Consider the following 55,437-nt stretch of genomic DNA (forward strand, 5'->3'; position numbering starts at 1 on the left):
CCTGGTCGCCAATCTGGTGCTGATCCAGCCGCTCGGCTTCACCGCCGCCTCGGTCATCATGTTCGTGCTCGTCTGTTATGGCTTCGGCAGCAAGCACACGCTGCGCGATGCGCTGACCGGCCTGATCCTGGCGCTTGCCGCCTATTTCGGCTTTGCCAGGGCGCTCGGCGTCAACATTGGCGCCGGCTTCATCGAAAACCAGCTGAACACGGTGATCGACGCGATCATCGCCACTGCGAGGGGCTGACGCCATGGAGACGCTCGGCCATCTCGCCCACGGATTTTCCGTCGCTTTCTCGCCGATGAACCTGCTGTGGTGCCTGGTCGGCACCACGCTCGGCACGGCCATCGGCGTGCTGCCCGGCCTCGGGCCGGCGCTGACCATCGCGCTGCTGCTGCCGATCACCTACCAGGTGGCGCCGGAGGCGTCCTTCATCCTGTTTGCCGGCATCTATTACGGCGCCATGTATGGCGGCTCGACGACCTCGATCCTGCTCAACACGCCGGGCGAAAGCGCCACCATCGTCACCGCGCTGGAAGGCAACAGGATGGCCCGCTCGGGTCGCGGCGGCGCGGCACTGGCGACCTCGGCGATCGGCTCCTTCGTCGCCGGCACCATCGGCACGATGGGCGTCGCCTTCCTGGCGCCGGTGGTGGTGAAGTTCGCGCTGGCCTTTGGTCCGGCCGAATATTTCTCGCTGATGGTGCTCGCCTTCATCACGGTTTCGGCGGTGCTCGGCTCGTCCTCCGTGCGCGGCCTCACCAGCCTGTTCATCGGCTTCGTCATCGGCATGATCGGCGTCGACCTGCAGACGGGACAGCCGCGCTTCACCTTCGGCATGAACGAACTGCTCGATGGCGTCGATGTCATCATTGCCGCGGTCGGCCTGTTTGCCGTCGGCGAGACGCTCTACATGGCCTCGCGCCGCTATGCCGGCAAGGACGAGATCGTGCCGCTCAAGGGCTCGCTCTACATGACAGCGGCCGAATGGGGACGATCGTGGAAGCCATGGCTGCGCGGCGCTTTTATCGGCTTCCCGATCGGCGCCATGCCTGCCGGCGGCGCCGAGATCCCGACCTTCCTGTCCTATGCCATCGAAAAGAAGCTGTCGAAGCACAAGGAGGAGTTCGGCACGGTCGGCGCCATCGAGGGCGTTGCCGGACCGGAAGCCGCCAACAATGCGTCTGCCGCCGGCGTGCTGGTGCCGATGCTCACCCTTGGCCTGCCGACCTCGGCGACCGCCGCAATCATGCTGTCGGCCTTCCAGAGCTACGGCATCAATCCGGGACCGCTGCTGTTGACGACGCAGGCCGATCTGGTCTGGGGCCTGATCGCCAGCCTGTTCATCGCCAACGTCATCCTGGTCGTCCTCAACCTGCCGCTGATCGGGCTGTGGGTACGGCTGTTGAAAATCCCGGCGCCGCAGCTCTATGCCGGCATCCTGGTGTTCGCCACCGTCGGCACCTACGGCATCTCGCAATCGCCGATCGACCTCGTCATCCTCTATCTCCTGGGGGCCGCCGGCTTCCTGATGCGGCGCTTCGATTTCCCGACAGCGCCGGTCATCATCGGCATGATCCTGGGGCCGCTCGCCGAAACGCAGTTCCGCCGGGCGATGACGATCTCGAACGGCGACTGGTCGGTGTTCTACACCCACAAGCTGTCGCTGGTGCTGCTGATCCTCGCCTTCATCGGTCTCGCCGGGCCGCATATCTGGGCCTTCATCGAGCATCGGCGCCGGCGCGGGCCGGAGCATGTGCCGGGCGATGCCTGAGCAACCTGGAGCATCATGACCGATCTGCTTGCCGGCATCCGCATCCTCGACCTGACCAATGTGCTGGCGGGCCCTTATTGTGCCTACCAGCTGGCGCTGCTCGGCGCCGATGTCATCAAGGTCGAGACGCCGCAAGGCGGCGATCTGGCGCGCCAGCTCGGCGCCTCGCCGGCGCTCAACAATGCGGGCATGGGCGCGTCGTTCCTGGCGCAGAATGCCGGCAAGCGATCGGTGGTGCTGGATCTCAAGAGCGAAGCCGACCGCGAACGCTTCCTCGATCTCGTCGCCTCGGCCGACGCGCTGGTCGAGAATTTTCGACCGGGCGTGATGGGGCGGCTGGGTCTCGGCTATGAGGTGCTGAAAGCGGTCCGCCCCGGTCTCGTCTATTGCGCCATATCCGGTTTCGGCCAGAGCGGGCCGATGCGCGACAATCCGGCCTACGACCAGATCATCCAGGGGCTGTCCGGCATCATGAGCATCACCGGCACGCCGGAGACAGCACCCTTGCGGGTCGGCTATCCCGTCGCCGACACGCTGGGCGGGCTGGTCGGGGCCTTCGCCATTGCCGCGGCGCTGGTCAAGCAGAAGACCTCGGGCGAGGGCGCGTTTCTCGATGTCTCGATGCTCGAATGCACGCTGTCGGCGCTGGGCTGGCCGGTGTCCAACTATCTGACCGCCGGCGTCGAGCCGCAGCCGATGGGCAATGAGAACATGACGGCTGCGCCCTCCGGCGCGTTTCGCACCGGCGACGGCCTGCTCAACATCGCCGCCAACAAGCAGGAGCAGTTCGTCACGCTTTGCCGGCTGATCGGCCAGCCGGAACTGGCCGACGATCCGCGCTTTGCCGAGCGCGAGACGCGCAAGCAGAACCGCGCTGTGCTGAAGGTGCTGATCGAGACGGCTTTGGCGAGCGCCTCGGCCGCAGCCTGGGAGGAAAAATTCAACCGCGCCGGCGTGCCGGCGGGCCGGGTGCTGACGATCCCCCAAGTGCTTGGCGAGCGCCAGGTCGTCGAGCGCGACATGACCACGCGTTTCCAGGGTCTGCCCGGCATGGCGCAGCCGCTGACCGTGGTGCGCGGCGGCTTCATGGTCGATGGCGCGGCACCCTTGCCGGTCCTCCCGCCACCGGTGCTGGGTGAGCATATGGACGAGGTTTTTTCCACCCTGCCGCCGCGCGCCAGGAGAAGCGCGTGAGCGAGAGAAAAACCGGCCGCGAGCGCGGCGAGGAGTGGTGGCAGACCGGCATCATCGAGATGAGCCCCGGCATCATCCGGCTGCGCGGCTATGAAATCCAGGAGCTGATCGGCCGCGTCAGCTTCCCGGCAACGATCTGGCTGATGCTGCGCGGCGAATTGCCGAGCAAGGAGCAGGCGGCGCTGCTCGGCATTGCGCTGGGGGCGGCCGTCGACCACGGGCCGCAGGCGCCGTCGATCGCCATTGCACGCATGGCCATCACCTGCGGCGTCGGCATCAACAGCGCCATGGCGTCCGCCGTCAACGTGCTGGGTGACGTGCATGGCGGCGCCGGCGAACAGGCGCTGTCCTTCTATGGCGACATTGCCGTGGCACTTGACCAGGGTGTTGCGCTGGACCAAGCCGTAGCCGCACGGCTCGACCGTTTCTTCGCCGAGGAGAAAGGCTATGTGCCGGGATTTGGCCATCGCTTCCACCCGGTCGATCCGCGCGCGCCGCGCCTGATCGCAGTGACGCGCGAGTTTGCCGCGCGCGGCGTCGTCAGCGGACGCTTTGCCGACATCGCCGAGGCCGTCGAATCAGAGGTGGCACGGCGCAAGGGGAAGAAAATACCGCTCAACATCGACGGCGCCACCGCCGTCATCTATGGCGAGCTCGGCTTTCCGCCGCCGTTGACGCGCGGCCTGTTCGTGCTCTCGCGCTCGGTCGGCATCCTGGCGCATGCATGGGAACAGTCGCAGCAAAGCGAGCGCAACAAAGGGCCGCTGCCGCGCGAATGGCTGTGGGCCTATACGGGCACGCCGCTGCGGCCATTTCCCGCTGAGGGGGATGAGGGTCCCGCTGAAGGGGACGAGGGCAAGTGAGGTTGGTCAGGCCGGGTCCGGCACTGCCGGCTGAGGCGGCGCCAGGTTGGCCATCAGCGTCGAGAGATCCGGCTCATCGATGAGCAACGCCGCGTCCTGCGGCTTGAGCCATGCCCGCTGGCGGCTCTTGGCCTCCTGCCAGTTGGCCAGTTCCTCGGACACCTCCAACAGATAGACGACGACGTCGACGCGCACAAAATTGTGCTCCAGCCGTTTCCAGTAGGAATAGCTGCCGGCAGGCGCCTTGCGGGTCTTGCCGAGCACGCCGGCTTCTTCGCGCGCCTCGATGGTGGCGGCCTTGCGCCCGCTCTTTCCTTTCATCGGCCAGCCCTTGGGCACGATAAAGCGCTTCGTCGCTCGCGACGTCACCAGCATCACTTCGAAATTGCCTGAAACGTCCAGACGAAAGGGAATGGCGGCGACCTGGCGAATGCGTTCGCCTCGCCTTGCCTTGCGTACCGCCTTTTTCTTCGTCGTCGCCATGTGCTGAAATCCGGTGGGCGGGCGCACAGCCGCACGCCGCCTGCAAACCCCTGATATGCCCGCGAGGCAATGGCATCTTTAGTAAATAAGTCGACTAAGTAAATCGCAGGCGACCGATATCAACGGCAAACACGCACAATCTGGTTGTTGACGATCTGAATCGGACAAGCTTGCCGGACGACGGGCACTTCGGGGCGCGGCTGCGGCACGATCCGACGGTCCTGCTCGCGATATTGCTGCTGCTGTTGCTGGAACTGCTGCCGCTGCAGGCTGTTGCGCAATTGCTGCAGCTGGTTCTGCTGGATCAGCCGGTTGGCGCTGGGATTGACGGACTGAGCCGCAGCAGATTGCATGATGCCGGCGAGCGTTGCCGCCGCCAGCATTGCCGACATGAGAACTGTCGATAGGCGAAGCGTCGACATCAGTTCATTCCCGTACAGATATAACCTCCTCTCTATATAGGGCGTTCGTCTCGATCTGCCATGGGCCGGTCTGCCATTGGCCGATCTGCCACGGGTTGGCGAAATCCCTGAGGATGCGGCCTGCCGCACTTGACAGAAAAGATCGATTGACCGCTCTATCGGGCGCGGATCTCGGGCTCAATCGCGGCTGACTCGAGGCACAATCGGGAGCATATCGATGAAAAGCAGGCAAGTATATTTCGCGGCGCTACTGGGCAGCATCTGTATTCTTGGCCCGGTGGCAGTCGCGGCGCAAACCAAGACCGACAAGGCGGCGCCTGCCGCCGCAGCGCCCGCCCCTGCTGCCGGCCCGACATTGCCTGGCGGCGCCTCGGCGCTGTCCGAGACACATGGCGACTGGACGGTCAATTGCCAGGTAACCGGCACGGCCAAGGTTTGCAGCCTGTCGCATCAGCAGTTCAACAAGCAGTCCAACCAGCGCCTGCTGGCGATCGAGCTGTCGAGCAAGAGCGGCGAGGATGCCGCCGGAACGCTGGCGCTGCCGTTCGGCCTGGCGCTCGCCAAAGGCGTCAGCCTGACCATCGACGACCAGAAGCTGGAAGGCAGCCTGCCGTTCAACACCTGCCAGGCCGTCGGCTGCCTGGTGCCGGTGGCGTTCGATGCCAGCGTCACGCCGCTGCTCAAGGCAGCCACCACGCTGAAGATCGACGCCTTCGCGGCCGACACCGGTCAAGCGGTGAGTTTCACCATCCCGCTCAACGGCTTCGGCGGCGCACTGGCACGGACCGCGGAACTCTCGGCGGACTGAGCAGCGAGCGCGCGGCTACTCAACCTCGCGCAGCCGGTATCCCACCCCGGTTTCGGTGGTGATGTAGCGCGGCTGGTCGGGCGACTTTTCGATCTTCTGCCGGAGCTGGCGGACATAGACCCTCAGATACTGCACGTCGGTCGAATCGCCCCACACCTGCTTCAGAATGAAATGGTGGGTCAGCACCTTGCCGGCATGCTGCACCATAATGCGCAATATGTCGTACTCCTTGGGGGAGAGCTTTATCTCCTTGCCTTCGACCTTGACGATGCGCTTGACCAGGTCGACGCTGAGATCGCCGGTGTGGAACACCGGCTTTTCGCCCTGCTGCTGGAATTTGTGGCGCAGCGCGACGCGGATGCGGGCGACCAGCTCGTTCATGCCGAACGGCTTGGTGATGTAGTCGTCAGCGCCGAGTTCGAGCGCCGCGACGATGCCGGCTTCGTCGGTGCGGCTGGACAGGATGACCACGGGCACGTCGAGGCCGTCGCCGCGCCATTTCCGCAGGAGATCGAGGCCACCCATGCCGGGCAGGCCGAGGTCGAGCAGGATCAGATCCGGCTTTTGTGCATCGACGAGTTCGATCGCGGCCCCAGCATTGGGCGCCTCGCTGACCGCATAGCCCTGGCTGCCGAGGCCGACGCGCAGCAGTTTGCGGATCGGCGGCTCGTCATCGACGACCAGTATGCTGACATTGGAATTTGTCATGCCGGATCACCAGATGCTTGCTCGTCCACACCTGATACGTCCGTATCGGACGATTGTACCAACCTCGGCATGCGGATTGTGAAGACTGCGCCCGGGCGATTGCTGCGGTTCGCCGCCATGATCGTGCCGCCCATCGCCTCGATGAAGCCCCGGCAGATCGACAGGCCGAGCCCGGTGCCGGCCTGGACCTGATCGCGCTTGCGCACCCGGTAAAAGCTGTCGAAGACGCGCTCCAGGTCGGCGCGCGGAATGCCCGGTCCCTCATCCATGATCTGCAGCGCGACGGAGCCATTGTCGGCCCAGCCCTGCAGCCGGATTGTCGATCCCTGTGGCGCGTATTTCGCGGCATTGTCGAGCAGATTGAACAGCATTTGTTCGAACAGCACGGGATCAAGCTTCAGCATCGGCAGGTCGGCCGGAATATCAACCTCGGTCTTGTGCCCGGCAGTGATCTTGCGTGCCCGCTGCAAGGCCGAGCCAACGACATCGCCGACATAGTGCAGGGCGAAATTCGGTTCCATGGCGCCCGATTCAATCTTGGTCATGTCGAGCAGATTGGCGATGAAGCGGTTCAGCCGTTCGGACTCGTCGAGCACGGTGGTCAGCAGCTCGGCCCGATCGTCCTCGGGCAGTGCCGGCGCAAATTCCCTGAGCGTGCCGGCCGCGCCCATGATTGCCGCCAGCGGCGTCTTCAGATCATGCGAGATCGACGTCAGCAGTGCCGAGCGCAAGCGGTCGGCCTCGGCCGCCAGCCTGGCGCGGTCGACATCGGCGACCAGCTGGATGCGCTCGATGGCAACCGCCGCCTGGTCGGCCAGCGCGTCGAGCAGGCGCTGTTGCTCGGGCGTCAAGAGCGGCCCCTGCTTGTCATTGTCGAGGCCGACGACGCCGATGGCGGTACGGCCGGTCCGCAAGGGCAGGTAGAGCCGTTTTGCCCCGGGCAGGGTATCGGCGCCACGGCCGGCAGCCCGGTTGTGTTCCCAAGCCCAGCGTGCAGCCGCGATGTCGGCCTCGGCCAGCGTGTCGTCGGGGGGATAACCGGCCTTGACGGTGATCGTGCCTTCTTCCGGCAAAAGCAGCACCACGCGCAGCTTCAGCATCGAGGCGATCTGGAACGCGGTGGCCCACAAAACGTCGTCGAGCGTGCCCGCGCCGGCGAGTTTCTTGGAAAAGAGGTAGATGTCCTCGGTCGCCCGGGCGCGTGAACGGGCGGCGGCTGCCTGACGCTGCACACGCGCCGTCAGATTGCTGGCGATGACGGCAACGACGAGGAAGACGGCGAAGGCAACGATGCTCTCCGGATCGCGGATCGTCATCGTGTAGCGCGGCTCGAGAAAGAAGAAGTTGAAGGCAATGGCGCTGAGGAAACAGGCGTACAGCGCCGGCCACAGGCCAAAGGTCACTGCCGATGTCAGCACCGCCAGCAGCAGCACGCTGGCAAGGTTGCGAACGTCGAGGAACTGATCGAGGACGGCGCTGACGGCAAGCGCGCCGGCGACATAGACGGTCGAGAAAAGATAAGGCCAGATTTGAAATGGCGTCTGCTCGGCCGCCGCCTTGACCCTCGACGTGGCCTCGTTGTCGCGCTCCGTTCCTGAAATGACATGGACGCTGATATCGCCGGCATTGCGGATCAGATCGTAGGTGAGCGAACCCTCGATCAGTTCGCGCCAGCGCGAGCGGGTCGGCCTGCCGACGACGATATGGGTGAAGTTGTTGGCCGTGGCGTGGCGGACGATGTCCTGGGCGACGTTCTGGCCCGGAATGGTCGTCACCTCGGCGCCGAGCTGCTCGGCCAGGCGCAAGAGCGTGGCCAGCTGGTCCTTGTCTTCCTCCGACATGGCGGCCGAACGCGGCGTGTCGACATGCAGCGCCGTCCACGGTGCGCGCAGCCGGTCGGCCAGCCGGCGCGCATAGCGGACACGAGACGCTCCGCCCGGACGCGCATCGACGCAGACGAGCACCCTTTCGCCCGCCGCCCAGGGGCCGGGAATCGCGTGCGACTGCATGTGGTTGAGCAACTGCTCGTCGACGCGCTGGGCGGTGCGGCGCAGCGCCAATTCCCGAAGCGCGGTCAGATTGCCCGGCGAGAAATAGTTTTCGACTGCGCGCTGGGCAGTGTTGGGGAAATAGACCTTTCCCTCTTTCAGCCGCTTGATCAGGTCGTCGGGCGTGAGGTCGATGATCTCGATGTCGTCGGCCTGGTCGATGATGGAGTCCGGGACCGTTTCGCGCACCCTGACGCGGGTGATCTGCGCCACGACGTCATTCAGGCTCTCGACATGCTGGATATTGAGCGTGGTGTAGACGTCGATGCCGCGCGCAAGGATTTCCTGGACGTCGAGATAGCGCTTGGGGTGGCGGCTGCCGGGTGCGTTGGTGTGGGCGAGCTCGTCGACGAGCACCAGCGCGGGGCGGCGGGCGAGAATGGCATCGATGTCCATCTCATTCAGCACGCGGTCCTTGTAGTCGACCTTCTGGCGCGGGATGACCTCGTAGCCTTCGACCAGCGCCAGGGTTTCCTTGCGGCCGTGGGTTTCGACGATGCCGATGACCACGTCGATGCCGTCGGCAAGCATGGCGCGGCCGGCCATCAGCATTTCGTAGGTCTTGCCGACACCGGGTGCAGCACCCAGAAATATCCGCAGGCGGCCGCGCTCTTCCCGTTCCGCATGCTCGAGCAGCGCGTCCGGAGAGGGTCTGGTATCGTTGCTTCTGGCGTCCGGCATCAGGCTCGATCATGAACGGCGCCGAGGATCGTGTCGATCCCCGGCCCTGGCTTCAGAGATTGTCTCTCACTGCTTGGTATCGTCCAGTGCCAGGTTGAGCGCCAGCACATTGACGACCGGCTCGCCGAGGAAGCCGAGTTCGCGGCCTTCGACATGGCTGTCGACAACCGCCTTGACCTTGGCTTCGTCGAAGCCCCTGGCCTTGGCCACCCGAGCGACCTGGAAATAGGCGGCGTCCGGGCTGATAGCGGGGTCGAGGCCGCTGCCGGACGTCGTCACCAGATCCATCGGCACCCGCTGGTTCGGGTTCTCCGCCTTCAGCTTTGCAACATCGCCCTTGATGCGGTCGATCAGCTTGGGGTTGGTTGGACCGAGATTGGAGCCGCTGGACGCTGCGGCGTTGTATCCGTCGCCGGCAGCCGAGGGGCGGCCATGGAAATACTTGTCGTCGGCAAAGCCCTGGCCGATCAGTTCGGAGCCGATGACCGTGCCGTTTTTCTCGATCAAGCTGCCATTGGCCTGGTGCGGAAACAGCGCCTGGGCGATGCCGGTCATGCCCAGGGGATAGATCAGGCCGGTCAAAACGGTGAAAAAGACGATCATGATAACAGCGGGTCTTATCTGAGTGAGCATGGACGTATTTCCTTAAGCGAGGCCGAGGCCGGTGACGATCATGTCGATCGCCTTGATGCCGGCGAACGGAACGATGATGCCGCCGAGGCCGTAGACCAGGAGGTTGCGGCTGAGCAGCGCGCCGGCGCCGATGGCGCGGTATTTGACGCCTTTCAGCGACAGCGGGATCAGAGCGATGATGATCAGCGCGTTGAAGATGATGGCCGACAGGATGGCGCTCTGCGGCGTCGCCAGATGCATGATGTTGAGCGCTTGCAGGGGGCCGATTGTATGTCCCGGCGCAACGTAGAAGACGGCAAACATGGCCGGGATGATGGCGAAGTATTTGGCGACGTCGTTGGCGATCGAGAAGGTCGTTAGCGAGCCGCGCGTCATCAGCAGCGCCTTGCCGATCTCGACGATCTCGATCAGCTTGGTCGGGTCACTATCGAGGTCGATCATGTTGCCGGCCTCGCGGGCGGCAACCGTGCCGGTGTTCATGGCGACGCCGACATCGGCCTGCGCCAAGGCCGGCGCGTCGTTGGTGCCGTCACCGCACATGGCGACCAGCTTGCCCTTGGCCTGTTCGTCGCGGATCAGCTTCAGCTTATCCTCGGGCGTGGCCTGGGCGAGGAAATCGTCGACGCCGGCTTCGGCTGCGATCGCCGCCGCAGTCATCGGATTGTCGCCGGTGATCATCACGGTGCGGATGCCCATTTTGCGCAGTTCGGCAAAGCGCTCGCGGATACCACCCTTGACGATGTCCTTGAGGTGGACGACGCCGAGCAGGCGGCCGTCACGCTCGACGGCCAGCGGCGTGCCGCCCGACTTGGCGATCTCGTCGGCGATCGCCTGGAGATCCTTGACGGTGTCGCTGCCAGGGCGCGTGCCGTGAGTGGCCGATGTCGACTGGCTGACATAGGCGAGAACCGAATCGACGGCGCCCTTGCGCACCGACGAGCCATCGATGTCGACGCCGCTCATCCGGGTCTGCGCGGTGAAGGGCACGAAGCTGGCATGCAAGGTTGCCATGTCACGGGCGCGGATGGCGTATTTCTCCTTGGCCAGCACGACGATCGAGCGTCCCTCAGGCGTCTCGTCGGCGAGCGAGGCGAGCTGCGCGGCATCGGCCAGTTCCTGTTCGGTGACGCCCTTGACCGGGCGGAATTCGGTGGCCTGGCGGTTGCCGAGCGTGATGGTGCCGGTCTTGTCGAGCAAAAGCGTATCGACGTCGCCCGCCGCTTCGACGGCACGGCCGGACATGGCCAGCACGTTGAAGCGCACCAGGCGGTCCATGCCGGCAATGCCGATGGCCGACAGCAGGGCGCCGATGGTGGTCGGGATCAAGGTGACGAACAGCGCGACCAGCACCGTCACCGGGATATAGCCGCCGGAATAGGAGGCAAAGCTCGGGATCGTGGCGGTGGCCAGCACGAAGATCAGCGTCATGCCGACGAGCAGGATGTTGAGCGCGATCTCGTTGGGCGTCTTCTGGCGCGAGGCACCCTCGACCAGCGAGATCATGCGGTCGAGGAAGGTGTGGCCGGAGGCGGCTGATATGCGCACGCGAATCCAGTCGGACAGAACCTGCGTGCCGCCGGTGACCGCGGAACGGTCGCCGCCGGATTCGCGAATGACGGGTGCGGACTCGCCGGTGATTGCCGCCTCGTTGACCGAGGCCACGCCTTCGACCACTTCACCGTCGGACGGGATAATGTCGCCGGCTTCGACCAGCACGATGTCGCCAACCTTCAGGCTGGTGCCGGGCACCAGCTTGAACCTGGAGCGGTCTTCGCCGGCAAGCAGCTTGGCCTGGGTTTCGGTGCGCGCCTTGCGCAGCGAATCGGCCTGCGCCTTGCCGCGGCCTTCGGCGACGGCCTCGGCGAAGTTGGCGAACAGCACGGTGAACCACAGCCAGATGATGATCTGCAGCGTAAAGCCGAAATCGCCGCCGCCGGTGGCGAGATCCTTGACGAACAGGACCGTGGTAAGAAGCGAGACGATGGCGACGACGAACATCACCGGGTTCCTGACCAGCGTGCGGGGGTCGAGTTTCCTGAAGGCGCCGCCGATGGCCGGCCACAGGATGCGGGCATCCATGATGCTCGCGGATTTGGACTGGCTCATTTGGTGGCTCCAGTATCTGAACTGTTGGCCGGCACCGACCGATCGGATGCCGAAAAGAGGGGCGGCGGACCATAGGCCAGCAGCCAGATCACGATCATGACTGCCGCGAGGCCGAGGAAGGTAGATACGCTGGGGAAGGGAGGGGGCGTTTCCTCCCCCTCATTGCCGGCTCGTGGGCCGGCTCGCGGCCGGGCCTTCATGCGTTTTGGGTAGAACCAGGACATGACAAGCCTCAGAATGTCTGGCCGTTGATGGCAGCCAGGTGCTCGACGATCGGTCCGATCGCCAGTGCCGGGAAGAAGGTCAGGCCGACGACGATCAGGATGACGCCGACGAGCAGGCCGACGAACAGCGGGCCGTCGGTCGGGAAGGTGCCGGCGGAAGCCGGAACCGTCTTCTTCGTCGCTAGCGAGCCGGCAATGGCAAGCGCTGGAATGATGACGAAGAAGCGACCCACCCACATGGAGATGCCGAGCGTGATGTTGTACCAGGGCGTGTTGCCGGAAAGGCCGCCAAAGGCCGAGCCGTTGTTGGCCGCCGCCGAAGTGTAGGCATAAAGAACCTCGGAGAAGCCATGCGGACCGCCATTGGCCATCGAGGCGACGGCGCTTGGCAGCACGACCGCTATTGCCGTGAAGACCAGCATGACCAACGGCAGAGCGAGGATGGCGAGCATTGCCATCTTGACCTCCTTGGCCTCGATCTTCTTGCCGAGATATTCGGGCGTGCGGCCAACCATCAGGCCGGCGACGAACACGGTGATGACGATGAACATGACGATGCCGTAGAAGCCGGCGCCGACGCCGCCGACGATGACTTCGCCGAGCTGCATGTTGAGCATCGGGACCAGGCCGCCAAGTGCTGTGAACGAGTCATGCATGGCGTTCACCGCACCGCAGCTCGCAGCCGTGGTGATGACGGCGAATAGTGCCGAAGCGGCAATGCCGAAGCGGCTCTCCTTGCCTTCCATGTTGGCGCCGTCGACGCCCAACGCATGGACCAGCGGATTGCCCGCGGCTTCCGCCCAGTAGCAGATAACGACGCCAGCGATGAACAGCACACCCATCGTGGCCAGGATCGCCCAGCCCTGGCGCTGGTTGCCGACCATGCGGCCGAAGACGTTGGTGAGTGCAGCACCCAGCGCGAAGATCGTCACCATCTGGATCATGTTGGAGATGGCGTCGGGGTTTTCGAAAGGATGCGCGGCATTGGCGTTGAAGAAGCCGCCGCCATTGGTGCCGAGCATCTTGATGGCGACCTGCGAGGCGACCGGCCCAAGGGCGAGCGTCTGCTTGGCGCCCTCCAGCGTGGTGGCGTCGACATAAGGCCCGAGCGTCTGCGGCATGCCGAGCCAGACATAGACAAGGGTGAGCACGATGCTGAGCGGCAGCAGGATGTAGAGCGTGCAGCGGGTCATATCGACCCAGAAATTGCCGATCGATTTGGCCGAGGCGCGGGCGAAGCCGCGGATCAGCGCCACCGCAATGGCAATGCCGACGGCGGCGGACATGAAGTTCTGAACAGTCAGGCCGGCCATCTGCACGAGGTAGGACAACGTGCTTTCGCCGCCGTAATTCTGCCAGTTGGTGTTGGTGACGAAGCTGACGGCAGTGTTGAAGGCGAGATTGGGTTCGACCGATGCCATCCCGGCCGGATTGTAAGGCAGGACGCCCTGCAGGCGTTGCAGAAAGTACAGCACCAGGAAGCTGGCAAGGCTGAAGAAGATGATTCCTGCCGCGTAGGTCGTCCAGTGCTGCTCCTCGCGCTCGCTGGTTCCCGAAATGCGGTAGAGGCCGCGCTCAACGGGCCCGAGTATGGGCGAGAGAAAGGTGCGATCGCCATTGAAGACGCGGTACATGTAGCCGCCGAGCGGCTTCACCAGCAAAACGACGATCCCGCAATAAACCAGGATCTGTATCCATCCGTTGAGTGTCATGGGTTTCCGTGCCTTGCTTCAGAAGCGTTCTGGGCGAACGAGGGCGTATGTCAGGTAGACGAGCAGGAACAAGGTCACGCCGCCACCGAGGATGTAATCGACAAGCATGGTGCGATCCTTCCGCTTAAAGAGCGTCGCAAGCTTTGATGTAGGCGAGGGAAAGACCGAAGAACAAAACCTCGATCCCGATGACGACGATGTCCATTTGTGTTGGTCCTTGCTTCTGCTTGTATTTGGCGCCAGCGACTGGCGAGCCAGAAATTCCATGAGAACGGCCCGCCGTAACTCTGGGGTCACGGCGTCCGCAGCGTTTTGCTCGAGATGGAATATGGACCCGATCGCCATAAAGGTTCGAGACGGGGCCGGGAGGAAAGATATAAAATTCCTATAAAGATTTCCGGGAGATGGCTCCGTTCCGGGCCGCTAGAAACCGACGCCATGATATCGCGACCCCTCTTGCGGCGGCTCCGTCTTTCGAAACAATGGGAACGCAAAACGAGGGAAAAACAGATGCTCGACATGGCACCATCGAAACAGGCGGCGACATGGCTTTGCGCGCTTGCACGGGCGCTGGAAGCTGATGACGCCGAGGCGGCCGCCAACCTGTTCGTCGAGGATTGCTACTGGCGCGATCTGCTGGCTTTCACCTGGAACATCACCACGATGGAAGGCCGCGATGAGATCCGCGACATGCTGCAAGCGACGCTGGCGGAAACGAAGCCCTCACACTGGACGCTGTCCGGCGAGGCGACCTCGGATGAGGGCACCGTCGAGGCCTGGTTCACGTTCGAAACGGCGGTCGCGCGGGGCGAAGGGATTGTGCGCCTTACGGACGGCCGCTGCCGGACCTTGTTCACGGCGGTGCGTGAGCTCAAGGGGTTCGAGGAACAAAAGGGACCGGCGCGGCCGCTTGGTATCCGTCACAAGGCCGATCCGAAGCGCGAAACCTGGGCGGAGGCGCGGGCGCGCGAGACGCGCGACCTCGGCGCCACCGAGCAGCCCTATTGCCTGGTGATCGGCGGCGGGCAGGGCGGCATCATGCTCGGCGCGCGGCTGAGGCAGCTCGGTGTGCCCACCATCATCATCGAGAAAAATGCGCGCCCCGGCGATTCCTGGCGCAACCGTTATCGCTCGCTCGTGCTCCACGATCCGGTCTGGTACGACCATCTGCCCTACATTCCGTTCCCGGAGAACTGGCCGGTGTTCACGCCCAAGGACAAGATGGGCGACTGGCTGGAGATGTACACCAGGGTGATGGAGCTCAACTACTGGGTCGCCACCAAATGCCTCAGCGCCAGCTATGACGAGGCCGAGAAGGTGTGGACTGTGGTGGTCGACCGCGTCGGCCGGCAGATCACGCTGAAGCCGAAGCACATTGTCTTTGCCACCGGCGCCTATGGCCCGCCACGCCAGATCGCGCTGCCCGGCGCCGAGACCTTCAAGGGCGAACTCCTGCATTCCAGCCAGTATGCAAGCGGCGAGAAATTCCGCGGCAGACGTGTCGCTGTCATCGGCGCGGCAAGCTCGGGGCACGATGTCAGCGTCGACCTCTGGGAGAGCGGCGCAGACGTCACCATGATCCAGCGGTCGCCGACGACAGTGGTGAAATCCGACACTCTGATGGAAGTCGGCTTCGAGATCTTCTCGGAAAAGGCTTTGGCGCGCGGCATCAGCACCGACAAGGCCGACCTGATCGTCGCGTCCACGCCGTTCGCGCTTGTACCCAAGGGCCAGCGGGATCTTTACGAGGTGATCAAGGCACGCGACGCAGACTTCTACGACCAGCTACGCGCCGCCGGCTTCGCCATCGATTTCGGCGAGGACGAGACCGGGCTGTTGATGAAGGCCTACCGCACCGGCTCCGGCTACTACATCGATGTCGGCGCCTGCGAACTGATCATCAATGGCGAGATCAAAGTGAAGAGCGGCGTCGGCATCAGTTCATTGACGCCGACCGGCATCCTGTTCGACGACCGCAGCGAGCTGGCCGTCGATGCGATCGTCGCCTGTACCGGCTACCAGTCGATGAACGAGACCGTGGCGGCCATCGTCTCGCGCGAGGTCGCCGACAAGGTAGGGCCATGCTGGGGCCTCGGCTCCGGCGTCAAGGGCGATCCCGGTCCTTGGCAAGGCGAGCTGCGCAACATGTGGAAGCCGACGGCCCAGGACGCGCTGTGGTTCCACGGCGGCAATCTGGCGCTGTCGCGGTTTTACTCGAAATATGTGGCGCTGCAGATCAAGGCGCGGATGGAAGGGATTGCGACGCCGGTGTTTGGGGCGGTGAGTAATTCGGGGTAAGGTTCGACCCCCACTCCGTCGAGCTTCGCTCGACACCTCTCCCCCGATCGACGGGGGAGAGGAATGGCGCGAAGCGATTCCAGCTGGCGCCTTTCCTCTCCCTCCGGAGGGGGGAGAGGTGGCTCGGCGAAGCCGAGACGGAGTGGGGGAAGGCGGTCCTCAAACGCGCCGCCGAAAGACAGACCATCTCCCATGAAGGGGAGACCAGCTAATCGTGCCTACGCCCGAAATGCCGTGCCGCGACCTCGACATGCGTATGGTGCGTGTGGGCCTCGAAGCGCTCGGTCTCGTTGTGGTCGGCGGCTTCGTTCGGCCACCAGACACCACCCACGACGATGCCGTCCGATGTGAGCCGCTGATCCGCGATCAGCGCCGCACCGACCGCATCGACGAAGGTAAAGCGCCCGGGGCGCAGTCTCAGCACCGCGACATCGCCGACACCGCCAACTTTCAGCGTCCCAAGCTCCGGCCTGGCGATCGCCTCGGCTGGCCTTTGCGTGGCGGCGCGCAGCACCTCGACCAGCGGCATGCCCAGCGCCATTAGCTTCGACATGCAGACCAGTATGTCGAAGGCCGGACCGTCGACGCAATAGAGATGCACGTCGCTGGAGATGACGTCGGGCGCGAGGCCCTCGGCCAGCATCGCTTTCGCCACGGCGAAGTCGAACGATCCCATGCCGTGGCCGATGTCGAAGATGACGCCGCGTTCGCGGGCCAGCCGCATGTCCGGCCGCACCGCGCCGGAGGCGAAGACCGGCGCGTTGGGGAACGGGCGAAAACAGTGCGTGAGGATGTCACCCTTGCGCAGCCGCGGCAGCACTTCGGAGCGGCCGGGCGGCGGCTCGTCTATATGCGCCATCAGCGGCAGGCCGGCCTGGTCGGCGGCTTCCAGCGCGAGATCGACCGGCGCGATGCCGCTGGCGCCGCCGGCATGCTTACCGGAGCGCACTTTTACGCCGACGACGACATCGGCGTGCTCGCGCACCGCAGCCACCGTCTCGCGTGGCTCGCAGAGCCTGAGATCGCTGCATTCGCCGACAGAGACGCTTTGCGAGAAGCCGAATATGCCGGCAAAGGAGATGTTGACATAGGCCAGGATGCGCACCTTCGAGCGCTCGATGACATGGCGGCGAAAGCCCAGAATATTGCCGGCGCCGGCGCTGCCGGCGTCGATGAAGGTGGTGGTGCCGCTCTTGGCCGCCAGCCGGTCGGCATCGACGCCAAGCGAGGTGCCGCCCCAATAGACATGGCTATGCAAATCGATGAGGCCGGGCGTGACGATGCAATCACGAGCGTCGACTATCTTGGTGGCGTGCTCGGCATCGATCGCCGCCTCGATGGCCACGATGCGTCCGCCCGCAACGGCGACATCGCGCGGCGCGTCCAGGCCCGAGGCCGGATCGATCAGGCGGCCGCCCTTGATCAGGAGATCGAACTGCATCGGCGCCTGCCTCTCTTTGTTTCGGGGCATGATCTTTGGACAAAACGGTTTCCGTTTGTCCGAGAAAACCGGTTTCCACTTTTCGGGATCATGCCCCGACTGGTCAAACCGGCCGGTAAGCGACGGCTTCGACCTCGATCTTGATGTCGATCATCAGCCGCGATTCGACCGTGGTGCGGGCCGGCGGATTTTTCGGGAAGTGCTTGGCGTAGACGGCATTGAAGGCGCCGAAGTCGCGCGCGTCCTCGAGCCAGACCGTGGTCTTGACGACATCGTCCATGGTGCAGCCGGCCAGCGCGAGTGCTGCCTTCACATTCTGCAGCACCTGCTCGGTCTGCTCGGTAATGCCGCCCTTGACCACAATGCGGTCGCCGTCGACCGGCACCTGACCTGAGATGTAGACGAAATCCCCGGCGCGCACGGCCGGCGACAGCGGCACGTGGGATGTTCCAAAACACTCTTTGGGCAAAGGAAACTCCTGTTCAGAATGGCGGGCCGCGCCCCGTTTTCGACGACCGCTCTACGCCTGTCCCGGTGATCCTCATAGGGGGCTTTTTGGAAAGCAGCATTTTTCCAAACGCGTGTTGCTTTATCGCAGGCTCGCCAGCATCTTGCGCGTCGCATTTTCCCGACAGGAGATTTCAATGACCTTCGACAAGAACCCGTTTCCAGAGGGCGATGCCGATCGCCACGCGCTCTGGGAAATGTTGGTGCGGCGCGACATCGACGCCTTTATCGGTCAGGACTGGTCGATGGTCGAGGATGATTTCCTCGCCGACAGCTTCTTCGGCATGCATGCGCATTTCCTCAGCGATGCCGACGCTTGGCGTCTGCAATTCCCGAGCCTTGCCGTCTATCGCGACGAATGGCTGCGCCAGGCCAAGGAGACGGCGACGACCAGATTCGCCGAGCCGCTGCGCGAGGCGCTGTTTCGCGTCACCAACATGCGCGACATCGATGTCGATGGCGACCGCGCCGTGCTGCACAAGAAGTTCAACGGCTCGGTGGCCAAGGCCGATGGCAGCGTCGACAAGCTGAAATGGCAGACGCTGTATTTCTGCAGGAAGGTGGCGGGCCACTGGAAGATCGGCGGCTTCGTCGGCTACATGCCGCATCCCTTGGGGAACTGAGGTTTACCCGCTGATGCTATTGCCGGCCTTCGCGCACGAGACGTCCGCTTCCGGGCTGCAGCTGTAAAAGCTCGCCAACCGAACCCACTCGAGCTCAAGCGAGTTGAACGGGACAGGTTCGTCCAACAGGGCTAGCGGGAGCGGTGGTCGAACACAACCGCCATGGTCTTACCAATTGCCGCCATGACGACGAGTTCGACGAGATCGTCGTCGCTGTCGACACAGGTTGGATCCATGCGGCGGATGGCGTCGAGCGCCGCCCTGGTCGAGACGGTATCGCCGGCGCGGAATCTGGAAAGCGCAGAGGAAACAAGGTTCTGGGTTGTCACGTCGATGACAGGTACGCTCGGCACTACGTTCATGGCTTCCTCCTGCCAAGAACCCTCTCCCGAAGGAAATAATACGCCGAACGACGGCGTGTGCCAGCGGAATCGTGGTCCGACCAGATTGCCGAGAGGGCACGTTTGCGTGTTTGATAGGATCGAGCCCACAGCGTCCAGGACACGACATGAAACTGTACTTCAGCCGCAATCCCAATCCGCGCCTTGCGGTAGCAACGGCACGTCATCTGCAGGCCAAGGTCGAGTGTGAGTTCGCGGCACCCATGGCGCCCGGACAGGCTGAGCGGTTTCGTCAGCTCAATCCCAATCTTACCCTGCCGATATTGGCATGGACGGGCGGCAGCCTGTGGGAAGCCGACGCCATAGCCTGCCTTCTGTCGCGCGAAGCGGGTTCGGATTTCTGGCGCGGCGGCGGCGACCAACCCGACATGATCCGCTGGCTGAGCTGGGGCAAGGAAAATTTCGTGCGGGCCTGCGACACCGTGCATTTCGAGCGCGGAACCAAGCAGCGCTACGGGATTGGGCCTGTCGACCAGGGCAAGGTCGAGGAGGGGCTGGCGGAGTTCCGCATCGCGGCAGCGATTCTCGAGGCGGAGCTCGCCAAGCGGCCATGGCTTGTGGGCAAGTCGCTTTCCTATGCCGATTTCCGCATGGCGACGTTTTTGCCGTTCAACGATGCAGCCGGCCTGCCGCTGGTGGACTATCCCTCTGTTCTGGGTTGGTATCGCCGGCTCGAAGCCATCGATGCCTGGCGCGATCCCTTCGACGGGCTGGAAGCGCCGCTTCTGCCGCCGGTCAACTCCGCTTGATGTGCCTTCCCTTTGGGCAGATGGGCTGATGTGTGGCGCTTTGGCAGCATAGGTGTGGAACAGCGGGCGAGTTGCCATGGCGCGCTCGACGGCTCGCGGCCGGGTTGATAAGCCCTGTCCGCAAGGAGAGTCGTGACATGACCGTAGCCATCGAGATGGGACAGACGACGGCGGGTGCGTCGGCGGCGCTCGACCTTGAGGAGCTGCTGGCCACCCGGCTTCTGGTGCAGGGCAATTCCGGCTCCGGCAAATCGCACCTTTTGCGCCGGCTCCTGGAGCAGAGCGCGCCCTGGGTGCAGCAGACCATCATCGACCCGGAAGGCGATTTCGTCTCGCTGGGCGACCATTACGGCCATCTGGTCATCGATGCCGAGGAGCATACGGAGCGTGGCCTGCAAGCAGCCGGCGAGCGGGCGCGCATCCACCGCGTCTCCACGGTGCTCAATCTCGAAGGGCTCGATGCCGAGAACCAGATGCGGCGCGCCGCTGCCTTTCTCGGCGGGTTGTTCGAGGTTGCCCGCGAGCATTGGTATCCGATGCTGGTGGTGGTCGACGAAGCGCAGCTGTTCGCGCCCGCCGTGGCCGGCGAAGTGTCCGACGAGGCGCGAAAGCTCTCGCTCGGCGCCATGACCAATTTGATGTGCCGCGGCCGCAAGCGCGGCCTTGCCGGCATCATCGCCACGCAGCGGCTGGCAAAGCTCGCCAAGAATGTCGCGGCGGAGGCGTCCAATTTCCTCATGGGCCGTACCTTCCTCGATATCGACATGGCGCGCGCCGCCGACCTTCTGGGCATGGAACGGCGTCAGGCCGAGGCGTTTCGAGACCTGGAGCGCGGGCACTTCATGGCGTTGGGCCCAGCGCTGTCGCGCCGTCCGCTGGGCGTGCGCATCGGCCAGACCGAGACCAGCCCGCGCAACGGTACGCCGCGGCTGATGGCAATGCCGGAAACAGCGCTTGAAGACGCGCGCGCCATCATCCTGGCGGCGCCGCCGCCCGAGACGATGCGCGCGCCGCGCCGGATGGCGTCGCCGGAGCTGCTCGACCAGCTGATGGCGGCCAAATCAGCGGCGATGGAGATCCGCCCGGAACCTGCGGAACCGGCGGTAAGCGCCGAGGATATGGCCGAGCGGCGAGAGCGGGTGGACCGTGTCCTGCGCGCCATCCTGGCGCAGCCCGATGCGGGTTTCCGCGTCATCGGCGTGCTTTATCAGGAGTTCGTCGTCCGCTGCCGCATCGAAGGCCTCGCTTCGGTGGTGCCGGACCTCTCAGAATTCCGTCGCATGCTGACGCGTGCCCGCGCCGGGCTCGGCGCCGACATGGCAGGAGATGACGCCTGGCAGGACGTTTCCGTGCGCGCCTCGCTGCTGCCCGAGGACATGCAGGGCGTGTTCATGATGATCGCCCGCGCCGCCAAGGAGGGCTGGCCGTGCCCGAGCGACGCGGCGATCGCGCGCGCCTACGGCTCGCATTCGCTGCGGCGCGCCCGGCGGCTGCTCACCTATATCGAGGAGCAGGGCCTCATCGTCTGCCAGCTCGACGGCACCGGCCGCCGCACGGTGACGCTGGTCGAGCTCGCCTGGGCGACGGCGCCGGGCGACCCCAATGCCGCGGAGGCGGAACAGGGCAGCCTGGCGCTGTGAAAGGCGAACAGGCAGCTACCTGACTTGCTTGCGCGGTTCTGAACAAGATGTGTTTCGCCGATCGGCGCGCGACGATTTATGATGGGTTTCCGAGAATCGCAGAACGGTTCGGGCGGGAGGGTTGTCCGGTGCGGTTGAAATCTCTGGCTGTCTTTGTCTTTGGCCTCCTCGCCATCGCCGGCATCGCCTTGACGATGTCTGCCCGGTCTTTTGCCGCGTCCTCCGATATACCGGCCTGGCTGCAGGCCCATGTCGGCAATGACGACGGCGAGATTTCGCAAGTGGTGCTGGAGCGGGCGCGCGCGCTTTACCTGAAAAAGGTCGCGCAAGGCGCGGTCCACAATGGCTGCTATTTCGCCATGGATGCGACGCGCCCCGGCGATCTCGGCAATGGCGTGCTAGGGCGGCGCTACTACGTCATTTGCGAGGCCAAGCAGTCGTTCAGGGCGATCTCGTCGGGCCATGGCGGCGGCCGCAATTTGAAAGGCGTGGTCGATTTCTCCAACGGGAAGCGCTGCGCGAGAAACTTCGGCAATGCCCTGGACTCGTCCTTGACGACCGGTGGCGCCTATATGACCGGCGAGGCAAAGACCTCATTCAAGGGTTTTTACCGCATCGGCGCAAAAAAAGACCAGGCGCTGCTGCGCACCTTCATCCAGTTCGACGGTGAGGGGGAGACGGCGAATGCCAGGCAGCGGGTGATCGGTGGCCACGCGGCGCGGCTGTTGCGCGGCATGTGCCTGCGCAAGAACCCGAACAGCTCCTATGCCGACCATGACGGCTTCGTGCCATACGGCAAGCTGGTGGATTATGCCGGCGGCCGCAGCAATGGCTGCACCAGCTGGTCGCCGTCCGACGCCGACCAGATCATTTTGATGATGAAGGGCAATCCGACGACGCTCTATATCTACCCGGAATCGCGCGACATCACCGCCGTTGGTAAATCGGGCGCCTATTGGAATGCGTCCTGCCTGAAGGAGATCGGGAAGCCGAAATTCTGGCCGCGAAAGAGCCTTGAGCCGATCATCGCGCAATACGCCAAGGACAACCCGCCACCGCCGCCACAACCGTTGCCGATCTGCACCGGGCCGTGAGGGATGCGTCCTCGGCTCGGCATTGTCGGCGGCGCGGACTGGCTGGGCGGCGCCGCCGATCCGATGGGCTCTACTGATTGATCTCGGGTTCGACGAGCTTTGCCAGATTGCGCAGCGACTCCTGCCAGCCGAGGTAGCAGGCTTCGGCCGGAATAACGTCCGGAATGCCGGCCTGCGTGATGTCGAGTTCCGTGCCGACCGACACTTTCTTCAGGAGCACGGTCACTTCGATCTGGCCGGGCAAATTGGGGTCGTCGAACCTGTCGGTGTAGCGCAGGCGCTCGCCGGGAACGAGTTCGAGATATTCGCCGCCGAAGGAATGGCTGCCGCCCGTCGTGAAGTTTCGGAACGACATCTTGAAGGCGCCACCGACTTTCGCGTCGAAGCTGTGCACGGTGCAAGTGAAGCCGTTCGGCGGAAGCCATTTCGCCAGCGCGTCGGCTTCTGTGAATGCGCGGTAGACCTTCTCCGGGCTGGTCGTCAGAACGCGGTGCAAACGTACGGTGCTTGGCATCTCTTCGGTATCCTTTGTGGTTTCGTTGTTCTATGCCCCAAGGACGGGTGAACCTCACCCGGTCCGACATAGCCTGTCAAATTTTCTTGAGCCCTTTGCCGGCAGCCATCCGCCCGCGACTTCGAGTCGCCGCCTCAGGCAGGCGGTCGTGTCGCGTCAAATTGCATGAATCATTGACAGGTTGCCTAACCTTTCGGCGCGGATCTCACAATTTATTAAAATTGTAAGTCTCTCCTATAAAGTTGTATTAGGATCAGCTTAACGCCTTCGGCATTATCTATTAAATGATGGGCGACGATCTCCTTGGTGTACTATAGAATGATTCCCTGGAACGACGGATCAATTTAAGAGTTGATCCGAAATGGTCGCTCGAAGGTTGTCGAACGACCAAGGCAGCACGCGCAAGGAGTGTCGGAATGACCACAGTCCTCAACGCCAAAGGCATTCCACTTCCCTATACCGGCGCTTCCACCCATTGGTTCTCGGCGACTGGAGGCGCGCCTTACCGCTACGGCACCTCGGGCAACGATTCCTTCTGGGGCGACACCAACGTCAAGGTCACCATGTATGGCGGCGCGGGCGACGACTATTACCATCTCTATTCGACGATCAACAAAGCGGTCGAGAACTACGGCGCGGGCGTCGACACGATCGATACCTGGATGAGCTACAAGCTGCCCGCGAATTTCGAGAACCTCGTTGTCACCGGAGACGGCCACTATGCCTTCGGCAATGGTCAGGACAACATCATAACGGGCGGCGCCGGCAGCCAGACGCTGGACGGCGGCAAGGGCAATGACGTCCTGATCGGCGGCGCCGGCGCCGACACCTTCATCATCAACAAGGGCAATGGCAGCGACCTGATCTCCGATTTCGGCGCGACCGACACGGTGCGCCTCAACGGCTATGCCTTCACCTCGTTCGAGGCCGTCCACGCCAATATGGTCCAGGTGGGATCGAACGTGCAGCTGAACCTCGGCTCGAGCGAGGTGCTGGTGTTCCACAACACCACGATCGACAAGTTTCAGCCCGGCCAGTTCGAGCTGCCGATCGACAAGACCGGCATGACGCTGTCGTTCAACGACGATTTCAACACGCTGAGCCTGTGGAACGGCCAGAGCGGCATCTGGGATTCCAATTTCTGGTGGGGGGCGCAGAACGGCAGCTCGCAGCCCCAGAACGGCGAGCTGCAATGGTATATCGACGCCAATTATGCGCCGACCAGCTCGGTCCATCCGTTCAGCGTCGCAAGCGGCGTGCTCACCATAACCGCGGCGCATGCGCCCGACGACATCAAGCCGCTGATCAACAATTACGAATACACTTCCGGCATACTGACGACGCACGACACCTTCTCGCAGACCTATGGCTATTTCGAAATGCGGGCCGATCTCCCGGAAAATGCCGGCGCGTGGCCGGCCTTCTGGCTTCTGCCCGAAGACGGTTCATGGCCCCCGGAACTCGACGTGATCGAAATGTATGGGCAGAACCCGAATGCGCTTCTCATGACCGCGCACACAAATGAGACGGGAACCCACACCACGGTCGGGTCGACGGTGAATGTCTCCAACACCGACGGCTATCACACCTATGGCCTGTTGTGGACGCCGGACAAGCTGGTCTGGACCTATGATGGCGTCCAGGTCGCGGAAGCGGCGACGCCGTCCGATATGAACAAGCCCATGTATATGCTGGTCGACCTTGCGGTCGGCGGTCAAGCCGGCGCGCCGCCCGACCATCTGGCGACGCCCGCGCAAATGAAGATCGACTATATCCACGCCTATACGCTGAACGATTTGCAGCAGAGCCATCTGAGCACGACAGCCGAGCACGCGGTTTAGATGTCACGGGACCGCGCGCCACTCAGGGATGCGGCCATCGGCCTGCGCCCGGTTTTCCTGCGCGGCATCGCCGATATCGGCATCTTTTCGTTGCTGATCAACATCCTGCTCCTGGTGATCCCGCTCTATCTGCTGCAGGTCTATGACCGGGTGTTGCCGTCCTCCAGCGTCGAGACGCTGCTTTATCTCTCGGCCATGGCGGTCCTCGCGCTCGCCTTCCTCGGCCTGCTGGACGCGGTCCGCGCCATCTACGCGCAACGTGTTGCGGCCACCGTCGACCAGAAACTGGGCGCGCGGACATTCGCCGCCTCGCTTGGCGCCAGACATGCCGGCAGCGGGCTGTCGCCGCTGAACGACCTTGCCACGACTTGCGCCTTCATCAGGTCGCGCGGCGTGGCGGTGTTGTTCGACCTGCCGTTTGCGCCCGTCTTCCTGGCCTTGCTCTATTTCATCCATCCCGTCCTGTTCTGGCTGACGCTCGCCGGCGCCGTGCTGCTGTTTCTCTTGGTCGTGGCCAACCAGCTTGCCATCGGCAGGAACGATGCCATGTCGGCGGAACGCTCGGCGGTGGCCAGCCAGGCGGAGCAGGCCTTCGCCCGCAACACCGACACGCTGCGCGCCATGGGCATGGTGCAAAATGCCGCCGCGGTCTGGGGACAACACGTTGCTGAGGCGCTGACCCTGCATGACCGTTCCGGAAGCGCCAATGCGATCTTCAGCGCGACGTCGCGGGCGCTGCGCATGATGCTGCAACTGGCGATCCTCGGCGCCGGCGCGTGGCTGGTGCTACAAGGGCAGATGACCGCCGGCATGATCTTCGCTTCGTCGCTGGTGTCGTCGCGCGCGCTGCAGCCGCTCGACCAGCTGATCGGATCCTGGCGGCAGATCGTCGACGCCAAGCGATGCTGGAAACGGCTGGACACCGCCCTTGCGGCGCAACCAGCGCAGGGGCGCAAGCTCGCACTGCCCGATCCATTGGGCGCGATTTCGGTGCAGGATCTGTTCTTCATCGCGCCGACTGCGGCTTTCGGCACGGAGCCCATCCTCAAGCGGTTGAATTTTGCCATCGGCGCCGGCGAAGCGGTGGCGATCGTCGGCCCGAGCGGGGCCGGCAAATCGACGCTGGCGAAATTGCTTGTGGGCGCGCTGCAGCCGACCGGCGGCGCGGTCAGGGTCGACGGCGCCGACCTGAGGAGCTGGGACGAAACCCAGCTTGGCAGGCATATCGGCTATCTCGCGCAGGAGGTGGAGCTTTTCCCGGGATCGATCGCGCAAAATGTCGCCCGCTTCGAACCCGACGCCGATGACGCCGCGATCGTCGAAGCGGCCAGGCGCGCCGAGGCGCATGAGCTGATTCTCACGCTGCGCGACGGCTATCAGACCATGATAGGCCCGTCGCATACCGTGCTGTCGGGCGGCGAGCGCCAGCGGATAGGGCTGGCGCGCGCCTTCTACGGCAAGCCACGCATGCTGGTGCTGGACGAGCCCAACGCCCATCTCGACGGCAGTGGGGAGGCGGCGCTCGAAGGGATGCTTTCGGCCGCGCGAAGTGTAAGCGTCACGACAGTCGTCATCACGCATCGCCCTTCGATCGCCGCGGCCTGCGACCGCGTCATGGTCCTGCGCAACGGCATGGTCGAAGCTTTCGGCCCTGCGAGCGAGGTGCTGAGGCAACCGGCGGCCGGCAAGGCCGGGAGCGCGGTGGTGACAGGCTCGTTCGTGCCGACCGTGCGCCCGCACAGCGTCCGCTTCGGGTCATAGACGATGATGCAGCAGAGCCTCGCCTTCGAAGGTCGACCGCGCACCGACTTCCGCCGCCTGGCCGTCGTCGGCTACGTGGCCATAGCGCTCTTCGTCGGCTGCTTCGGCTATTGGGCGGCGAACGCGCCGCTCTCCGGCGCGGTGATCACCTCCGGCACGATCTCGGCGACGGGCGGCAACATCCTCATCCAGCACCCCGAGGGCGGCATCATCGAGCAGTTGCTGGTGCATGAAGGCGACCGCGTGCAACAAGGCGAACCGCTGGTCCTGCTCGACCGCAGGGCGGCCGAGACCGACCTCAACCGGCTGACCAGACAGACGATCGCGCTCAGGGCAAGTGCCGCGCGACTTGAGGCCGAGCGCGACGGATCGGACAGGCTGGCGCCGATCGCCGAAGCAGCACCCGCGCCGTTCCAGCGCGATTTCGACAATCTGGTGCACGAACAGCAGAAGGAGTTCGAGGCCAGGCTCGCCCGGTTCCGCTCCGAGCAGTCGATCCTGGCGCAGCGCGTCGCCATGCATCGTGAGTCGGCGCTGGGACTGGAGGCGCAGAAACTCGCCATCCAGCAACAGGCCGAGATCGTGAAGAAGGAACTCGGCATCAAGACCGGCCTGCTCGACAAGGGTCTCACCAACCGCAGCGAATATTCGCAGCTTCTGCGCAGCGAGGCCGATCTGGTCGGCCAGGCCGGCGCGCTGGAGGCGGATATCGCAGCGACCAAGACGCAGATCGTCGAAGCCCAGGCGCAGGTCGAGCGCGCGACCACGCAGCGCGTCGAGGACGCGCTGACCAAGCTCGACGAGGTTCGCACCAGCCTGGCCGACATCGGCGAACAGATCACCGCAGCCGAGGCGGTGCTGGGGCGCACGACGATCAAGGCGCCGGCAGCCGGCATCGTGGTATCCTCGATCTACAACTCCAAAGGCAGCGTGATTGCGCCGGGGCAGAAGATCATGGAGATCCTGCCGACCGCGTCGGGCCTCATCGTCGACGCGAAGCTGCGGCCGAAAGACGTGGACCTGGTTCGCGTCGGCCAGCCGGCGAAGCTCAGGCTGTCCGCCCTGAACGCGCGCCTCACCCCTGAGGTCCCGGCTACGGTGACGCAAATTTCCGCCGACCGGCTGATCGATGAAACCACGCATGAGGCGTATTTCCGCGCCAGGCTGAAGATCACCGACACGCTGCCGCAGGGCGTGAAAGCCGAGCAGCTTTACCCGGGAACGCCGGTCGAGGCGTTTATCAGCACCGGCGACCGAACCTTCCTCGAATATCTGGCGCGGCCGATGCTGGACTCGTTCGCGCGGGCGTTCACGGAGCGATAGGCGCCAACTCGTCCTCCCAGTTGACGCCGCCGTAGAACACCCTGAGAATCACCACCTGGTCGCCTTCTACGGTGAAGGCCACAGTCAGGCGGCGCTCGAAGCCACGATGCGAAGCCCCGGCCGCACATCATCCCTTAGGGTTCCGCGTTCCGAGGCATGGTCGAGACCCAGGCAAAATCGCTCGATCCGCTCGATGTAGCGAAGGGCGGTGAGGTTGCCGGATGCGTGAGCGACCGTATCGTATATCCATAACAGGTCCGTCTGGGCTTCCGGCAAAAGGACAACATGCCGGCGCTTCACACGTTCCCCTTGAGGCGAGCTGCGTGATGTGCGCGAATGCTGTCAAAAGACTTGTCGGCCGGGATGGCCTGGGAGGGGTCTGCCTTCCACCTATCATAGGTCGGCGCGACCTCCTCACGCAGCCAGCGCTCCACGGCGGCGTCGCGTTCCTGCAATGCGCGAAGACCGGCGCGGATCACTTCACTGCTGGTCGCGTATGTGCCGGACCGAACGAGCTGGTCGATGAAAGCAGCCTGCTCGGCCGGCAGGCTGAAGGTGCGTTTTTCGGTGGCGGACATGGATCCCTCCTATCAGGTTGGTATGATATTATCATACCAACGGCGAGATCGCACGCCCCAATATAGGCTTAGGGACCGCTCCCCTTGCCGTCGGCAAAGACACCGGACATTCGGTTCGGATGCCTGAGATGGGTCGGCGTGATACCGGTCTGATGGCGGAAGACACGGCTGAAATGGCCGGCATTGGGAAAACCGCAGCGGTAGGCGATGTCGCCGATTGCCAAGTCGCTCCCCTCCAGCAGCGACTTGGCCTGATGTACGCGCAGCGCAAGATAGGCGGCCATCGGGCCGATGCCGAGCTCGGCGCCGAACAGCCGCTCAAGCTGGCGCCGGGATAAATGCAACCGGCCCGCGATCTCGGCGACCGACAGCGTCTCCTGGAGATTGCTTTCCATCAGAAGCAGCGCCCGTTTCACCGCTCGGCTCGACGCGGCCGGAAAGAGATCGCCGACGGGCTGCACATCCAGGCTTGAGCGGATGCGGTCGAGCACGAGGATCTTGGCGGCTTTTTCCGCAGCCTTGCGGCCGATGAACTGCGACACGAAATGGCCGGCAAGGTCGGCCGCACCCGTGCCTCCGGCGCAGGTCGAGCGGCCCCTATCGACGGAAAACAGGCTGTCGGCATGGGCGTTCACATCAGGGAATTGGCTGCGGAAATCCTTGATGTGAAACCAGCTGACGGCAGCACTGTAGCCATCGAGCAGACCGTAGCGCGCGAGCACGAAGCTGCCGGTGCAGAGTGCCGTCAGCGGCACGCCCCTTTCGGCCGCCCGCAACAGGAAGGCCTCCTTTTCGGAGCTGAGGCTGCGGTTGGTGTCGAGCAGGCCACCGACCACGACGACATTGTCGAACTCCTGCGGATTGCCGATCGCCTTGGTCGGCAGCAACTCGACACCGCAACTCGCCCGGATCGGCAGGCCACGCTCGCCGACGATCTCCCAGTCGAACTCGATCCGGCGGCTGCGGTCGCCTTCATCGCCGGCGAGCCGCAGCGTGTCGATGAACAGCGACAGCGGCGACAGCGTGAAGTCGCGAACCAAGAGAAACGCAAACCGCCTGGCCATTGTTGCTCCGAAACCGTTCCTTCGGGTGGATGGAGCCTAGTTGCTGAAGATTGGCACGGACTCGAGCACCATGCCCCTCAGGATTGGCCGCCAGATGTCGGAGATGAGATTGACGACCTTAGTGTGCAACCGGTCGGCCATCTCTTCTCCAATGTTTCGAGAATAGGTCCAAAAGAGCTTTGACCGATTGTTGGAGCCGAATGTAAGGATGATCTTCGGTTAGGCGGGAGGGAGCATGGGTCTCGACTTGGCGGTTTTTAAAAGCGTTTCGACCATGGAGCGGGAATTCCCCGGCTATCGCTTTCAGCGGGATCCGGAAAACGGCGAATGCGAGGTGATCCATCCCGAAGACGTGACTCTCACCTGGGACGATGTCACAACGCGTGACTGGCGTGTCGGAAACATAGCCCACATTGCGGCGCTCGGGGAGCTGATTGCCGGTCTTCTCGGCGAAGGGTCAGCGCTGGAACGGATGGTCCTCCTTTCAGCCAGCGGTGTTGGAGACGTCATCGAGGAGCCGAGCTTCGGCGAGCTTGAGCGCGAATTGCGACTGATCGAATCCAGCACCGACCCATGGGTTCGGGAATTTGCCGATGGACTAGTGGAATTGATCAGTATGGCACGGCGTGAGAAAAACCCTATCGTGTTTGTGTAACCTGCAGCACCAAAGCGGAGCCCAAGCCATGACCCTGACCAATCGCGATATCATCGAGCTGACGGCATGGCGCCGCAAGCTGCACCAGCAGCCGGAAATCTCCAACGAAGAGGAAAAGACCGCCAAGGAGGTTGTCGACTTTCTCGCCGATACCGGGCCGGACAAGGTGCTGACCGGGCTTGGCGGCCATGGTGTGGCAGCGGTGTATGACAGCGGCAAGGCAGGGCCTACGGTGCTGTTCCGCTCGGAAATCGATGCGCTGCCGATCGAGGAGCTTTCGGGCGTCGACCATGCCTCGCAGGTGCCGGGCAAATCGCATATGTGCGGCCATGACGGCCATACCGCGATCCTGGCCGCACTCGGCCGTCAGCTCGGGCGTGAACGGCCGGCGCGCGGCCGCGTCGTCTTGATGTTCCAGCCGGCGGAAGAGACCGGCAATGGCGCGGCCGGCGTCGTCGCCGATGCGCGCTTTGACGAGATCGCGCCGGATTTTGCTTTCTCCCTGCACAATCTGCCGGGCGTGCCGTTCGGCGAGGTTCGCCTCAAGCCCGGCGTGGTCAACTGCGCCTCGCGCGGCATCCGCATCGTGCTGGACGGCAAGACCGCGCATTCGTCCATGCCCGAAACCGGCGTATCGCCGATGCTGGCGGTGAGCGAGCTCATGCCGCTGCTGCCGGCGCTCGGACGCGGCACCTTTGCCGACGATGATTTCAGCATGGTCACCGTCACCCATGCGACGATGGGCGAGGCCGTGTTCGGCATCGCGCCCGGCTACGCCGAGGTGTGGGCGACGCTGCGTACAAGGCGCGACGAGCGCATGGCGGAACTGGTCGCGGCGGCGGAAGCGTTGGCCACCAGGATCGCGGCCGAGCACCGTCTTTCCGTGCACTGCGATTATCATGAGATTTTCGTCGCCAGCGTCAACGCGCCCGATGCGGTGGAGCATCTCAACCGCGCGTTGGACGAAGAGGGTGTGCCGCGCAGCGAGGAAGCCCTGCCGATGCGCGCCTCGGAGGATTTCGGCATTTTCGGCCACAAGGCGAAGTCGGCGATGTTCTTCCTCGGCGCGGGCGAGCGCACCCCGTCATTGCACAATCCCGACTATGATTTTCCCGACGATCTGATCCCGATCGGCTCGAAGATCTTCATGCGCACGGCGCGCAACCTGCTGGGGTGAGCGGCCCTGCAAAATCCGCATCCTGAAGCTGCCTTTTTCCCGCTGGAATCGTCTTGTAGTCGCCTCCTACATTAGGAGGGGCTTGCGGATGAGAATTGCAATGGTCGTCGCGTTGACTGCGACAGTGGCAGGGTGCGTATCGTCTCCGGTCCAGTATGGAGCCTCGCTCTCGCCGCAGGACCCGAAATGGGCGACGCCGGAATGCCAGCAGGCCCGCACGGATGCCTTGAACTACGACCGGCGCGAGAAGGAGCATCCGGGATGGGCCGCCGGCGTCGTGCTGGGGCCTTACAGCATGGGGCTCGTTGCGGCCATCAAGGAGAATGAGCAGAAGCGGCGCCGGCTGCTCGCACGCGAGGTGCATTTGCAGTGCTCAAGCCTGCCCTTGCCGAGGGATCTGGACTTCGATCCAAAGATCTACGCGCCAAAGCCGACGCATTATCCCTGAGGGTGGCTTGCCGGCGGCGATCATGATGCGCCCTTGGCGTCAGAGGCCAGTCGACCGGCCCGCGCAGCTCGGGTAACAATGACCGTCTTTGGCGAAAGGGGTCCAATGCGGCAAGTGCCCATCGTGATGCAGCCGTTTGGCGGCATGGCGAACAAGATGTTCCAGTACATGTTTTGCCATGTGCTGGCGAAGCGTATCCCCGGTGGCTATGTCTGCGACGCCGACCTGCCGGAATGGTCCATTGCCAAGGTGCGGCCGCCTTTGTTGTGGAAATACCGGCTGCTTCGGGTCGACGGCTATCACCGCTACGACCTCGACGGGATCATAGCCGCGCTCCGCGACAGGCGGGCGCGGAGCATCCGCTTCAAGGGCTTCGCGCAGCGGCTGGGTTATTATGACCGGGACGAGGTCTCCGGGCTGTTCGACGGGCGTGCCGTCGCCGCGCCGACCCATGGCGACGATTTTCTCGTCATCCATGTGCGGGCCGGCGACATCCTCGACGGCTTCCACCGCAACTATTGCCCGATGCCATTCGGCTTCTTCGAGACGCTCATCAAGGATAGCGGCCGCAAGCCGGTCTTCGTCGGCCAGACCCATGACGACAACGATTATTGCCGGCGCCTGCGTCAGCGTTTTCCCGATGCTGTCTTCGCGCCGAAGGCGTCGCCATTGACGGATTTCGAGACGCTGCGCCGGGCGAGCCATCTCGTCACGGGGGTGAGCAGCTTCTCCTGGCTGGCCGGTTGGTTGTCTTCGGCGCGGACGATCCATCTGCCGGTGGCCGGCATATTCGACCCGCGCATCAGGCCGGATATCGACTTGCTGCCGCTTGACGACCCCCGCTATCGGTTCCACCAGTTCGACATGGGCGACTGGACGGGCTCTTCGGAGCAGCTTGCAGCATTTTATGGCGACGCGATCCCGTTCCGGCAGGTCGAGCCTCAAGCAGCAGCCGGTGGCGCGGGGAAAGCGTTGCGATGAGAATTCCGTTTTCCGTCAACAGGCCGGTGATCTGCGCGATCATGAAGCTGGAGCAGCCCTATGTGATCGAGTGGGTCGCCTGGCACAAGCTGCATGGCTTCGACCTGATGATCGCTGACAACTGCAGCGCCGGACCGCAGACGGCGGTGCTCCAGGCGTTGCGCGATGCCGGCTGGATCCGGCTGGTCGACTGGCGACACGACACGGTGCTGCCGCAGCGGCGGGCCTTTTCCTATCTTTACTGGCAGGCATTGCTCCACGGCTATCGCTATCTGGGCTTCATGGACGCCGACGAGTTCCTCGAGCCGCTCGACGCGCCGCCCTGGAGCGGAGCCGAACTGGTCCGCTCGCTTTTGAGCCGCCCGGGCGTGCGCAGCGTCGCCTTTCGCTGGGTGAATTTCGGCAGCGACGGCAAAGAGGCCTATGACGACGAACTGGTGACGGTGCGGTTTCAAAGGCGCGGCACGCATGACGCCCCGACCGCGCGCTGGAAGAAGTCGTTTGCCCGCGTGTCCTCGGTGCTGCGCAAGGCGCTGCGGGATCCCGGGCAGTTCATGCCGCACCCGCACGGTTTCCGCATCTCGCTGCGCAGGACGCTGGTCGACGGCATGACGCTCGACAAGCACCCGGCGGCCATGCCGATGGAATGGAAGATCGGCTGGATCCGCCACTATGCCGTGAAATCGAGGCAGGAACTGGCCGACAAGCATGCCCGCGGCGGCGGCTTCACGCCGTCGAGCGAGGCGCCGTCGCTGGACGAGTACCGGGTATCGAGAGATCAGAACGATATTCTCGATCCGCTCGACGATGCGACGGTGGGCGCCTTGCGGGCAAAGGTTTCGGAAATCGTCAGGTCGCTCGACCCGGCGGTCATGCCCCAGACGCGGCCGCTTTTCACGCAGCGGGGTTGAGGATCAGCGGCGCGGTAGCCATGCCGTGAAACGACATCGAGGCGCGGCGCTCGGCATTTGCGGCATCGAGCCGCCATCCGGGCGCACGGGTGAACAGGGCTTCTATCATCGCCGCGATCTCGATACGGGCGACATGCTGCCCGAGGCAGACATGCAGGCCGGTGCCGAAGGTCATCGACATGGTTGGCGGGCGCGTGAGGTCCAGCCGGTCGCCATCGGCGAAGACGGCATCGTCGCGATTGCCGCTGCCGAGCACCGGCACGACCGCTTCGCCAGCCGCAATCCTGACGTCGCCGAGGTCGATGTCCTGCGCCGCGATGCGGGCGACGGCGTATTGCACCGAGGCGCCATAGCGCAGCAGTTCGGCCGCCGCGCTGCTCCAGTCGACAGCGCCGCGCTCGAGCAGCGCGCGCTGTTCGGGAAAGCGATCCAGCGCAACAATTGCGTTGCCGAGAGCGTCGACGACAGTCTCCTGTCCGGCAAACAGCATGAAGACGATGTTGGCCACCATGTCCTCACGCGACCAGCGGCCTTGCGCAACCTCCCGCACCATGCCGGCAACCATTCCGTCCGGCCGGTAGGCCTGTCGAGCCAGCCGCTCCTCGACAAAAGCCTGGCATTCGCGATAGGCCTCGGCGCTTGCTGCCGGCGGCTGCGCTCTTCGCAGGTCGAATGCGCTGGCCATGCGGCGGGTCACCGATTTCAACGCCCAAGGGTCCTCGATCTCGATGCCGAGGATTTCCTGCAGCAGCCAGAAGGACACCGGCACGGCGAGCCCGGCGACGGCGTCGACGCGGCCATCCGCCAGCGCACGCTCGACCAGCTCGTGGCTCAGCGCGCGAAGACCTTGCGTCAGCGCTTCGATGGCCGGCCGTGAGAAAAAGCCAGCGACCGGCCGGCGCAAGGCGCCATGCTGAGGCGGATCGGCAAGCAGCACCGAGCGGCTGAGCAGAGCCATGGGCGCATGGTCGACGAGCTTGCGGCGGACCTCTTCATATGTACCCGGCGGCGCCTGAACAAGAGCGGGATGCTTCAGCGCGCCCGACACCAGCTCATGGCTGAACACATAATGCGCGTCGGCCAGCTCGGGATAGGGCGCGACGCCGCGCGCAATGCCGCCGGCGGCGCGCATGCGGGCGAAATGCGGAAACGGGTCGTCGCCGAGCGCGAACGGATCGAAATGCGGAGCTGTCATGACGGCTCGAATCTCATGCCTTGAGATTCTTGGCTGAAATGACCCTGAAGCCGCCTGACGTGGCGTCCTGCGGGAAGAAGTCCGGCATGACGTAGAGGAACTCGCATCCGTAGACGCGGTAGTGCATGCGCAGCAGCGGATCGCGGATGATCTCTTCCAGCGGCGGTCTTGTGCCGGTCTGGTTCCAGCGGTCGATGGTGGCGCGGAACCGCGCATCGGCCTTGACATGATCATACTCGTCGCCCGAGGAGCCGGCATAGGACGAGCAGCGGCCATCGCCGATCAGCCAGCTGGCGCCCAGGCGGCGGCCGTGGCTCTCCATCTCCTTCAAGAGCCGCACCGCCGTGTTGGTGCCGCGATGGCTCGGCCGGACGCAGAGATTGTAGGCGTAAAGCGCGTAAACCGGCTCGCTGCGCGGCAGCGATGCATAGGCATCGAAATTCCTGGGGAAATCGGCGCGCACCAGCGGATCCTGGCTGGTCTCGGCAAAGCAGATGGTGCCGGCAAGCAGATCGCCATCGATCGCGCCGAACATGGTGTGTCCGAGTGCCAGCCGGTGGCGGATGGTCGTTTCGCTCGCCTGCAGCGGGGCTGCCCAGGCGGCAGCCTCAAGCTCCATCAGCAACGGCATGTCTTCCAGCTCTAACCGGCGGATGGGTATCGCAACATCGTCTAAATTCATGTGTCGGCTGCCTCGACTTCTAACGCGTTGATGGCGCATGGCAGTTTCTTGCCAATGCGGTTTGCAGCTTCACGGAAACGTCAACCTGTTCTATCTCCTGTTTGACGCATGCCGGATCGAGAACCATTTCACGGCTTTCACAAGCCTGTCTAATCATCATGGTTCCCCTTTGCAATTACATACGGACAACGGAAACGCATGATATTTTACGTCGCGCATCGGGAGCACGCCTACACGCAGGCGGTGGTGCTTCTGTATCACCGGACTGACCTGGAGGCGTGGTTCCGGCTGGTGCGCTACGAGGATGCCGGGCTGCTGCGCGGCGTTCGCGCCGGGGTGGTCATCTGGTCCGACATGGACCGGCTGACATCGGACGAATTGAGCCGCGCGGCCGGCATCAGCGCCGAACTGGCTGACAACACCGGCCTGACGCAGCTCAATCACCCGACCGCCAGCCTGCAGCGCTTCGACCTGCTGCGCCTGCTTCATGCCGACGGCAGCAACGCTTTTCGTGTGTTCAGGCCGGACGAGCTGGAAGAGGCGATACGCTATCCCGTTTTCATCCGCGACGAGACGGGCGCACTCTACAGGGAGCCGCCGCTGCTGCACGACCGGCCGGCGCTGGACGCCGCGATCGCCCGGCTGGACGGTAGCGATCTGGTGCGGCCGATGGTGGTGGAGATGATCGGCACCCCCGGAATGGACGGTTATTTCAGGAAGTACGCGGCGTTTCGGGTCGGCGATACGATCTACGGCCAGCATTGCGCCATGTCGAAATCGTGGTTCGTCAAGAATTCGCCCGAGCAATTGCTGCCGGCGCATATCGAAGAAATCAGGACCTATGTCGATACGAATCCTGACGCCAATGCGGTCATGCAGGTCTTCGAAAAAGCCCGCATGCAGTATGGCCGCATCGACTACACTTTCGTGGACGGCAGGCTTGTAGTGTTCGAGATCAACAGCAACCCCACCGTGCTCAGCGACCCGCCGACGCCGTTCGCCATCTATGACCCCAAGCCCTTTGCCGATCTTCAGGCCGACGCGCTGCTCGCGCTGCCGCAGGCTACCGAGGCGGACTCGCTGGCTGCAATCGACACCGCCCACCAGTCGGCGCTGGCCAAGTTGCGGCGCCATTACCAGATGAGGCGGTTGAAGTTAACGCTGCGAAAAGTGCTCAGGAAGAGGAAATAGCCGCCGCCTCCTCCGCAACCCGAAAGTACACCACGTCACGTTTCGTCGGATCTTGTCACAGCCTGCCTGGAACCAAATCACGGGCTAGATTGTTCAAGTTGGTTCCGACGAGCCCTGCCGGTTGGGTGAGCGGCGCACTTGAGGAGCTCCCACCATGACCATCTCGTCCAGCTTTCGTTCGCTCGCGGTTGCGGCCATCACAACTGTGTCCGTCAGCGCTGCCAGCGCCGCGCATGCCGATAGCGGCACGATCCGCTTTGCCGTCTACAAGGCGGCCTTCTTCGTCGGCGGTTCCGGCGGCGAGGGGACGCTGACCCTCCACGGCCGCTCCTATCCCATCACGATCGGCGGCGTTTCGGGCGGCTTCGCCTTCGGGGTTTCCAAGACCTATTTCCGGGGCACCGTGCGCCATATCCGCAGGGTGCGGGATGCGACCGGGGTTTATGGCGCGGCCGGCGGTGGCGGCGCGCTCGGCAAGGGGGCGCAGGTGATCGTCATGACCAACGACAAGGGCGCCCAGCTCGAGCTTACGGGCCGGCAGGTGGGCCTGCAGGTGAATGCGGATTTGAGCGGGATGGCGATTTCGTTGAAGTAGGGGGGCGGGCGAGCTCTGGGTGGGCACAGGCGCCCAGGGTGATGGCAATCGCTTAGGGTGCCCCCCACTCCGTCTCGGCTTCGCCGAGCCACCTCTACCCCCACGTCCGTGGGGGAGAGGAAACGCTAATTTTCGAGGTTGCGGCCTCGACAGTGTTGAGTTTTTTCTTCGCTCGAAAAGCTTGGCATTTCCTCTCCCCACGGACGTGGGGGTAGAGGGGGCTCGGCGAAGCCGAGAGGGAGTGAGGGCTGGCGCTGGCCTCGGCCCCTACCGCTCCTCCACAATCCGCAAATATGCCGCCGTCACGAACAGCACGATCAGCCCGAACAAGATCCGCCGTGCCCCCTCCGGCATCTGCAGGATGGTCAGCAGCGTCGTCAGCACGGTCAGGATCAGGGCGCCGATGATGGTGCCGGTGTAGCCGCCGCGGCCGCCGAAGATGGAGGTGCCGCCGATGACGGCGGCGGCGACCGAGGGCAGCACCAGCGGTTCGGCGAGCGACAGCGACGGCGCCTTGATCAGGCCGATATAGAGCAGGCCGGTGATGCCGGCGAGCACGCTGGAGGTGACGTAGAGCGCGGTGATGACCTGCCAGTATTGCACGCCCGACAGGCGGGTCGCGCGCTCATTGTCGCCGACGGCGTAGAGCAGGCGGCCGAAGCCGGTGCGGGCGAGCGTGAAGACGATGAGGGCGGCGAGCGGCACGAACAAAAGCAGCGCGTTGGGGAAGCCCCATGTCACGCCGGTGCCGAGCCAAGCCAGGAAGTCGGGGATTTTTGCGCCCGACGCGATCACCGTGCGCTGGTAGACCTGCAGGCAGCCGGTGCCGATCAGGCTGGTGCCCAGCGTCATGATCAGCGGGTGGACGCGGAAGACACCGACGCCGATGCCGTTGACGAGGCCGATCAGCACCGCCGGCATCATCGCCAGCAGGAACGCCACCGCCGGGTCCTGGTTGACCACTTGCGTCGCCATGATGAAGGCGCTCATCGTTGCCACCGTGCCGACCGACAGGTCGATGCCGCCGGTCAGCATGGTCATGGTCTGGCATCCCGCCAGGATCGCCAGCGGGATGGCGAATTTAATAGTGTTGGCGATCCAGCGCTCGTTGACGATGCCGGGGCGCAGGATCTGCAGGATTATAACCAGGATGGCGAGCAGGACGATCAGCGGGATGAGCGGGCGATCGGCCATGAAGCGCTTTATGCGGCGGCCGAAGGGGACCGGGGTGATGGCGGTGGTGCTCATGGGGCGGCTCTTGCTCGCGATGAGGTTTGCAAGGTGCGGCAAGTTGGCGAGGACAGTGCTCTACGGCGCCCCCCTCTGGCCTGCCGGCCATCTCCCCCACTTGTGGGGAGATTGGCAGCTTCAGCGCCTCGCTCATTCTTGCAAGGTTGGAGATTGGCGAAGGTCGTCGCGACATCCAATCTCCCCCCTTGTGGGGGAGATGTCCGGCAGGACAGAGGGGGGCGCGAAGGAACGCCGACGTCTCTCTGCGACAGCCCTCCCATCATTGCCGCCCCCGCATCGTGATAAACGCGCCGAACATCACCACCGCCACCATGATCAGCCCCTCGATGATGGCGGTGACATTCGGGTCGATGGCAAGCAGCGTCAAATCCGTGCGCACCAGGCGCAACACGAAGACGGCGACGATCGGGCCGAGCAGGCCGCCCTTGCCGCCGCCGAGCGCGACGCCGCCCAGCACCACGGCGGCGACGCTGGCGAGCAGATAGGGGCCGGGGATGGGGGCGCCGATGCCGGTGCTCATGGTCAGCGCCAGGCCGCCAAAGGCGGCGAACAGGCCGGACAGCGCATAGGCGATGATGCGAGTGCGCTTGACCGGCACGCCGGAGCGGAACGCCGCCAGTTCGCTAGAGCCGATGGCGTAGATAGAGAGGCCGAGGCGCGAGCGCCTCAGTGGTATCCAGATGACGCAGAGGCACACGATCAGCACCAGCAGCGCCTTGGGCAGCCAGGCGTCTATGGCGTCGGGCAGGCCGGGGATCGGTACGGTGCCAGAGATCAGCGCCTTCAGCCATTCGGCGATGCCGCCGCCTGGCGCTTCGAGTACCAGCAGGGCTGCACCCTGCAGCACGAACAGCATGGCCAGCGTCACGACAATGTCGGGCACGCGGGTGACGACGATGAGCAGGCCGTTGAGTGCGCCGAGCACGAAACCCATGGCCAGCACGAAGGGCACCACGAACAGCGCGTATTCCTCGCTCGCGCCATTCATCATCGCCGCCGCGGTGACGCTGGTCAGCGCCATCATGGCGGCGACCGACAGATCGATGCCGCCGGCGATGACGACCACCGTCTGCGCGGCGACTGCGAAGGCATAGGGCAGAACGGCGCGGGCGAGCGAGCCGAAATCATTGCTGCCATAGGCCGGCTGGATGATCCTGGTGGCGATGAACAGGATCATGAGCAGGGCGAAGAGGCCGACAACCCAACCCTGGCGGCGCAGGAAATGGCTCATGGCGTTGGCTCCGTCGAAGCCGAAGCGTCGGCCGTGGGATCGGCCAATATGCCGATGTCGGCCTTGGCGCCGCGCGGCAGGCCGTAGGCGGCGCGCATCAGCGCCGGCTCGTCGGCCTCCTCGACCGGAAAAATGTCGACCAGGCGGCCGCCGAAGATGACAATGACGCGGTCGCAGACGCGCTGCACCTCTTCCAGTTCCGAGGTGTAGAACAGCACCGACTTGCCGTTGTCGGCGAGCTCGCGCAGCAGCTTGTAGATCTCCTGCTTGGTGCCGACATCGATGCCGCGCGTCGGGTCGAAGCACAGGATGGTGCGGGCATCCGCCGCGATCCAGCGGGCGATGGTCACCTTCTGCTGGTTGCCGCCGGACAGGCGCTGCACCTCGCCTTGCGCGCGGGTGTCGATCTGCAGCCGCTCGATCGCGCTGAGCACGGTCGCGCGTTCGCGGCGCATGTTGATCGGACCCCAGTTGCGCAAGGCAGCGCTGAAAGGCAGGGCGATGTTTTCGCGCACCGAGCGCTGCATGGCGAGCGCTTCCGAGCGGTCGCCCGGCACATAGGCAATGCCGGCGCGGATGGCGTCGATCGGATGCGAGAATTTCACCGGCTGGCCATCGACTTCGATGGTGCCGCCGGAGGGCCGGATCGAGCCGGCAAGGGCGGCGAACAACTCGTCCTGACCCTGGCCTTCGAGCGCGACGACGCCGGCGACTTCGCCGTCGGCGAGATCGAAGGAGACATCGCTGAGCTTGGCGCCGACGCGGAGATTGCGCACGGAGATGCGCGGCCGGGCAGCTGCGGGCGCGGCCTTCTCGGCGGCGCTGCGGGCGGCGACATGAGTTTTCACGATGCGGGTGCCGAGCATCAGCTCGACGATCTTTTCCTCGACGCCGGGTACGATGTCGACGACACCGACGGTCTCGCCGTCGCGCAGCACGGTGGCGCGGTCGCACAGTGCGGAGATTTCGACGAAGCGGTGCGAGATGAAGATCACCGCGCGACCGGCATCGCCCTGGCGGCGCACCACTTCCAGCACTTTTTCGGCGAGGTTGGCGGGCAGGGCCGCCGTCATCTCGTCGAGCAGCAGCACGTCCGGCTCGACGGCGAGCGCCCGCGCCAGGTCGAGCACGCGCAGCACGGCGAGCGGGATGTCGCGCGCGGTGTCGCGCAGATCGAGGTCGGCAATGCCGAGCTCGCGCACCCAGGCGCGGAACGGCTCGACCGGCGTGCCGGTGAGCCTGAGATTGGACAGCACGTCGAGATCGGGGATCAGCGACGGCTCCTGGTAGACGGGCAGCAGCCCGGCGCGGCGCGCGGCGGCCGGCGAGCGAATGTCGCGCGCTTCGCCGCGGATCAGGATGCGGCCGGCGTTCGCCGGAATGGCGCCGGTGAGGATCTTCACCAGCGTCGACTTGCCGGCGCCGTTGGCGCCCATCAGCGCGTGGACCTCGCCCGGCAGCACGGAGAGCGACGCGTTGCGAAGTGCTGCAACCGCGCCGTAGTTCTTGGCGACGCCGGTGGCGTCGAGGAGGGGGCTGGTGGTCAAATCGATGTCCGCTCAGAAATTCTCTTGCTGGCACTCTACGGCGCCCCCCTCTGTCCTGCCGGACATCTCCCCCACAAGGGGGGAGATTGGCAGTTTCGGCGCCGCCCCTCGTCTTGCGACGTAGAAAATTAGCGAAAGCCGAGATGACAGCCAATCTCCCCACCTGTGGGGGAGATGTCCGGCAGGACAGAGGGGGGCGCCGTAGAGCGCTAGTCTGTATAGCGAGGACGGAGTTCGCCGTCCTCGCTAATTCATTCAAGCCCAGCCTTACTCCCCCGGCCCCTTGCACGCGATGATCTGCTCCTTGGTGTACGTCGTCCACTCAGGGATCGAGATCGAGACCGGCCATTCCGGGCTCAGCGACGGGTCGGCGGCTGCCTTCAGCTTGGCCTTGCCTTCGTCGGTGGCGTTGTCCCACAGCTGCGGGTCGACCAGCACGGTCTGCTGCGCCGGCTTCTTGCCGTCGAGGATCTGCAGCGCCAGCGTCACGCCCGCGCCGCCGATCGAGCCGGGGTTGGTGACGGCTGCACCGACGAGACCTTTCACCGAGCTCAGCTGGCCGACGAAGCCGGCATTGTCAGCGCCGACCACCGGTACCAGCGGCGCCTGCAATTCGACCAGCGCGTCGACGATGACGTTGTCGATGCCCGACGTCCACACGCCGTTGAACGGCGTGCCGGTGGCCAGGAACGACAGCATCTGCTGCTTGGCCTGATCCTGCTGCCAGCCGGTGAAGACTTCCTGCGCCACCTTCACGCCGGGGTTTTCGGCCAGCGCCTTCTTGAAGCCTTTGTCGCGATCGCTATCGGCCGAGGCGCCGGCGGCGCCGCGCATGTAGAACACTTCGCCCTTGCCGCCCATCTGCTGGAACAGCCATTTGGCGCCGAGATAGGCATACTGTTCCTGGTTGTTGGAGATGATGTAGGCCGACGGTTCGGTCACCGCCTGGTCGACGGCAACGACGACGATGCCGGCCTTGGTGGCTTCTTCCAGGCCCGCCTTGATGCCGGCGGGATCAGCGGGGTTGACGACGATGGCGTCGACCTTGGCGCTGATCAGATTGCGGATGTCTTCGAGCTGGCCGGCGGCATCGGTGTTGCGGTGGGCGATGTTGAGCTTCGTCACTTCGCCCGAAGCCAGCGCCTGCGCCTTCATGGCGCAGACCATTTCCTCGCGCCAGCCATTGCCCTGCACGGTGTTGGAAATGCCGATCGTATATTTGGCTTCGGCCGACGACACGCCCATCGATGCCAGCAAGGCAGCGCCCGCAAGCAACGGGACCATGGTCAGTATTTTCTTCATGTCAGTACTCCTCCACATTGTTGTTTTTCGTCTCAGGGCCAGACCCTTCGGCAGGATCGGACCAAGTCATTCACATCGTCATTTGACGAAGGGGCGCAGCACGTCGCGGGCGAGCAGGAAGCCCCGCTTCACCGCATCGTCGCTGCCTTCAAACCGCCTGTCCTCATGTTCGATGATGACCGAGCCGTCATAGCCGGCGCGGTAGAGGCCGGAGAAGAAGCCGCTCCAGTCGACATCGCCCAATCCCGGCATGCGCGGCACCTGCCAGCCAATCCCGGCGGAAAGAATCCCGCGCTCATACAAACCATCATGATCGATCATCAAATCCTTGGCGTGGACATGCAGCATGTAGGGGCCGAACTCCTTGATGAAGCGGCCCTGGTCGATCATCTGCCAGACCAGATGCGAGGGGTCGAAATTCATGCCGACCTCGCCGCCCCAGGCCTCGAGGATGCGCCGCCAGATGTAGGGCGAATAGGCGATGTTGTGCCCGCCCGGCCACTCGTCATAACTGAAGATCATCGGGCAGTTCTCGAAGGCGAGTTTTACCCCGTGGCCGCGCGCATAGGCGACGGTCTCGGGCCAGACTTTCAGCGCGTCCTGCCAGTTGACGTCGACGGTCTTCGAGGCATCGCCACCGCAGAAGGTGTTGACCACCGGCACGCCCATATTGGCGGCCAGCACGATGACCTTCTTCAGATGGCCGATGACGGCCTCGCGATGGGCAGGGTCCGGATGCAGTGGGTTGGGATAGTAGCCGAGGCCGGAGACCGTCAGCTTCTTCTCCGTCAGCGAAGCGACGATCTCCTTGGCCTGCGCGGGCGAGGTGGAAGCGGCATCGATATGGCTGGTGCCGGCATAGCGTCGCGTCGCGCCGGAGGTCTTCGGCCAGCAGGCGATTTCCAGCGCCTCGAAGCCGGCCGAGTGCGCCCAGTCGGCGACCTCGCCAAGCGGCGTCTCCGCAAACGGTGCTGTAAGAACTCCAAGTTTCATTCTGCCTCCCTAGACCGACGACTATAATGCCGATTGTTTGGATCGCTTCAACCTCGCGACCTCATCTTGTTCAAGACTGTGCCGGACAGCCGCCATCGGATCGTCCGACAGCAGGTCGCCCAGCGCCGATGTGACGGCCGCGCGGAACGTATCGTCGGCGGCAAGGCCGGGGTCGAATATCCCGTCGATGGCAAGGATGGCGGACACCAGCGCCTGTGCATCATGGCCGGTGGCGTCGGCGATCGCGGCGACCTTGCCGGCATAGGGGTCCGACACCGGCCAGCGTCTTTCAAAGCGATCCGAGGCCCGGATCAGATAGGCCATCCAGCCGGCGACCGGCACCGACAGCAGGCCGATGCTCTGGCCCATCGCGAGCCGGTCGCGGATCGGGTTGAGCAGGCGCTGGACGATCTTCTGCGAACCGTCGGTGGCGACCTGGTGGTTGCGGTGGCGGATCGCGGTGTTCTTCAGCCGGGCAAGGCTCTGCTCGACATAGGCAAGGGGCAGGACGCCCGGCACCGGCATCAGCGTCGGCAGCGTCTCCTCGACCAGCATGCGCCGGATGAAGTCCGACAGCAGCGGGTTGGCTATGGCGTCCGATGTGTGCTCGAGCCCGGCCAGCACGCCGAGCGTCGCCAGTGTCGTCTGGGCGCCGTTCAGCACCCGCATCTTGAGATGCTCGAACGGCGTGACGTCGTCGACGAAGGTGGCGCCGACCAGATCCCAGCGCGGCATGCGGCCGGCGAATTTTTCCTCGATCACCCACTGCCGGAACGGCTCACCGACAGCGGCGGCGGCATCGTGGTAGCCGAACCATTGTTCGACACTATCGAGGTCATCCTGCGTCACCGCCGGCGCGATGCGGTCGACCATTGACGAAGGGAAGGCGGCATTGGCTGCGATCCACGCGGCCAAGCCATTGCCGCGCTGCCAGGCGAAGGTCTGCACGACATTGGCCAGGATAACGCCATTGGCCGGAATGTTGTCGCAGGACAGCAGTGTCAGCGGCCGCCCATGTGTGGCCCTGCGCTGCTCCAGCGCCCGCACCAGCAGGCCGGGCACGCTGCGTGGCGTCTCGGGGTTGGCGAGGTCGTGTGCGATGTCGGGATGGCCGAGGTCGAGTTCGCCGCTGGACGGGATGTGGCAATAGCCTTTTTCGGTCACCGTCATCGTCACCAGCTCGATATCGGGTGAGATCAGCACGCCGAGCGCCGGTGCCGCACTCTCCTGGCTGTCGACCACCCGGACGATGCTGCCGATGACGCGCGCCTCGATGTGGCTGTTCTCGCGGATCAGCCTTGTGTAGAGCCCGCCCTGCCGTCCCAGCGTGTCGGCAAGGCTGGGCGGACGGATGTTGATGCCGACGATGCCCCAGCGGTCGAAGCGCAGCGAGATGAGATCGTCGGTGTATTCGGCCTGATGGCTGCGGTGGAAGGCGCCGACGCCGAGATGCGCCATGCCGGGCGCCAGGAGCGTACGGTCATAGGACGGTGTCTGCACCGATGCCGGCAAGCGATCGAGCAGCGCCGGCCCAAGCGTTTCGATGGAAGCGCTCACCGGTTCGCTCCGATCACCGCCTGCTCCTGGTCGACAACCGCGCCGGTCATCGGGCCGGCGGCGTCGGACAGCAGGAAGACGGCGAGGCTGGCGATGTCGTCCGGCGTCAGCAACCGGCCGAAAGGCTGCGCGGCGTTGGCCTTCTCGAGCCAGCCAGGGCCGTTGCCCAAAGTCTCCGCCTGCATGATGCGTTCGGCCGGCGTGTCCGTCCAACCGACATTGATGCCGTTGACGCGGATGCGGTCGAAACGGTGGGCGTTGGCGGCGTTCTTGGTCAGCGTCGCCAGCGCGCCCTTGGTGGCGGAATAGACGGCAAGCTCCGGCGAGCCGCAATGGGCGTTGATCGACAGAATGTTGAGAATGGCGCCACCTTGGCCGCGCTGCTTCATGTCGGCAATCGCCGCCTGCATCAGGAAGAACGGCGCGCGCGCATTGACGGCAAACAGTGACGCCCAGTCGTCGAGGCTGGCGTCGAGGAAAGAGGCGCGATCGGTCAGGCCGGCGGCGTTGACCAGCGCATCGATGCGGCCGAAGCGCTCGATGCAGGCCTGCGCCAGAAGGGTGGGGGCGTCAGGATCGGCAAGGTCGGCGGCGACGAAGATGGTCGGCGTGCCCAATTGCGAAAGCTCGGCCGCCACGGCCTCGCCACGCGCCCTCTCGCGCCCGGTGACCAACAGCCCGGCGGCACCGGAACGCGCCAGCGTCTCGGCAATGGCGCGGCCAATGCCTTGCGTCGACCCGGTGACCAGAGCCACCTTGCCGCCAAGCCGGATCTCCATTCCTCCTCCCGGGAATAAAGTTTCTATTTTGAGAAATATGGAACGGCAATTCCCGATAGTCAATTGGACCAGTGACGCCTCATTCGTCGCGCCGCGCCGCCACGCCATGGACCAGCGCCATCCCAACGGCGAGCGAGGCCGCCAGTGAGCGGAAGCCGGCAAAGTCAGATTCCACCACTTCCAGCCAGCTGTCCGAGAGCGGGATCAGCGGGCTGAAGGTGCTGTCGGTGACGGTGACGATACGCGCCTTGCGCTCATGCGCCACCGCGACGAGATCGGGCGTGATCGAATTGTAGGGGCTAAACGAGACAGCGAGCACGGCATCCCGGCCGCTGATGCAGCCGATCTGGTCAAGTGCGGAGGAGCCGACATTGTCGACCAGCACATTGCGCACGCCCTGCTGCGACAGTGTCAGGGAGAGATAGGCGGTGACGGGAAAGGCGCGCTTGGAGCCGATGACATAGATCAGCTCGGCGGCCGCCAGCAGCGCCACCATCTTGTCGAAACTCGCGACATCGAAGCCCGCCTCGATGCGGCCAAGCGAGGCCTGCGACGCGCCGACCATGCCGTGCAGGAAATGCAGATTGGGCTCGGTCTCGGTGCGCGGTTCGCCGCGCCCTTCCGGCCATGAGCCCTTGATGTGCTCCTTGAACAGGCCCTGGAAATCGGAAAAGCCGGAATAGCCGAAGATCTGGGCAAAGCGCACCAGCGTCGAGGGCTGCACGCCGGCCTGTGCCGCAACCTGCGCGATGGTGCCGAGCGCGACGTCGCTCGGATGCTGCCACAGGAAGATTGCCACCTGGCGCAGCCGCTTGGGGAAATGCACCGTGCCCGACGACAGCACCGCGCGCAGCTCCTCATAGGTCTGCGGCTGGATATAGCCGAGTGCTGCCAGGGAGCGCCCGCGCTTGCGCGTCGCCGCCTCGTCGGTGCTGGACCGTCCGGATGCCTTGCTTGCCCCACTCATGATTTCAGGCTAGCGCGATACGATCGTTTTACAATATGGAAATTGGAAATCGTGTTCGAAAGCGGTCTGCCGGGAGGAGCTTGAAAATGGTCTACGCAACATCGGACGGATCAGCCGGCAAGCGCCTGCGGGTCGGCATGGTCGGCGGCGGCCGCAACGCTTTCATCGGCGCGGTGCATCGGCTCGCCATGCGCCTCGACGACCAGATCGTGCTGGTCGCCGGCGCGCTGTCGTCGGACCCGGAAAACGCCGCCGCATCGGCCGCCGAGATCGGCATCGCGCCGGATCGCAGCTATGCCGACTATCGCGAGATGGCGCGAACCGAAGCAGCGCGGCCGGACGGCATCGAGGCGGTGGTCATCGTCACGCCCAACCATCTGCACGCGCCGATCGCCACGGCCTTTCTCGAGGCCGGCATCGACGTCATCTGCGACAAGCCGCTGTCGACGACGCTGGATGAGGCCGAGGCGCTGGTGGCGCTGGCGCGGGAGAAAAAGCGTCGCTTCGTCGTCACGCTCAACAACACCGGCTACGCCATGGTCCGCCAGGCGCGCGAGATGGTGGCGGCGGGCGCGCTTGGCCGCATCGTGTCCGTGCATGGCGCCTACATCCAGGACTGGCTGACCAAGCCGATCGACGCCGAGGGCCAGAAGCAGGCGGAGTGGCGCACCGATCCGGCGCGCGCCGGGCAGTCGGCGGTGCTGGCCGATATCGGCGTGCATGCCTTCAACCTGGCAAGCTATATCTCCGGCTGTGAGGCCGAGGCGGTGTCGGCCGATCTGTTCACTGCCGTGCCGGGACGCCGGCTCGACGACAATGCGCATGTGCTGGTGCGCTGGACCGGCGGGGCGCGCGGCACGATCCTCGCCAGCCAGACCTCGCCCGGCCACTACAATGATCTCTCGGTGCGCATCTATGGCGACAAAGCCGGGCTCGAATGGTCGGGTGGCCGGCCGGAGGAATTGCGCTTCTCACCATATGGCGAGGAAACCCGCACGCTGGTGCGTGGCGGTCACGGCTCGACCGCTGAAAGCCAGCGCGTGTCGCGCATGCCAGCGGCGCATCCGGAGGGATATATCGAGGCCTTCGCCAATTTCTACCGCGACGCCGCCGATATCATTCGCGCCCATCGCTCTGGTGGGGTGGTCGATCCGGCGCGTGCGGCGCAGGTGCCCGATGTTGTGGATGGCGCGCGTGGGGTGAAGTTTGTTGCTGCGGCGGTGGAGTCGAATGCGGCGGGTGGGACATGGACTTCGGCGCGGTTTGGGTGAGGGGCTGATGCGGATGTAGAGGCCAGCGGCCTAGGGCGGTCCCCCACTCCGTCTCGGCTTCGCCGATCCACCTCTCCCCGATGAGGAAATCCCAAGCTTTTTGATGGGAAATGAAACCCAAGTCTTTCGATGCAGTGACTCCGGCGGTTGGCGTTTCCTCTCCCCCATGAACATGGGGGTAGAGGTGGCTCGGCGAAGCCGAGACGGAGTGGGGGACTGGCGCTGCCCTAAGGGATTGACCCGCCGAAGGCGCTACCGCCGCCGCAGCAGACCTGGCAGCGGCGGGGCGCCAAGTACTCTTCGGTCGCTTTACTGGGCAAAACGCTGCTATGCATGTGTTAATCATGATAGGGGTTGTTCATTGTCAGAGCATCGGCCCAGCCGTATTCGGTAACAATGCGCAACTTGTCTCTCTTCCTTGCTGCCAGCCTCGGCTGCCTCGTTCTCTCGGCGGTTTCCTTCGGCGCTCCGCAAGGCCTGCTCGTCACCCTGTTCCCGAACAGCAATGCAGCGAAGGTGGCGCAGTGCAGAAGCCTTCTCAAAATCCGTTTCGACACGGGCGAATGGCCGGACAAGGGCGCGGCTGACCATATGCGCTATGACGAGTGCTACTATCTGATCTGTGGCGGAACCAGGCCGAGCGCTTGAAGGCTTGGTGCAGCTATCCCTTGATCGCCGAGCCGACGATGGAATCGACGAAGAAGCGCTGCAGGAAGACGAACAGGATAAGCGGCGGCAGCACGGCCAGCGTCGCGCCGGCCATCACCAGGCCGGTGTTGACCGCACCTCTGTTGTAGCTGAGCAGGCGGCTCAGGCTGATGACGATCGGATAGGCGTCGGCATTGCCCTGCAGCACGGTCAGCGGCCAGAGATAGCTGTTCCAGTGGTAGACGAAGGCGAAGAGGGCCAGAGCCGCGATTGCGGGAGCGACGCTCGGCGCCACGATCTTGTAGAGGATCAAGAACTCCGAGGCGCCGTCCATGCGCGCGGCGTCGATCAGGTCGTCGGGCACGCCGGAGATGAACTGGCGCATCAGGAAGATGCCGAAGGCGTTGGCGAGATTGGGCACGATGATGCCGGCGAGGCTGGCGTTGAGGCCGATCGAGCCGACCAGGCGATAGAGCGGGATCAACGTCACGATCGGCGGCAGGAACATGGTGGCGATCAGCACAGAAAACAGCAGCGACTTGGCGGGGAAGTGGTATTTGGCGAATGCGTAGCCGGCCATCATGCTGGTCAGCAGGATGCCGGCGGTGGTGATCGAGGCGATGACCAGAGAATTCCACATCGAGCGGCCGACATTGACCACGCCCGACACCTTCTCATAGGCGTCGAGGCTCGGCGTAAGGGGGATCCATACCGGCGGCACCTGCATGCTCTCGGCCGGCGTCTTGAGGCTCGACAGCACCATCCACACCAGCGGGAAGGCCGAGGCAACGGCGACCAGCAGCATCAGCGTCGCCAGCAGCGCCTTGTGGCCGGACGGGCGCCGGCGCGACAGCCGGCTCGACGATCCCGCGCTCATTCGTCGTTCTTCCGGTTGGCGAAGGCAAACAGCGCGCAGACGACGACAATCAGCGACAGCATCAGCATGACCGCCATGGCCGAACCCAGTCCACCCTGCGCACGCTCGATGCCGACGCGGCGGATGTGGTAGGTGAGCACATTGGTCGAGCCGACCGGCCCGCCCTGCGTGATCAGGGCAACCGGCTCGAACACCTGCACAGCGTTGATGATGGCGATGACGGCGCTGAACAGCAGCGTGCGCCGTATCAGCGGCAGGGTGATGAAGCGGAACTGCTCGAAACGGTTGGCGCCGTCGAGCTTTGCTGCTTCATACAGGCTGCCGGGGATTTGCGTCAGTCCGGCGATCGCCAGCACGGTGAAATAGCCGACCTGCTGCCAGACATTGAGGAAGACGATCGAGATCAGCGCCGTGCGCGGCGACGACAGGAAAGGCTGCGGGCCGATGCCGATAAGGCCGAGCATCTGGTTGAGAGGGCCTTCGCTCGGCGAATAGAGTTTCGACCACACCAGCGCGACAGCGATCATCGGCACCATGTAGGTGGCAAACAGCACCGTGCGCAGCGCCGTGTCGCCGGCGACGTCGCGCTGGTAAACCATCAGGCCGAAGGCCACCGACAGAGGCAGGATGAGGACGACGGAGAGCGCGGTGTAGACGGCTGTGTTGACGAGCGCGGCCTTGAAATCGCGGCCGACCGAGGAGACCCCAAAAATCTCGCGGAAATTGTCGAGGCCGACGAAGCCGGCGCTGGAAAACGGTGTCTGCGTCGACCAGTCCTGGAACGACAGCCAGACGGTGAGCAGCATCGGCAACAGGACGAAGATGCCGATCAGCGTCACGGCGGGCGCCAGCATGATGCCCGCCGAGGCACGGTACCTCTGAATCATTATTTGGCGGCGCGCTCCAGGATCGAAATGGCGTCGGCCTGCGCCGTCGCCTGCGCATCCTTGGCCGAGACCTGGCCATACTGCAACGCCTCGAGCGTCTGCTGCAGCGATTCCGAGAATTCCTGGCCGCCGGGCACGACAGGGAACGGCTTGGCGTCGGTGAGCACGCTGACATAGCCGGAGAGGAATTCCGAGCCGAGCTTGTCCTTGTGCGCCTCGATGTCGGAGAGGCGTGAGGGCAGGATGCCCATCGACATCAGGATATCCGACATCGCGGAAGCGCCGTTCTTGCCGGACTTTGGATTGTTCAGCCAGGCGAGGAAGTCCCATGCCGCCTTCTGCTCGGCCGCACCTGCATTGGCGTTGACCACGGTCATCCAGGAGTAGGAGATCGAATGCGGCTTGTCGCCGCTCGGGCCGACGGGAAGCGGCGCCGTTGCAATGTCGGCGAACTTGTCGCCCATGCCGGCCTTCAGTGCGCTTTCCCACCAATTGGCCATGATTATCATGCCGGTCTTGCCGGAGACGAAATTGTCGAGGAAGGGGCCGGTGGTGTTGGCGTCGGCTGTCGCCATCGAAGGCACGCTGGCGCCGGACTTGATCAGGTCTTCATAGAGCTGGAAAGTCTCCGCGGCCTGCGGGCTGTCGAGCACCGGCTTGCCGTCCTTGACCAGGTCGCCGCCATTGGAGACCAGCAGCGAGGCGAAGGGGTGGACGACACCGGCGGCCCATGAATTGATCATGCCGAAGCCTTGCTGTCCCGCATCCTTGTTGGTCAGCTTCTTGGCCGCATCCTTGAACTCGTCCCAGGTCTTGGGTGGCGCCGCGATGCCGGCCTGCTTGAGCAGCGCCTTGTTGTAGTTCAGCGCATAGACGTCGATTTCGTTGGGGATGCCGTAGAGCGTGCCGCCGACCGAGGCGGCGCTGGTGATGCCCGCCGGCCATGCGGCCTTGACCTCGCTGGCCACCGCATCGGGGGCGGGCGCGACCAGCTTGTCGCGCGCCAGTTCCGGCAACCAGAGATCGTAGATGCCGCCGATCGTCGGGCCGTCCGCGCCGCCGCCTTGCGAGCGCAGCGTGGTCAGGAGGTCGCCGAAGGGGACGGCGCGCACGGTGACGCTGACATCCGGATTGGTCTTGGCATAATCCTTGGCCGCCGCTTCCAGCAGCGCGACCGTCTCCGGCGACCAGTGGGTGAGATAGGAGATGTTGACCGATTGCGCCCAGCCGGTGGTGGGCAGGATGGCGAGGCCTGCGGCCAGTGCCAGTTTCGACGTCCAGGCAAACGACATTCCTCATCCTCCTATCGGTTCACAATGACGTTATGACAAGTTAGCGCGGCGACGCAAGGGCTTGCTGGCGAAAAAGTCTCACATGGCACGGTCACAGATTTCTTTGCAGCGCTGGAATGTGGATATTTATCGTTAGATAACAAACGGATGCGGGTACTGCAATGTCGTGAGGGGGCCAACGCCGCCATTCCTGAGGCGCAGCAGACCTCTTGCGAATGCCGCTATGTCATTATAATGACTTTTCCCGAGCCAATGACTCTCTCACGGCAGGAAATGCCGCGGGACGCCAAGGACAGAGAACAATGGGAGACTGGCAATGAGCATGCTTTCACTTGACCGGCGCGCAGCACTTGGCCTGATCGGCGGCCTTGCCGCCGCCTGCGCCGGCGTCTTCGCCTCATTGCCGGCGCGAGCCGCCGACAGCACGGTGACGCTGTGGAGCTGGCGCACCGAGGACGAGGCAGCGATGCGCCGCATCTTCGATGCCTTCGAGGCGAAGAACCCCGGCATCAAGGTCGCCATCCAGTTCACGCCCGATGCCGACTACCAGAACCGGCTGAGCACGGCGCTGCGCGGCGGGCGCGGGCCCGACATCGCCCAGCTCAAGGCCTATGGCGAATTGCAGCCCTTCGTCGAGGCCGGCTATCTCGACGCGCTGGACGACAGCGTGCCGGAGCTGAAGAACATGGAGGACGCGGCGCTTGGCGGCGCGCGCGGCCGCAGCGACGGCAAGCTCTATGGCGTGCCCTATTCGGTGCCGATGATGGGCGTCTTCTACAACCAGGATATCTTCGCCGCCCAGGGCATCGAGATACCGAAGACCTACAAGGATTTCACCGCTGTCTGCGAGAAGCTGAAGGCGGCCGGCATCACGCCGATCGCCACCGGCGGCGCCAACGGCTCGGCCTGGGAACTGGAGATCGCCGTCGGCGTCGTCGGCCCGACCGTCTATGGTCCTGAATTCTACGACGAGATGATGAGCGGCAAGGCGACCTTCGAGGATCCGCGCTATGTCGCGGCGCTGAAGCGCTTCGCCGAGCTGAAGCCGTATTTCCCCGACGGCTTCGCCGGCATCGACTACACCACCGCCACGCAGCAGTTCATCGGCGGCAAGGCGGCGATGTTCCTCGGCGGTTCGTTCGAGAACGGCAGCTTCAAGGCGCAGAACCCGAAGCTGAAATTCTCGATCTTCCCGTTCCCCGCCGACGATGCCGGGGCAAAACTCTACACCTCGGCCTTCTCCGACGGCTCCTATGGCCTGGTCTCCGAGAGCCAGAACAAGGAAGCCGCGACCAAGGTGCTGGGCTTCATGGCTTCGGCAGAGTTCGCGCAGATGTTCGCCGACGAGCTCGGCTGGCCGCCGGCCCGCACGGATGTGACGGTGAAGGATCCAGTGCTGGCCTCGATGATGGAGATGGCGAAGAATTCGACGCCCTATCTGACGCTGGTCGGCTTCCGCTGGCAGTCGCCGACGGCGTCTTCGGTGCTGCAGTCGGAGATCATCGACATGGTCGAAGGCAACATCGCGCCGGAGAAGCTGGCGGCCGACATGCAGGCCGCAGTCGCCACCTGGTTCAAGCCGAAGCAGTAGGCGCGGCCGGTCGCAAAGCGGCCGGCCTCTCACGGACCAGAAAAGCGCATGAGCACCCTTCGCCGCACCAGCAGCCTTCGCCGCACGCAGCAGCGCATGGCCGTGCTGTTCATCCTGCCGGCGCTGGCGGTCTATGCGCTGTTCGTCCTCTATCCCCTGGGGATGTCGCTCTGGGGCAGCTTCTTCGTCTGGAAGGGGCTGCGCATGGTCGAGTTCGCCGGCCTGTCGAATTTCTCAAGGCTGTTCGTTTTCCCCAGCGGCGCGCGGATCTACGGCGCGCTGTGGCACAACACCGCCTGGTTCTTCGGCATCATGGTCTTCCAAAATGGCCTCGGCCTGTTGTTCGCCTGGCTGCTGTTCCTGCGCGACAAGGGTGCGGCCTTCTTCCAGTCGGTGTTCTTCTTTCCGGCGGTGCTGAGCCCGGTCATCATTGGCGCGCTGTGGCGGTTGCTTTTGGCACCGGGTGGCGTCGTCGAATGGGCGCTGAACGGGCTCGGCCTGCACCAGGGCAGCCTGACTGTGCTCGGCAACAGCCACACCGCGCTCGCCATGCTGATCGCCGTCGATGCCTGGAACTGGATGGGCCTGCCGGTGCTGATCTACACGGCAGGTCTGCGGCAGATTTCCGGCCAGATTTTCGAGGCGGCAAAACTTGACGGCGCCGGCAATGCGCGCATGCTGTTCTCGATCGCGCTGCCGCTGCTGATGCCGGCGCTGGGCACGCTGACGACTTTGTCGTTCATCAACACCTTCAACCAGTTCGACCTCGTCTATGTCATGCAGGGCGTGCAGGGCAATCCGAGCTATTCGACCGACACGCTGGTGACGTACTTCTACCGGCTGGCCTTCGGCGCGGAAGGTGCTGTCGGCATCACCGATATCGGTCTGGCTTTGGCGCTCGGCACCGTGCTGTTTTTGATCCTCAGCATCGGCACGCTCATGATGCTGCGCTTCTTCGACCGGCGCACGGTGCAGCTATGAGCGCGCTGGCGATTTCACAAAGACCGGCCATCTCTCGGCAGCTGGCGCGGCTGCCCGGCTGGACGGTGCTGGTCGTTTGGACGGCGGCCGTGCTGTTGCCGCTCTACATCCTCATCGTCTCCTGTTTCAAGACCACGGCCGAGATCTACGACAACAGGCTCGGCCTGCCGCAAAGCTTTGCCTTCGACAATTTCATCAACGCCTGGACGCGCGCCGATCTCGGCCAGAATTTCATCAACAGCCTGATCGTCACGGGCGGCGCCGTCATCCTCACCATCGTCGTCTCGGCGATGGCCGCCTATCCGCTCAGCCGCTACAAGCTTGGCTGGAATGCCATCATGCTCGGCCTGTTCCTGTCCGGCATCATGCTGCCCATCCGGTTGGCCTCGGTCGAACTGTTCACGCTGATGCGCAATCTCGGCCTGCTGGATTCGCTGACCGGGCTGATCCTGGTCTATTCGGCGATCCGCATTCCCTTCGCCGTCTTCATCTTCGCCAATTTCATGCGCGTCTTGCCCTCCGAGTTGGACGAGGCGGCGCGCATGGACGGCGCCGGCGAGGTCCGCATCCTGTTCCAGATCATCCTGCCGATGGTCAAGCCGGCGGTGTCGATCGTGGCAATCTTCACCGCGATCGCGGTGTGGAACGATTTCTTCTTCCCGCTGATCTTCATCTTCGACGACCGCTACAAGACGGTGCCGCTGGCGATCAGCGTCTTCGTCGGCCAGTTCCGCACCGACTGGGGCCTGGTGTTCGCCTCGCTGGCGATATCCATGGCGCCCATCCTGATCATGTATTGTCTGCTGGCGCGGCAGATTCGCGAAGGCGTCGGCACCGGAGGGGGCATGAAATGATCGAAGACAGGATTTATGCGGCGAAATCCATCCTGGTGGTCGGCGCACACGCCTTCGATGCCGAGGTGATGGCCGGGCCGCTG

General features: G+C 64.4%; 54 protein-coding genes (2 of these 54 running past the window's edge). 26 read left to right on the forward strand and 28 right to left on the reverse strand.

The annotated features are described in order from the left end of the window. The 4 genes in view from ACYG9R_RS15945 to ACYG9R_RS15960 are tightly spaced (at most 15 nt apart) and all read left to right on the forward strand, a layout consistent with a single transcriptional unit that may run on beyond the window. A protein-coding gene (locus tag ACYG9R_RS15945) for a tripartite tricarboxylate transporter TctB family protein (RefSeq protein WP_023683087.1) crosses the window boundary here: on the forward strand, window positions 1–247 show its end. 290 nt of this gene lie to the left of the window's left edge; the window shows 247 of its 537 coding nt (coding positions 291–537); its start codon lies beyond the left edge, outside the window; the stop codon is at window positions 245–247. 4 nt (window positions 248–251) lie between these two features. Beyond that, complete coding sequence (locus ACYG9R_RS15950; protein WP_023686551.1) at window positions 252–1,775, forward strand: tripartite tricarboxylate transporter permease; 1,524 nt, start codon at window positions 252–254, stop codon at window positions 1,773–1,775. A gap of 15 nt (window positions 1,776–1,790) precedes the next feature. After that, on the forward strand, window positions 1,791–2,969 hold the full coding sequence (locus ACYG9R_RS15955; protein ID WP_031199647.1) for a CaiB/BaiF CoA transferase family protein: 1,179 nt from the start codon (window positions 1,791–1,793) through the stop codon (window positions 2,967–2,969). Next, entirely contained in the window at window positions 2,966–3,832 is an 867-nt protein-coding gene (locus ACYG9R_RS15960; RefSeq protein ID WP_031199646.1) for a citryl-CoA lyase, read from the forward strand. Before ACYG9R_RS15955 ends, ACYG9R_RS15960 begins: the two co-directional genes overlap by 4 nt. Window positions 3,833–3,838: 6 nt before the next feature. Here ACYG9R_RS15960 and ACYG9R_RS15965 read toward each other — a convergent pair whose 3' ends face one another. Both ACYG9R_RS15965 and ACYG9R_RS15970 read right to left on the reverse strand, forming a co-directional pair. After that, window positions 3,839–4,315 (reverse strand): NUDIX hydrolase, encoded by a 477-nt coding sequence (locus tag ACYG9R_RS15965; RefSeq protein WP_023669717.1) that lies wholly within the window; start codon window positions 4,313–4,315, stop codon window positions 3,839–3,841. Window positions 4,316–4,434: 119 nt separating this feature from the next. Next, window positions 4,435–4,737: a hypothetical protein gene (locus tag ACYG9R_RS15970; protein ID WP_023683090.1), complete on the reverse strand. Its 303-nt coding sequence runs from the start codon at window positions 4,735–4,737 to the stop codon at window positions 4,435–4,437. Between the two features lie 217 nt (window positions 4,738–4,954). Here ACYG9R_RS15970 and ACYG9R_RS15975 point away from each other — a divergent pair, with 217 nt between their 5' ends. After that, window positions 4,955–5,545 (forward strand): invasion associated locus B family protein, encoded by a 591-nt coding sequence (locus tag ACYG9R_RS15975; protein WP_023669715.1) that lies wholly within the window; start codon window positions 4,955–4,957, stop codon window positions 5,543–5,545. Window positions 5,546–5,560: 15 nt separating this feature from the next. Here the strand turns inward: ACYG9R_RS15975 and ACYG9R_RS15980 are convergent, their stop codons facing one another. The 6 genes from ACYG9R_RS15980 to ACYG9R_RS16005 all read right to left on the reverse strand — a co-directional run bounded on the left by ACYG9R_RS15980 (window position 5,561) and on the right by ACYG9R_RS16005 (window position 13,765). After that, window positions 5,561–6,253: a response regulator transcription factor gene (locus ACYG9R_RS15980; RefSeq protein WP_023824615.1), complete on the reverse strand. Its 693-nt coding sequence runs from the start codon at window positions 6,251–6,253 to the stop codon at window positions 5,561–5,563. Further along, the gene (locus tag ACYG9R_RS15985; protein ID WP_460221837.1) at window positions 6,250–8,982 is read right to left on the reverse strand and encodes a DUF4118 domain-containing protein; all 2,733 of its coding nucleotides are present in this window, start codon (window positions 8,980–8,982) and stop codon (window positions 6,250–6,252) included. The genes ACYG9R_RS15980 and ACYG9R_RS15985 overlap by 4 nt, the downstream gene beginning before the upstream one ends. Window positions 8,983–9,048: 66 nt before the next feature. Further along, the gene (kdpC, locus tag ACYG9R_RS15990) at window positions 9,049–9,615 is read right to left on the reverse strand and encodes a potassium-transporting ATPase subunit KdpC (RefSeq protein ID WP_023824614.1); all 567 of its coding nucleotides are present in this window, start codon (window positions 9,613–9,615) and stop codon (window positions 9,049–9,051) included. 12 nt (window positions 9,616–9,627) lie between these two features. Beyond that, entirely contained in the window at window positions 9,628–11,721 is a 2,094-nt protein-coding gene (gene kdpB, locus ACYG9R_RS15995; protein WP_023824613.1) for a potassium-transporting ATPase subunit KdpB, read from the reverse strand. 232 nt (window positions 11,722–11,953) lie between these two features. Continuing rightward, window positions 11,954–13,657, reverse strand: a complete 1,704-nt coding sequence (gene kdpA / locus ACYG9R_RS16000; protein ID WP_023699137.1) for a potassium-transporting ATPase subunit KdpA — start codon at window positions 13,655–13,657, stop codon at window positions 11,954–11,956. Between the two features lie 18 nt (window positions 13,658–13,675). Further along, window positions 13,676–13,765: a K(+)-transporting ATPase subunit F gene (locus ACYG9R_RS16005; protein WP_023669708.1), complete on the reverse strand. Its 90-nt coding sequence runs from the start codon at window positions 13,763–13,765 to the stop codon at window positions 13,676–13,678. 402 nt (window positions 13,766–14,167) lie between these two features. Between ACYG9R_RS16005 and ACYG9R_RS16010 the strand changes: the two genes are divergently transcribed. After that, the gene (locus tag ACYG9R_RS16010; protein ID WP_023714112.1) at window positions 14,168–15,955 is read left to right on the forward strand and encodes a flavin-containing monooxygenase; all 1,788 of its coding nucleotides are present in this window, start codon (window positions 14,168–14,170) and stop codon (window positions 15,953–15,955) included. A gap of 208 nt (window positions 15,956–16,163) precedes the next feature. On the opposite strand, the gene ACYG9R_RS16015 is transcribed toward ACYG9R_RS16010, so the two are convergent. Next, window positions 16,164–17,396 carry an amidohydrolase/deacetylase family metallohydrolase gene (locus ACYG9R_RS16015; protein WP_023710832.1) on the reverse strand — a complete coding sequence of 411 codons (1,233 nt, stop codon included), beginning with the start codon at window positions 17,394–17,396 and terminating at the stop codon, window positions 16,164–16,166. Window positions 17,397–17,499: 103 nt separating this feature from the next. Beyond that, a complete protein-coding gene (locus tag ACYG9R_RS16020; RefSeq protein ID WP_023683098.1) occupies window positions 17,500–17,865 on the reverse strand; it encodes a RidA family protein in 366 nt (121 codons plus the stop codon). Window positions 17,866–18,040: 175 nt separating this feature from the next. On the opposite strand from ACYG9R_RS16020, the gene ACYG9R_RS16025 reads away from it, so the two are divergent. After that, window positions 18,041–18,526 carry a hypothetical protein gene (locus ACYG9R_RS16025; RefSeq protein ID WP_023710833.1) on the forward strand — a complete coding sequence of 162 codons (486 nt, stop codon included), beginning with the start codon at window positions 18,041–18,043 and terminating at the stop codon, window positions 18,524–18,526. A 131-nt stretch (window positions 18,527–18,657) separates the two neighbouring features. Here the strand turns inward: ACYG9R_RS16025 and ACYG9R_RS16030 are convergent, their stop codons facing one another. Then, a complete protein-coding gene (locus ACYG9R_RS16030) occupies window positions 18,658–18,888 on the reverse strand; it encodes a hypothetical protein (protein WP_023669703.1) in 231 nt (76 codons plus the stop codon). Between the two features lie 146 nt (window positions 18,889–19,034). On the opposite strand from ACYG9R_RS16030, the gene ACYG9R_RS16035 reads away from it, so the two are divergent. The 3 genes from ACYG9R_RS16035 (at window position 19,035) to ACYG9R_RS16045 (ending at window position 22,410) form a co-directional block, all read left to right on the forward strand. Then, the gene (locus tag ACYG9R_RS16035) at window positions 19,035–19,676 is read left to right on the forward strand and encodes a glutathione S-transferase family protein (RefSeq protein ID WP_023714111.1); all 642 of its coding nucleotides are present in this window, start codon (window positions 19,035–19,037) and stop codon (window positions 19,674–19,676) included. 137 nt (window positions 19,677–19,813) lie between these two features. Beyond that, window positions 19,814–21,316, forward strand: a complete 1,503-nt coding sequence (locus ACYG9R_RS16040; RefSeq protein WP_023737555.1) for a helicase HerA domain-containing protein — start codon at window positions 19,814–19,816, stop codon at window positions 21,314–21,316. A 128-nt stretch (window positions 21,317–21,444) separates the two neighbouring features. Continuing rightward, window positions 21,445–22,410, forward strand: a complete 966-nt coding sequence (locus ACYG9R_RS16045) for a hypothetical protein (protein ID WP_023824612.1) — start codon at window positions 21,445–21,447, stop codon at window positions 22,408–22,410. A 70-nt stretch (window positions 22,411–22,480) separates the two neighbouring features. Here the strand turns inward: ACYG9R_RS16045 and ACYG9R_RS16050 are convergent, their stop codons facing one another. Next, window positions 22,481–22,924, reverse strand: a complete 444-nt coding sequence (locus ACYG9R_RS16050; RefSeq protein ID WP_023683102.1) for an SRPBCC family protein — start codon at window positions 22,922–22,924, stop codon at window positions 22,481–22,483. A gap of 416 nt (window positions 22,925–23,340) precedes the next feature. Here ACYG9R_RS16050 and eglC point away from each other — a divergent pair, with 416 nt between their 5' ends. From eglC to ACYG9R_RS16065, 3 genes are read left to right on the forward strand one after another with little or no spacing between them, the layout of a single operon-like run. Beyond that, window positions 23,341–24,765: an endo-1,3-1,4-beta-glycanase EglC gene (eglC, locus tag ACYG9R_RS16055; protein WP_023747055.1), complete on the forward strand. Its 1,425-nt coding sequence runs from the start codon at window positions 23,341–23,343 to the stop codon at window positions 24,763–24,765. Next, window positions 24,766–26,526, forward strand: coding sequence for a type I secretion system permease/ATPase (locus ACYG9R_RS16060; RefSeq protein WP_023707581.1), 1,761 nt, complete (start codon window positions 24,766–24,768; stop codon window positions 26,524–26,526). 3 nt (window positions 26,527–26,529) lie between these two features. Beyond that, window positions 26,530–27,849 (forward strand): HlyD family type I secretion periplasmic adaptor subunit, encoded by a 1,320-nt coding sequence (locus tag ACYG9R_RS16065; protein WP_023683105.1) that lies wholly within the window; start codon window positions 26,530–26,532, stop codon window positions 27,847–27,849. 84 nt (window positions 27,850–27,933) lie between these two features. On the opposite strand, the gene ACYG9R_RS16070 is transcribed toward ACYG9R_RS16065, so the two are convergent. The 3 genes from ACYG9R_RS16070 to ACYG9R_RS16080 form a co-directional block, all read right to left on the reverse strand. Further along, the gene (locus ACYG9R_RS16070) at window positions 27,934–28,149 is read right to left on the reverse strand and encodes a type II toxin-antitoxin system RelE/ParE family toxin (protein ID WP_348528155.1); all 216 of its coding nucleotides are present in this window, start codon (window positions 28,147–28,149) and stop codon (window positions 27,934–27,936) included. Then, window positions 28,146–28,427: a type II toxin-antitoxin system ParD family antitoxin gene (locus ACYG9R_RS16075; RefSeq protein ID WP_023669694.1), complete on the reverse strand. Its 282-nt coding sequence runs from the start codon at window positions 28,425–28,427 to the stop codon at window positions 28,146–28,148. Before ACYG9R_RS16075 ends, ACYG9R_RS16070 begins: the two co-directional genes overlap by 4 nt. 68 nt (window positions 28,428–28,495) lie before the next feature. After that, window positions 28,496–29,491 carry a GlxA family transcriptional regulator gene (locus tag ACYG9R_RS16080; protein WP_023824611.1) on the reverse strand — a complete coding sequence of 332 codons (996 nt, stop codon included), beginning with the start codon at window positions 29,489–29,491 and terminating at the stop codon, window positions 28,496–28,498. Window positions 29,492–29,726: 235 nt separating this feature from the next. On the opposite strand from ACYG9R_RS16080, the gene ACYG9R_RS16085 reads away from it, so the two are divergent. The 5 genes from ACYG9R_RS16085 (at window position 29,727) to ACYG9R_RS16105 (ending at window position 33,663) form a co-directional block, all read left to right on the forward strand. Continuing rightward, on the forward strand, window positions 29,727–30,146 hold the full coding sequence (locus ACYG9R_RS16085; RefSeq protein ID WP_023683109.1) for a hypothetical protein: 420 nt from the start codon (window positions 29,727–29,729) through the stop codon (window positions 30,144–30,146). 28 nt (window positions 30,147–30,174) lie between these two features. Then, window positions 30,175–31,323: an amidohydrolase gene (locus ACYG9R_RS16090; protein ID WP_023747058.1), complete on the forward strand. Its 1,149-nt coding sequence runs from the start codon at window positions 30,175–30,177 to the stop codon at window positions 31,321–31,323. Window positions 31,324–31,411: 88 nt separating this feature from the next. Next, a complete protein-coding gene (locus ACYG9R_RS16095; protein WP_023710844.1) occupies window positions 31,412–31,771 on the forward strand; it encodes a hypothetical protein in 360 nt (119 codons plus the stop codon). 105 nt (window positions 31,772–31,876) lie between these two features. Then, window positions 31,877–32,752 carry an alpha-1,2-fucosyltransferase gene (locus tag ACYG9R_RS16100; protein WP_023710845.1) on the forward strand — a complete coding sequence of 292 codons (876 nt, stop codon included), beginning with the start codon at window positions 31,877–31,879 and terminating at the stop codon, window positions 32,750–32,752. Next, window positions 32,749–33,663, forward strand: coding sequence for a glycosyltransferase family protein (locus tag ACYG9R_RS16105; protein WP_023824610.1), 915 nt, complete (start codon window positions 32,749–32,751; stop codon window positions 33,661–33,663). Before ACYG9R_RS16100 ends, ACYG9R_RS16105 begins: the two co-directional genes overlap by 4 nt. Here the strand turns inward: ACYG9R_RS16105 and ACYG9R_RS16110 are convergent. Beyond that, window positions 33,647–34,858, reverse strand: a complete 1,212-nt coding sequence (locus ACYG9R_RS16110; protein WP_023710847.1) for a cytochrome P450 — start codon at window positions 34,856–34,858, stop codon at window positions 33,647–33,649. The genes ACYG9R_RS16105 and ACYG9R_RS16110 overlap by 17 nt on opposite strands. A gap of 13 nt (window positions 34,859–34,871) precedes the next feature. Continuing rightward, window positions 34,872–35,540, reverse strand: a complete 669-nt coding sequence (locus ACYG9R_RS16115) for a hypothetical protein (protein WP_031199642.1) — start codon at window positions 35,538–35,540, stop codon at window positions 34,872–34,874. A 198-nt stretch (window positions 35,541–35,738) separates the two neighbouring features. Between ACYG9R_RS16115 and ACYG9R_RS16120 the strand changes: the two genes are divergently transcribed. Continuing rightward, window positions 35,739–36,731, forward strand: a complete 993-nt coding sequence (locus ACYG9R_RS16120; RefSeq protein ID WP_023686527.1) for a hypothetical protein — start codon at window positions 35,739–35,741, stop codon at window positions 36,729–36,731. A 154-nt stretch (window positions 36,732–36,885) separates the two neighbouring features. Then, window positions 36,886–37,326 (forward strand): lipid-binding SYLF domain-containing protein, encoded by a 441-nt coding sequence (locus ACYG9R_RS16125; RefSeq protein WP_023824609.1) that lies wholly within the window; start codon window positions 36,886–36,888, stop codon window positions 37,324–37,326. A 267-nt stretch (window positions 37,327–37,593) separates the two neighbouring features. On the opposite strand, the gene ACYG9R_RS16130 is transcribed toward ACYG9R_RS16125, so the two are convergent. The 8 genes from ACYG9R_RS16130 to ACYG9R_RS16165 all read right to left on the reverse strand — a co-directional run bounded on the left by ACYG9R_RS16130 (window position 37,594) and on the right by ACYG9R_RS16165 (window position 46,953). Then, complete coding sequence (locus ACYG9R_RS16130; RefSeq protein WP_023728503.1) at window positions 37,594–38,574, reverse strand: ABC transporter permease; 981 nt, start codon at window positions 38,572–38,574, stop codon at window positions 37,594–37,596. Window positions 38,575–38,836: 262 nt separating this feature from the next. Further along, window positions 38,837–39,808, reverse strand: a complete 972-nt coding sequence (locus ACYG9R_RS16135) for an ABC transporter permease (protein WP_023824608.1) — start codon at window positions 39,806–39,808, stop codon at window positions 38,837–38,839. Then, window positions 39,805–41,355 (reverse strand): sugar ABC transporter ATP-binding protein, encoded by a 1,551-nt coding sequence (locus ACYG9R_RS16140; RefSeq protein ID WP_023824607.1) that lies wholly within the window; start codon window positions 41,353–41,355, stop codon window positions 39,805–39,807. Before ACYG9R_RS16140 ends, ACYG9R_RS16135 begins: the two co-directional genes overlap by 4 nt. A 267-nt stretch (window positions 41,356–41,622) precedes the next feature. Then, entirely contained in the window at window positions 41,623–42,657 is a 1,035-nt protein-coding gene (locus tag ACYG9R_RS16145) for an ABC transporter substrate-binding protein (protein ID WP_460221838.1), read from the reverse strand. 78 nt (window positions 42,658–42,735) lie between these two features. Next, window positions 42,736–43,650 (reverse strand): sugar phosphate isomerase/epimerase family protein, encoded by a 915-nt coding sequence (locus ACYG9R_RS16150; protein ID WP_023824605.1) that lies wholly within the window; start codon window positions 43,648–43,650, stop codon window positions 42,736–42,738. 21 nt (window positions 43,651–43,671) lie between these two features. Next, window positions 43,672–45,207, reverse strand: a complete 1,536-nt coding sequence (locus ACYG9R_RS16155) for a mannitol dehydrogenase family protein (protein ID WP_023824604.1) — start codon at window positions 45,205–45,207, stop codon at window positions 43,672–43,674. Further along, window positions 45,204–45,986 carry an SDR family oxidoreductase gene (locus ACYG9R_RS16160; RefSeq protein WP_023726487.1) on the reverse strand — a complete coding sequence of 261 codons (783 nt, stop codon included), beginning with the start codon at window positions 45,984–45,986 and terminating at the stop codon, window positions 45,204–45,206. The genes ACYG9R_RS16155 and ACYG9R_RS16160 overlap by 4 nt, the downstream gene beginning before the upstream one ends. Before the next feature lie 79 nt (window positions 45,987–46,065). After that, window positions 46,066–46,953 (reverse strand): MurR/RpiR family transcriptional regulator, encoded by an 888-nt coding sequence (locus tag ACYG9R_RS16165; RefSeq protein ID WP_023714096.1) that lies wholly within the window; start codon window positions 46,951–46,953, stop codon window positions 46,066–46,068. A gap of 86 nt (window positions 46,954–47,039) precedes the next feature. On the opposite strand from ACYG9R_RS16165, the gene ACYG9R_RS16170 reads away from it, so the two are divergent. Both ACYG9R_RS16170 and ACYG9R_RS16175 read left to right on the forward strand, forming a co-directional pair. Beyond that, complete coding sequence (locus tag ACYG9R_RS16170; protein ID WP_023824603.1) at window positions 47,040–48,224, forward strand: Gfo/Idh/MocA family protein; 1,185 nt, start codon at window positions 47,040–47,042, stop codon at window positions 48,222–48,224. Between the two features lie 396 nt (window positions 48,225–48,620). Further along, complete coding sequence (locus ACYG9R_RS16175) at window positions 48,621–48,872, forward strand: hypothetical protein (RefSeq protein ID WP_023824602.1); 252 nt, start codon at window positions 48,621–48,623, stop codon at window positions 48,870–48,872. 13 nt (window positions 48,873–48,885) lie between these two features. Here ACYG9R_RS16175 and ACYG9R_RS16180 read toward each other — a convergent pair whose 3' ends face one another. The 3 genes from ACYG9R_RS16180 to ACYG9R_RS16190 are packed head-to-tail and all read right to left on the reverse strand — an operon-like array spanning window position 48,886 to window position 51,928. Next, window positions 48,886–49,749, reverse strand: coding sequence for a carbohydrate ABC transporter permease (locus tag ACYG9R_RS16180; RefSeq protein WP_031199640.1), 864 nt, complete (start codon window positions 49,747–49,749; stop codon window positions 48,886–48,888). Then, a complete protein-coding gene (locus tag ACYG9R_RS16185) occupies window positions 49,746–50,636 on the reverse strand; it encodes a carbohydrate ABC transporter permease (RefSeq protein ID WP_023824600.1) in 891 nt (296 codons plus the stop codon). The genes ACYG9R_RS16180 and ACYG9R_RS16185 overlap by 4 nt, the downstream gene beginning before the upstream one ends. Next, window positions 50,636–51,928 carry an ABC transporter substrate-binding protein gene (locus ACYG9R_RS16190; RefSeq protein ID WP_023824599.1) on the reverse strand — a complete coding sequence of 431 codons (1,293 nt, stop codon included), beginning with the start codon at window positions 51,926–51,928 and terminating at the stop codon, window positions 50,636–50,638. The genes ACYG9R_RS16185 and ACYG9R_RS16190 overlap by 1 nt, the downstream gene beginning before the upstream one ends. 316 nt (window positions 51,929–52,244) lie before the next feature. On the opposite strand from ACYG9R_RS16190, the gene ACYG9R_RS16195 reads away from it, so the two are divergent. The 4 genes in view from ACYG9R_RS16195 to ACYG9R_RS16210 are tightly spaced (at most 48 nt apart) and all read left to right on the forward strand, a layout consistent with a single transcriptional unit that may run on beyond the window. After that, a complete protein-coding gene (locus ACYG9R_RS16195) occupies window positions 52,245–53,519 on the forward strand; it encodes an extracellular solute-binding protein (RefSeq protein ID WP_023733561.1) in 1,275 nt (424 codons plus the stop codon). 48 nt (window positions 53,520–53,567) lie between these two features. Then, on the forward strand, window positions 53,568–54,500 hold the full coding sequence (locus tag ACYG9R_RS16200) for a carbohydrate ABC transporter permease (protein WP_031196540.1): 933 nt from the start codon (window positions 53,568–53,570) through the stop codon (window positions 54,498–54,500). After that, window positions 54,497–55,354, forward strand: coding sequence for a carbohydrate ABC transporter permease (locus ACYG9R_RS16205; protein ID WP_023698619.1), 858 nt, complete (start codon window positions 54,497–54,499; stop codon window positions 55,352–55,354). The genes ACYG9R_RS16200 and ACYG9R_RS16205 overlap by 4 nt, the downstream gene beginning before the upstream one ends. Continuing rightward, window positions 55,351–55,437: the 5' end (the start) of a PIG-L deacetylase family protein gene (locus ACYG9R_RS16210; RefSeq protein ID WP_023698618.1), read on the forward strand. It continues 654 nt past the right edge of the window; the window shows 87 of its 741 coding nt (coding positions 1–87); its start codon is at window positions 55,351–55,353; its stop codon lies beyond the right edge, outside the window. The genes ACYG9R_RS16205 and ACYG9R_RS16210 overlap by 4 nt, the downstream gene beginning before the upstream one ends.

Source organism: Mesorhizobium sp. RSR565B (assembly GCF_054719465.1).

Bases quoted from the DNA above. Each gene is read 5' to 3' on its own strand.
- ACYG9R_RS15950 (WP_023686551.1), top strand. From the start codon at position 252: ATGGAGACGCTCGGCCATCTCGCCCACGGATTTTCCGTCGCTTTCTCG.
- ACYG9R_RS15955 (WP_031199647.1), top strand. From the start codon at position 1,791: ATGACCGATCTGCTTGCCGGCATCCGCATCCTCGACCTGACCAATGTG.
- ACYG9R_RS15965 (WP_023669717.1), bottom strand. From the start codon at position 4,315: ATGGCGACGACGAAGAAAAAGGCGGTACGCAAGGCAAGGCGAGGCGAA.
- ACYG9R_RS15970 (WP_023683090.1), bottom strand. From the start codon at position 4,737: ATGTCGACGCTTCGCCTATCGACAGTTCTCATGTCGGCAATGCTGGCG.
- ACYG9R_RS15975 (WP_023669715.1), top strand. From the start codon at position 4,955: ATGAAAAGCAGGCAAGTATATTTCGCGGCGCTACTGGGCAGCATCTGT.
- ACYG9R_RS15980 (WP_023824615.1), bottom strand. From the start codon at position 6,253: ATGACAAATTCCAATGTCAGCATACTGGTCGTCGATGACGAGCCGCCG.
- ACYG9R_RS15985 (WP_460221837.1), bottom strand. From the start codon at position 8,982: ATGCCGGACGCCAGAAGCAACGATACCAGACCCTCTCCGGACGCGCTG.
- kdpC (WP_023824614.1), bottom strand. From the start codon at position 9,615: ATGCTCACTCAGATAAGACCCGCTGTTATCATGATCGTCTTTTTCACC.
- kdpB (WP_023824613.1), bottom strand. From the start codon at position 11,721: ATGAGCCAGTCCAAATCCGCGAGCATCATGGATGCCCGCATCCTGTGG.
- kdpA (WP_023699137.1), bottom strand. From the start codon at position 13,657: ATGACACTCAACGGATGGATACAGATCCTGGTTTATTGCGGGATCGTC.
- ACYG9R_RS16005 (WP_023669708.1), bottom strand. From the start codon at position 13,765: ATGCTTGTCGATTACATCCTCGGTGGCGGCGTGACCTTGTTCCTGCTC.
- ACYG9R_RS16010 (WP_023714112.1), top strand. From the start codon at position 14,168: ATGCTCGACATGGCACCATCGAAACAGGCGGCGACATGGCTTTGCGCG.
- ACYG9R_RS16015 (WP_023710832.1), bottom strand. From the start codon at position 17,396: ATGCAGTTCGATCTCCTGATCAAGGGCGGCCGCCTGATCGATCCGGCC.
- ACYG9R_RS16025 (WP_023710833.1), top strand. From the start codon at position 18,041: ATGACCTTCGACAAGAACCCGTTTCCAGAGGGCGATGCCGATCGCCAC.
- ACYG9R_RS16030 (WP_023669703.1), bottom strand. From the start codon at position 18,888: ATGAACGTAGTGCCGAGCGTACCTGTCATCGACGTGACAACCCAGAAC.
- ACYG9R_RS16035 (WP_023714111.1), top strand. From the start codon at position 19,035: ATGAAACTGTACTTCAGCCGCAATCCCAATCCGCGCCTTGCGGTAGCA.
- ACYG9R_RS16040 (WP_023737555.1), top strand. From the start codon at position 19,814: ATGACCGTAGCCATCGAGATGGGACAGACGACGGCGGGTGCGTCGGCG.
- ACYG9R_RS16050 (WP_023683102.1), bottom strand. From the start codon at position 22,924: ATGCCAAGCACCGTACGTTTGCACCGCGTTCTGACGACCAGCCCGGAG.
- eglC (WP_023747055.1), top strand. From the start codon at position 23,341: ATGACCACAGTCCTCAACGCCAAAGGCATTCCACTTCCCTATACCGGC.
- ACYG9R_RS16060 (WP_023707581.1), top strand. From the start codon at position 24,766: ATGTCACGGGACCGCGCGCCACTCAGGGATGCGGCCATCGGCCTGCGC.
- ACYG9R_RS16065 (WP_023683105.1), top strand. From the start codon at position 26,530: ATGATGCAGCAGAGCCTCGCCTTCGAAGGTCGACCGCGCACCGACTTC.
- ACYG9R_RS16075 (WP_023669694.1), bottom strand. From the start codon at position 28,427: ATGTCCGCCACCGAAAAACGCACCTTCAGCCTGCCGGCCGAGCAGGCT.
- ACYG9R_RS16080 (WP_023824611.1), bottom strand. From the start codon at position 29,491: ATGGCCAGGCGGTTTGCGTTTCTCTTGGTTCGCGACTTCACGCTGTCG.
- ACYG9R_RS16085 (WP_023683109.1), top strand. From the start codon at position 29,727: ATGGGTCTCGACTTGGCGGTTTTTAAAAGCGTTTCGACCATGGAGCGG.
- ACYG9R_RS16090 (WP_023747058.1), top strand. From the start codon at position 30,175: ATGACCCTGACCAATCGCGATATCATCGAGCTGACGGCATGGCGCCGC.
- ACYG9R_RS16095 (WP_023710844.1), top strand. From the start codon at position 31,412: ATGAGAATTGCAATGGTCGTCGCGTTGACTGCGACAGTGGCAGGGTGC.
- ACYG9R_RS16100 (WP_023710845.1), top strand. From the start codon at position 31,877: ATGCGGCAAGTGCCCATCGTGATGCAGCCGTTTGGCGGCATGGCGAAC.
- ACYG9R_RS16105 (WP_023824610.1), top strand. From the start codon at position 32,749: ATGAGAATTCCGTTTTCCGTCAACAGGCCGGTGATCTGCGCGATCATG.
- ACYG9R_RS16110 (WP_023710847.1), bottom strand. From the start codon at position 34,858: ATGACAGCTCCGCATTTCGATCCGTTCGCGCTCGGCGACGACCCGTTT.
- ACYG9R_RS16115 (WP_031199642.1), bottom strand. From the start codon at position 35,540: ATGAATTTAGACGATGTTGCGATACCCATCCGCCGGTTAGAGCTGGAA.
- ACYG9R_RS16120 (WP_023686527.1), top strand. From the start codon at position 35,739: ATGATATTTTACGTCGCGCATCGGGAGCACGCCTACACGCAGGCGGTG.
- ACYG9R_RS16125 (WP_023824609.1), top strand. From the start codon at position 36,886: ATGACCATCTCGTCCAGCTTTCGTTCGCTCGCGGTTGCGGCCATCACA.
- ACYG9R_RS16130 (WP_023728503.1), bottom strand. From the start codon at position 38,574: ATGAGCACCACCGCCATCACCCCGGTCCCCTTCGGCCGCCGCATAAAG.
- ACYG9R_RS16135 (WP_023824608.1), bottom strand. From the start codon at position 39,808: ATGAGCCATTTCCTGCGCCGCCAGGGTTGGGTTGTCGGCCTCTTCGCC.
- ACYG9R_RS16145 (WP_460221838.1), bottom strand. From the start codon at position 42,657: ATGAAGAAAATACTGACCATGGTCCCGTTGCTTGCGGGCGCTGCCTTG.
- ACYG9R_RS16150 (WP_023824605.1), bottom strand. From the start codon at position 43,650: ATGAAACTTGGAGTTCTTACAGCACCGTTTGCGGAGACGCCGCTTGGC.
- ACYG9R_RS16160 (WP_023726487.1), bottom strand. From the start codon at position 45,986: ATGGAGATCCGGCTTGGCGGCAAGGTGGCTCTGGTCACCGGGTCGACG.
- ACYG9R_RS16165 (WP_023714096.1), bottom strand. From the start codon at position 46,953: ATGAGTGGGGCAAGCAAGGCATCCGGACGGTCCAGCACCGACGAGGCG.
- ACYG9R_RS16170 (WP_023824603.1), top strand. From the start codon at position 47,040: ATGGTCTACGCAACATCGGACGGATCAGCCGGCAAGCGCCTGCGGGTC.
- ACYG9R_RS16175 (WP_023824602.1), top strand. From the start codon at position 48,621: ATGCGCAACTTGTCTCTCTTCCTTGCTGCCAGCCTCGGCTGCCTCGTT.
- ACYG9R_RS16180 (WP_031199640.1), bottom strand. From the start codon at position 49,749: ATGAGCGCGGGATCGTCGAGCCGGCTGTCGCGCCGGCGCCCGTCCGGC.
- ACYG9R_RS16185 (WP_023824600.1), bottom strand. From the start codon at position 50,636: ATGATTCAGAGGTACCGTGCCTCGGCGGGCATCATGCTGGCGCCCGCC.
- ACYG9R_RS16190 (WP_023824599.1), bottom strand. From the start codon at position 51,928: ATGTCGTTTGCCTGGACGTCGAAACTGGCACTGGCCGCAGGCCTCGCC.
- ACYG9R_RS16195 (WP_023733561.1), top strand. From the start codon at position 52,245: ATGAGCATGCTTTCACTTGACCGGCGCGCAGCACTTGGCCTGATCGGC.
- ACYG9R_RS16200 (WP_031196540.1), top strand. From the start codon at position 53,568: ATGAGCACCCTTCGCCGCACCAGCAGCCTTCGCCGCACGCAGCAGCGC.
- ACYG9R_RS16205 (WP_023698619.1), top strand. From the start codon at position 54,497: ATGAGCGCGCTGGCGATTTCACAAAGACCGGCCATCTCTCGGCAGCTG.